Here is a 57671-nt window from a genome sequence, read left to right as displayed (position 1 = left end):
CTGCTGCGATTGTTCTGTGCAGGATCTGCGATGACTGTAAAACCTTGGCCGTGGCTCTGTCTGGTGTTGGCCGCATGGGGCGGCACCGCGGCCGCCGCGGAAGTCTGCGATGTGCCGCCACGCTTCGGCACCAGCCCTGCAGCCATCGCCATCTTGCGCAGTGCCTGCAACGAGCATCGCTTGTGGCAACGCCCGTTTATCGATGCCAAGGGCCGGCTGGCCAGCCTGGGCGTGACCGAAGCCGAATCAGGCTATCTCGCCGACCACGGCGTGGTCGCGTGGCAACGCGTGGCAGGCTACTGGCGCGACAGCGGCACGCTGGCATCGATGGGCGGCCGCCCGGGCGCGTCGAGCTGCGCGGCATTGGATGGCACGCGCTATACCGCCAGCGACTGCCGTGCGTTCCTGGTCGACAACCCGTGGTCGGCCGCCTTCATCTCCTGGGTGATGACACAAGCCGGCCTGAGCGGCTTCCATCGCTCTGCACGCCATCTGGATTACATCCGCAGCGCCTACAACGATGGCGCAAGCGGGCCTTACCAGTTCACCGACCCGGCGGTGGAGAAGCCCGCTCCCGGCGACTTGCTGTGCCTGTTGCGCGGACGCAGTGCCGCGCTGGGCTACGCCGGCCTCAGGGCCGGGCTTGGCGGTAGCGCGCCGATGCCGTGGCAATCGCATTGCGACGTCGTGGTGGCCGCCAACGTCGGTGGCGATCGCACCCTGTATCTGATCGGCGGCAACGTGTTCAACACGGTGATGATGCGCAAGATGCCGCTGGACCGCGCCGGCCGCGTGGTATTGCCGACGCCGCAGTCCGACGGCAGCCAGGACCAGAGCGAGGATGGCCTGGGCATCGCCAGCGAGTGCACGCCGGCACACGAAGAGCTCTGCGATTTCAATCGACGCGACTGGGCGACCTTGTTGAAGCTGCGCCCGGATGCGGCGATGACCGCACCACCGCCGGTCGAGCCACTACCTTCGCCAACCACCTCGCCCGCGGACCAGGCGATGCCGCCGGGTTTTCCACGTGTCGTGCCACCGCGTCCGGAAACACAGCCCGCGCCGACACAGCAGCCTGGGTGAGAAGGATCAAGGCCCCTCTCCCGCCGGGAGAGGGGTTGGGGTGAGGGTACGCAGGCGAAGCCCCGGCCTTGATTCAACCGCGCGACGCCTCGCCCATCCCCTCATCCGCCCCTGCGGGCCATCTTCTCCCGCAGGAGAAGGATCAAGTCACGCGCCATTGCCGAACGCCAACAAAAAAGCGGGCCGAAGCCCGCTTTTTCGTAACGCATCAAACAGTGGCGATTACTCGGCCGATGCCGGCAGGCCTTCGCCTTCTTCCACTGCCTTGATCGACAGACGGATACGGCCCTGCTTGTCCACTTCCAGCACCTTGACGCGGACCAGATCGCCTTCCTTCAGCTTGTCGCCGACCTTCTCCACGCGCTCGCTGGAAATCTGCGAGACGTGCACCAGGCCGTCCTTGCCCGGCAGGATGGTGACGAACGCACCGAAGTCCATGATCTTGGCGACCTTGCCTTCGTAGATGCGGCCCGGCTCCACGTCCGAGGTGATCTGCTCGATGCGCGACTTCGCAGCCTGCGCAGCGATGGCGTTGACCGACGCGATGATGATCGTGCCGTCGTCCTGGATGTCGATCTGCGTACCGGTTTCCTTGGTGATGGCCTGGATGGTCGAGCCACCCTTGCCGATCACTTCGCGGATCTTGTCCGGGTGGATCTTGATGGTCAGCAGGCGCGGGGCGTAATCGCTCAATTCCTGACGCGGGGTGGTCAGGGCATGCGCCATCTCGCCGAGGATGTGCAGACGGCCGGCCTTGGCCTGCTGCAATGCCTGCTTCATGATCTCTTCGGTGATGCCTTCGATCTTGATGTCCATCTGCAGCGCGGACACGCCTTCGGCAGTACCGGCCACCTTGAAGTCCATGTCGCCGAGGTGATCTTCGTCACCCAGGATGTCCGACAGCACGACGAAGTCGTTGCCTTCCTTGACCAGACCCATCGCGATACCCGCGACCGGCGCCTTGATCGGCACGCCGGCATCCATCAGCGCTAGCGAGCTGCCGCAGACCGAGGCCATCGAGGACGAACCGTTGGACTCGGTGATTTCCGAGACCACGCGGATGGTGTACGGGAATTCTTCCAGGCTCGGCATCACGGCCAGCACGCCGCGCTTGGCCAGACGGCCGTGGCCGATCTCGCGACGCTTCGGCGCACCGAAACGACCGCACTCGCCCACCGAATACGGAGGGAAGTTGTAATGGAACAGGAAATTCTCTTTGTACTCGCCCGAGACGGCGTCGATGACCTGACCGTCGCGTGCGGTGCCGAGCGTGGTGATCACGATCGCCTGGGTCTCGCCGCGGGTGAACAGCGCCGAGCCATGGGTACGCGGCAGCACGCCCGCCTTGGCGCTGATCGGACGCACGGTATCCAGTGCACGGCCGTCGATGCGCACCTTGGTGCTCAGCACCGAGCCACGCATGGTCTGGTATTCCAGCTCGCCGAATTCCTTGGACAGATCCCCGGCAGCCCAGCCTTCGACGGTGGCGCGCGGTGCCAGCGCACCCAGCACATCCTTCTTGATCGCCGAAATCGCATCACGGCGCTGCAGCTTGTCGCGCACCTGGAAGGCCGACGCGAGCTGATCGCCCACCGCTTCCTTCAGCGCGGCAATCATGCCGTCGTTCTTTGCCGGAGCCACCCAGTCGGACGGCTTGGTGCCGGCTTCGACGGTCAGCTCGTTGATGATGTTGATGACCTTCTGCATCTCGCGATGGCCGAACGTCACCGCGCCCAGCATCACTTCTTCGGACAGCAGCTCGGCTTCGGACTCGACCATCAGCACCGCGTTGGCGGTACCGGCCACGACCAGCTCCAGCTGTGAATCCTTCAGCTCGGTCACGGTCGGGTTGAGGATGTATTCGCCATTCTTGTAGCCGACCTTCGCCGCAGCGATCGGGCCGTTGAACGGGGTGCCGGCCAGCGACAGTGCGGCCGATGCGCCGATCAGCGCGGCGATATCGCCGTCGATGTCTGGGTTCATCGACATCACGGTGGCGATGATCTGCACTTCGTTCTTGTAGTCCTCCGGGAACAGCGGACGGATCGGGCGATCGATCAGGCGCGAGATCAACGTTTCCTTCTCGGTCGCACGTCCTTCGCGCTTGAAGAAGCCGCCCGGGATGCGGCCGCCGGCGTAGAACTTCTCCTGATAATCGACCGTCAGAGGAAAGAAGTCCTGCCCTTCGCGCGCACTCTTGGCGGCGACGGCGGTGACCAGCAGTACGGTGTCGTCGAACTTGACGATGACGGCGCCGCCTGCCTGGCGAGCGATTTCGCCCGTCTCCAGGGTGACGGTGTGCTTGCCGTACTGGAAGGTTTTGGTGATTTTTGCCACGGAGGTTTTTTCCCTTAGGTGTTGCTGTCTTCGTTGGACCGTCGTCGACCCATGCCGAGAACGGGCGGCCGGGAGGCTCCGGCCCATGAACTGCATGCTCATGAACTGCATGCTGCAGATAACGTAATGCGACTGACCAAAACAAAGCCGCGGCGCATCGCTGCGCCGCGGCGGTAGGACTCGATTAGCGGCGCAGGCCGAGCTTCTCGATCAAGGACTTGTAACGCTCATTGTCCTTCTTCTTCAGGTAGTCGAGCAGGCTGCGGCGGCGGTTGACCATCTGCAGCAGGCCACGACGGCTGTGGTGATCCTTCTTGTGGGTCTTGAAGTGACCGGTCAGCAGCTCGATGCGCGCGGTCAGCAGGGCGACCTGGACTTCCGGCGAACCGGTGTCCTGGGCGCTGCGCTTGTTGTCTTCAATAACTTTCTGGGTGTCGATGGACATGATATTTACTCGATAGATGCGTGGTCGACAGGAACGTGCAGGACGCACCGCCGGACTCGCCGTTTGCTTGGGATGAGCGCGCTTGGCGCTGAAGGTGCCCCGATCAGGGCCGCAAAATTGTAACGTCGTGCGAGCCGGGGGACAAGTTGACTAAAACTTAACAAGCCGGTGCTTCGTTCAGTCCATTGAACAATCGCTGCGGCGACAAGCGCCCCTCCGCGTCCACCAGGCCTAGGCCTGAGGGGATTCCGTCGGCTCCGAACACCGCCACCTGGCCAGCCGGAAATGCCGCATCGCGCAGACGCTGGCCCATGCGAAAACGCGCCGCATGCGCCGCATCGAGCACGATCCGCGCAAAATCGGCCAGTCCGGCCTCGATCGGCAGCAACAAATCCTGCGCCTCGGTGCCTGCTTCCAGAGCAGCGGACAACGCCTCCAGCGTGATCATCTGCGGCGCGCGAAACGGCTCGACCCAGAGCCGGCGCAGCGAGGCGATATGCGCACCGCAGCCCAGCACTTCGCCCAGATCGCGCGCCAGGCTGCGGATGTAGGTGCCCGAGCCGCAGGTCACGCGCAGTTGCAGCCGCGGCGCGGCGTAGCCGATCACGTCGATCGCCTGCACGTCGACCTCGCGTACCGGCGCCTCGACCGCCTCGCCACGGCGCGCCTTGGCGTAGAGCGGCTCGCCGCCCTGCTTGAGCGCGGAATAGATCGGCGCCTGTTGGCGGATGCGCCCGATGAAGGGGGTCAGCGCTGCACGCAGCGCGCCTTCGTCCAGTGCCGGCACCGCACGCTCGCGCAACACCAGGCCATCGGCGTCGTCGGTATCGGTGGTGACACCCAGCACGATCTCGGCGTCGTAGGCCTTGGCCGAACCGAGCAGCAGGCCGGCAATCTTGGTCGCCTCGCCCAGACACAGCGGCAGCAGACCGGTGGCCAGCGGGTCCAGGCTGCCGGTGTGGCCGCCCTTTTCGGCCCGCAGCAAGCGGCGTGCGGACTGCAATGCCGTGTTGGAGCTGACTCCAGCCGGCTTGTCGAGCAACAGGATGCCGTGCAACGGGCGATAGACGATGCGGGGTTTCAAGAGATCAGTGCTCGAATCGGGCACCGTGCGCGCCCGTTGAAATCAGGGCCGCTGGTCAACAGGCGGCCGGCCGGCAGCGCTCAGCGCTGCTCGGCGTCCTCGTCGCTGGACGCGGCCTCGGGGCCGACATCGTCCAGGTCACGCAGCAGGTTGTCGATACGCTCGCCGCGGTCGACCGAATCGTCGTAGTGGAAATGCAGCTCGGGCACATGCCGCAGCTTCATCGCGCGTGCCAACTGCGTGCGCAGCTGCCCGGCGATTTCCTTGAGCCCCTTGACCGCTTCAGCCGAGCGCTCCTGCTGCAGCGCGGTGACGAACACCTTGGCATGCGCCAGGTCGCGGCTGATTTCGACGTCGGACACGCTGACCGACGGCAGGCCGTGGTCGCGAACGGCCGCGTGCACGATCGTGCCGAGGTCGCGACGCACCTGCGCCGACACGCGGTCGGTGCGATGGAATGATTTGGTTGGCATGGTCGTAGACCTGGTTGATTCGGAGGGCCAGTTGGCACCGAAGCCAAAAACGGACGCGGGCGGCCATGCCGCCCTCGCCTTGCAGAACTTGCGTTGCAGAACGACTCCGTTTGACGGAGTCCGGGGCCCGCAGGCCCCGGCAACCGTTATAGCGTGCGGGCGACTTCGATACGCTCGAAGCACTCGATCTGATCGCCGGCCTTGACGTCGTTGTAGGCCTTCACGCCGATACCGCACTCGGTACCGTTGCGCACTTCCTCGACGTTTTCCTTGAAGCGGCGCAACGATTCCAGCTCGCCCTCGAACACCACGACGCTGTCGCGAAGCACGCGGATCGGCTTGCTGCGCTTCACCACGCCTTCGATGATCATGCAGCCTGCAACCGCGCCGAACTTGGAGCTGCGGAACACGTCGCGGACCTGCGCGATACCGATGATCTCTTCGCGGATTTCCACGCCGAGCAGACCGGACGCCACCTGCTTCACTTGGTCGATCACGTCATAGATGATCGAGAAGTAACGCAGATCGATGCCGTTGGACTCGACGATCTTGCGCGCCGAGGCATCGGCACGCACGTTGAAGCCGATGATCGTGGCCTTGGAAGCCGCTGCCGAATTCGCATCCGACTCGGTGATGCCGCCCACGCCGGAGTGGATCACGTTGATGCGGATGTCGTCGTTGGACAACGCCACCAGCGACTGCTTGAGCGCTTCCACCGAACCCTGCACATCGGCCTTGATCACCAGGTTCAACACCTGCAGACCTTCGCCCTTGCCCATCTGGGCCAAGATGTCTTCCATGCGGTTGGTTGCCGAGGCGACCAGACGCGACTCGCGACGCTTGGTTTCGCGCTGCTGCGCCACGTCCTTGGCCAGACGCTCGTCGTCGACGACCACGAAGTCGTCGCCGGCTTCCGGCACGCCGGACAGACCGAGCACCTGCACCGGGATCGACGGGCCGGCCGAGGCCGGCTGGTGGCCGGTCTCGTCGAACAGCGCACGCACACGGCCGTACTGGATGCCGCACACCAGGTAATCGCCACGCTTCAGCGCGCCCTGCTGCACCAGCACCGTTGCGACCGGGCCACGGCCCTTGTCCAGCGACGATTCGATCACGGTACCGCTGGCGCGGCCGTCGGCCACTGCCTTGAGTTCCAGCACTTCGGCCTGCAGCGAGATCGCGTCCAGCAGCGTGTCCACACCGGTACCGACCTTGGCCGACACTTCGATGAACTGGGTATCGCCACCGAACTCTTCGGCCACCACATTTTCGGCCAGCAACTCGTTCTTGACCCGCAGCGGGTCCGCGCCGGCCTTGTCGATCTTGTTGACCGCCACGATCAACGGAACGCCCGCCGCCTTGGCATGCGCCACCGCCTCCTTGGTCTGCGGCATCACGCCGTCGTCTGCCGCGACCACCAGCACCACGATGTCGGTGATCTTGGCGCCACGGGCACGCATCGAGGTAAACGCGGCATGGCCGGGCGTATCCAGGAAGCTGATGACGCCACGGCCGGTTTCGACGTGGTACGCACCGATGTGCTGGGTGATGCCACCGGCTTCGCCCGAGGCAATCTTGGTGCGACGGATATAGTCCAGCAGCGAGGTCTTGCCGTGATCGACGTGACCCATGATGGTCACCACCGGCGGACGCGAGGTGGTCTCGCCCTGCGCATCTTCGGCATGCGCCAGCAGCGCATCCTCGAAGTCGGCATTGTCGGCACGCACGGCCTTGTGGCCGAGCTCTTCGGTCACCAGCGCGGCGGTGTCATGATCGATGCTCTGGGTGATGGTCGCCATGACGCCCATCTTGAACAGCGCCTTGACTACGTCGCCGCCCTTGAGCGCAAGCTTCTGCGCCAGGTCGGCCACGGTGATGGTTTCGCCGATCGCCACTTCGCGCACCACCGGTGCGGTCGGACGCTCGAACCCGTGCGGACCGCTATTGCCCTGATTGCCGCCACGACCGCTGTCGTTGCCACGACGCGAGGACGACGAACCCGGACGACCGGTCGGCTTGCCGCGCACGTTGGAACGGCGCGCACGATCGGCCGCAGACAGATGCAACTGCCCGGCAAAACGCTTGGTCGCATCGTCGTCCTCGACACCGGCCACCATGACGTGCGAACCGCGCGTCTTGTGCTTGGCGGCATTGTTGCGATCGTCCGGACGTGCCGGCGTCGCCGGACGCGAGGCAGGCGAGGCGCCAGCCGGACGGGCCGGACGCGGTGCCGACGACGGCGAAGACGGTGCACGCGCGGCAGGCGCTGATGGCGTCGGCGCAGCAGCCACCGGGGCCGGCGCACTGGCAGCCGCAGCGGCTTCCTCGGCAGCCTTGCGCTCGGCTTCTGCACGGTCCTTGGCGGCCTGCTCTTCTTCACGCTTGCGCTGAATCGCTTCATCACGCAAACGATCGCTTTCGGCCAGCGCCTGCTGCTCGTCGAGATTGCGCTGACGCGAGGCGGCGAGCTTGGCCAGGATGTCGGCGCGCTCTTCGTCCGGCGTCATCGGCGCGGCACGGCCGCTGCCCTCGTTCTCTGACTTCACGTAGGTGCGCTTCTGCCGCACTTCCACGTTGACCGTGGTCTTGGTGCGGCCGGCGCTGACCGTGACTTCCTGCAGCTTGCGCCGGTTGAGCGTGATCTTCTTGGCTGCTTCGCTTGCCGCTTCGGCAGGCGTCTCGGCCTTGCCGTGCGTGCGGCGCAGGAAGCCAAGCAGTTTCATCTTCTCGGTGCTGGTCACGACCTGGTCGGGACCGCTGAACTTCATTCCGGCCTCGGCCAGTTGAACCAGCAGTTTATCGACCGGCGTATTGACCAGTTCGGCAAGCTTGCGGATGGTGGTTTGCTGCGACATTCGGATCCTATGATCTGGTTGGCGCCCCCTCGCCCAGAGCAAGGGAAACGCTGATTCTAAGCCCTGATGGGGTCAGGGCGCGGTTCATTGCCGGCTCATTCGCCGCGCTCCAAACGGGCGATCTCCTCGGCGCGGGCCGCCAGGATCAGCGCCGCGGCGCGCTCCTGGGTCAAACCCTCGATGCCGAAGTCGACGATCTCGTCCGCTGCCAGGTCGGACAAGTCCTCGCTGGTGCGCACGCCGTGCTCGGCCAGAGCAAAGGCCGTTTCCTCGTCCATCCCCTCCAGCGCCAGCAGGTCCTCGGTGGGCTGAGTTCCTTCCAGGCCTTCTTCTTCTGCCAGCGCGGCGTTGAGCAACGCATCGCGGGCACGGGCACGCAACTCTTCGACGATGTCTTCGTCGAAGCCTTCCACCGCCAGCAACTCGCCGACCGGCACGTAGGCGATTTCCTCGACCGTATTGAAGCCTTCGGTCACCAGGATCGCTGCGATTTCTTCGTCCACCTCCAGGCGATCCATGAACAACTGGCGCGCGGAGGTCTGCTCGGCTTCGGACTTGGCGGCCACCTGGTCGGCGGTCATCACGTTGAGCTGCCAACCGGTCAGGCGGCTGGCCAGGCGCACGTTCTGGCCGCCCTTGCCGATCGCCTGGGCCAGGCGATCTTCCGCCACGGCCAGATCCATCGAATGCTTGTCTTCATCGACGATGATCGACTGTACTTCGGCCGGCGCCATTGCATTGATGACGAAGTTGGCCGGGTTCTCGTTCCACAACACGATGTCCACGCGCTCGCCATTGAGCTCGTTGGACACCGCCTGCACGCGCGAACCACGCATACCGATGCACGCGCCGATCGGATCGGTGCGGGTGTCGTGCGCAATCACTGCAATCTTGGCGCGGTCGCCCGGATCGCGTGCACAGGCCTTGATCTCGACCAGGCCCTGGCCCACTTCCGGCACTTCGAGCTTGAACAGCTCGATCATGAATTCCGGCGCGGCGCGGCTGATGAACAGCTGCGGGCCGCGTGGCTCGGAACGCACTTCGGCCAGATAGCCGCGCACGCGGTCGCCGGGGCGCAGCACGTCGCGCGGAATGCCCTTGTCCTTGGGAATGAAGGCTTCGGCATTGCCGCCCAGATCGACAAAGATGTTGCCGCGCTCGGCGCGCTTGACCACACCGGTGATCAACTCGCCAACGCGATCCTTCCAGGCATCGACCACCTGCTGACGCTCGGCCTCGCGCACACGCTGCACGATCACCTGCTTGGCAGCCTGCGCCGCGATACGGCCGAAGTCCGGGTTTTCAATCTGTTCTTCGATGTAGTCGCCCACATCCACGCCGTCGGCTTCGTCGACGGCATCCATCAGACGCACCTGGCGATCCGGGGATTCCATCACGACATCGTCGGCAACCACTTCCCAACGACGATAGGTTTCGTAGTTACCGTCCTTGTGGTCGATGGTCACGCGCGTCAGCACGTCCTGGTCGGGATAGCGCTTCTTCGCTGCGGAAGCCAGCGCGGCCTCGATCGCATCGAAGATCACTTCGCGCGGCACGCCCTTTTCGTTGGCCACCGCATCCACTACCAGCAAAAGTTCCTTGCTCATTTCGTCACTCCGCGCGCGGCTTGCCAGCCGCCGACTCGTTGGATGGTTTCTTCTTGTCGTGCCCGGGTTTTTTCGGGCCGGGCTTGTTCGGTTTTTGCGGGGCCAGGCCCAGGGCGACCCAATCCGGCAGGATGCGCGCCTTGTCGATGTTGTCGAAGCCGATCTGCACATCCTTGCCGTCGACGGCGAACACCACCGCGTCCGCCTCGGAATCGATCCGCACGATCTGGCCCTGGAAGCGGCGCCGGCCATCCTGCGCCAGCCTCAGCACGATCTTGGCGGACTCGCCAACGTGACGGCCGAACTGCTCCAGCGTGAACAACGGACGGTCCACACCCGGCGAGGACACCTCGAGCGTGTAGTTGCCGGTGATGGGGTCTTCGACGTCGAGCTGGGCCGAGACTTCGCGGCTCACGCGCTCGCAGTCGTCGACGTTGATGACACGCTCGGGCTGCTCGGCCAGCGGCACATCGATGTACAGGCGCAATGTGGCGCCACCTGGAGCGGGAAGATATTCCACACCCAGCAGTTCCAAGCCCAAGGACTCAACCGTTGGACTCAGCAGATTCGCGATTTCGGTCGCTTTTTCGCTCACAGACTGCCCTGATCAGATGATTGCCAGTAGAACCCCGGCAACCGGCAGCAAACTTTCCGGTTCCGGAAAAAACAAGGGGCCCGATGGGCCCCTTGCGTGAAAAAAGCCCGACCTCTCAGGGTCGGCGCAAAGACGGGAACATGCGTCTTTGCGATCCAAGAAGCTGAAGTACTGCCCTAAGGCATCGCATTAAAGCAGTACTTCAAGACTTGGTAGCGGGGGCAGGATTTGAACCTGCGACCTTCGGGTTATGAGCCCGACGAGCTGCCAGACTGCTCCACCCCGCAGCAGAAGCGGAATTATGAAGAACTTGAGCGGCAATTGCAAGCCCTAGTTTTTCATCGATTGAAAACCCTGGGGGTCTTCAACGTCGCGGCAAATGATAACCGCATTGCAACAAAAACGAAACAGCAATCACGACTTTATTTCAGTTCTCCCTCGACGGCGCGCGTAACACACGCGCCGCGAGGTCATGCAAGGACGCGTGACTCAGGCAAGGCCTGCAAATGCACGCTGGCACCACACCATGATCGGGCTCCAGGCCAGGCCCAGCGCAAGCAACGCAAGCGCGTTGACGCCAAGCACGGTACCCAGCACACGATCGTTGTTGGCCGGCAGCGGCTCACCCACCGGCTCATCGAAGTACATGACCTTGATGACCCGCAGATAGTAGTAGGCGCCGATCACCGCGCAGAGCACACCGACCAAGGCCAGCCACAACATGTCGCCCTTCACCGCTGCGCCGAGCACTGCCAGCTTGTTCCAGAACCCCAGGAACGGCGGGATACCCGCAAGCGAGGCCATGATGCACAGCACCAGGCCGGCCATCCACGGATTGCGTGCGTTGAGTCCCTTGAAGTCGTCGATGTTCTCGGCTTCGAAGCCGTTGCGCGACAACGCGATGATCGCGCCGAACGCGGCGGTCGACATGATGGTGTAGCTCACCGCATAGAACATCGCCGCGGCATAGCCCTCCTCGCCACCGCCGGCCACGCCCATCAACAGAAAGCCGATGTGCGAGACGGTTGAGTACGCCAGCATGCGCTTGAGGTTGCTCTGTGCAATCGCCATCAGGTTGCCGATCACCAGCGACACTGCCGACAGGCCGCCGATCAACAGATGCCACTGCGGCGACAGCGGACCCATGCCGACCTCGAGCAGGCGATACGCCATACCGAAGGCGGCGAGCTTGGGCGCAGAGCTGATGAACAAGGCGATCGGTGCGGGCGCGCCCTGGTACACGTCGGGCAGCCACATGTGGAACGGCGCAGCGCCCAGCTTGAACGCCACACCGGCGATCATGAAGATGGTGCCGGTCAGCAGCAGCGTGCGTTCGTTGGAGCCTTCGATCGCATCGTGGATGCCGCTCAGGCTCAGCGTCCCGGTGGCGCCGTAGACCAGCGACATGCCGTACAGCAGCAGACCCGAGGCCAACGAACCGAGCACGAAATACTTCATCGCCGCTTCGCTGGCCAGGCCATTGTCACGATTGGAGGCGACCAGCGCATATGAGCACAGCGCGAGCAGCTCCAGGCCCAGATACACCATCAGCAGGCTGCCCGCCGAGGTCAGCAGCATCATGCCGGCAGTGGCGAACAACACCAGCACCGGGATCTCGCCCTGATAGAGATTGCGCTCGCGCAGGTAGGTCCAGCCGTAGACCAGGCTCAGGCCGCTGACCAGCACGATCACCGTCTTCATCACGTCGGCCGCGGTGTCGCGCACGAACATGCCGTGGAAGATCTCGCCCTGCCCGCCCGTGCCGGTCGCCAACAACGCGAACACCACCGCAAGCACGGCAACGGAGAACAGGTGGGTCCAGACCTTGTTCCGCTGGCTCACGAACAGGTCGAGCATCAGCAGTGCAAAGGCGCCGCCGATCAGCACCAGCTCCGGAACAAGCGGAGCCAGGTCAGCGGTGGTCAACGGCGCGAGCGTTGGCGTGGTCATCATCAAATCCTGGAAATCAAAACGTACGGCAAGCTGTTACAGCTTGGTCGCGGCAATCTGGGTAGCCAGCTTGGCGATCGATGGTTCCATCAGATCGGTCAGCGGCTTCGGATACAGGCCCAGGGCCAGCACGCCAACGGCGAACACCCCCAGCACGAACGCCTCACGGCCATTGATGTCCTTCAGCTCGGCCACATGGGCATTGGCCACTTCGCCGAAGAACACGCGCTTGTACAGCCACAGCGTATAAGCGGCGGTGATCACCAGCGTGGTGGCGGCGGCGAAAGCGACCAGAGGATGCTTCTGGAAGCTGGCCAGAATCACCATAAACTCGCCGACGAAACCACTGGTGCCCGGCAGGCCGGCATTGGCCATGAAGAACAGCATGGAGAACGTCGCAAACCACGGCATCACGTTGACCACGCCGCCGTAATCGGCGATGCGGCGGGTATGCATGCGGTCGTACAGCACGCCGATGCAGGAGAACATCGCACCGGACACGAAGCCGTGCGAAATCATCTGCACCATCGCACCCTGCAGGCCCAGACGGGCGGCATCGGTGCTGCCGTACTCACGCACAAGGGTGAAGGCGATGAAGGTGCCGAGGGTGACAAAGCCCATGTGCGCGATGGACGAATACGCCACCAGCTTCTTCATGTCGTCCTGCACCAGGGCCACCAGGCCGACGTAGACCACCGCGATCAGCGACAGCGTAATGACCAGCCATGCGAACTCATGGCTCGCATCCGGCACGATCGGCAGGTTGAAGCGCAGGAAGCCGTAGCCACCGATCTTCAACGCGATCGCAGCCAGGATCACCGAGCCGGCGGTCGGCGCCTCGACGTGCGCATCCGGCAGCCAGGTGTGCACCGGGAACATCGGCACCTTGACCGCAAACGCGATCAGGAAGGCGAAGAAGATCCAGGTCTGCTCCTTGGCGGTCAGCTGCAGCGCGTACAGGTCGGCCAGCTGGAAGCTGCCGCCCTTCAGATACAGGTAGACCAGGCCCACCAGCATCAGTACCGAGCCGAGGAAGGTGTACAGGAAGAACTTCATCGCCGCGTAGATGCGCCGCGGACCGCCCCAGACGCCGATGATCAGGAACATCGGGATTAGCATGGCTTCGAAGAAGACATAGAACAGCATCGCGTCGGTCGCGGCAAAGATGCCGACCGTGACGCCTTCCAGAATCAGGAAGGCGGCGACGTACTGATTGACGCGCTTGTCGATCGAGCGCCAGGCACCGATCAGCGCCAGCACCGTCACCAGCGTGGTAAGCACGATCAACGCGACCGCGATGCCGTCCACGCCCAGGTTGTAACCGATGTTGTAGGCCGGGATCCAGGCATGCAGTTCGATGAACTGCATGGCGTCATTGGCGGTGTCGTAGCTCAGTAGCGGCAGACTCAGCACAAAGGTCGCCACCGCCACCGCCAAGGACGCCCAGCGGGCAGTCTCGGCGTTGCGCAACGCAAGGATCAAGGCGCCACCGATAATCGGCAGCCAGATCAAGATAGACAGTAAAGGCCAGTTCGACACGTTTTCTTATTCCGTACAGGTCAACGCCAGAAATGCATCAGTACCGCCAACAGGGCGATCAAACCGATGATCATTGCGAAGGCGTAGTGATAGAGGAAACCGGATTGCGTGCGACGCAGCAGATTTGCAGCCAGGTCGATCAGTCGGGCAGAACCATTGACGACGACACCGTCGACCACATGGGTATCGATGGCACGTGACGCCTTGCCAAGAGCCACGCCACCACCGGCGAAGCCATTGATCCAGAGCTTGTCGAAGCCGTACTTGTTTTCCAGCAGCCACACGACCGGCGCGAACGCCTTGCGCGACTTGGTCGCCAGTTCCGGCTTCCACAGGTAGAACAGCGCAGCCAGCAACAGGCCGGCGACCGTCAGGAAGAATGGTGCCGCCATCATGCCGTGCACCGCGAAGGCGACCGGGCCATGGAACTCCTCGGCCAGCGCGCCAACGGTGTCGCGCGCCGGATCGTAGAAGTCGACGATGCCGGTGAAGAACGACACTGCTTGCCCCTTCATCGCATGTGCGGCGTGGTGGCCCTGCCAATCGGTGCCGAACAGCATCGGGCCGATGGTGAAGAAACCGATCGCCACCGACGGGATCGCCAGCAGGATCAGCGGCAGCGTCACCACCCACTTGGATTCTTGCGGCTCATGGGCACCGTGATGGCCATGACCATGGTCATCGTGGCCGTGCGTATCGTGTGCATGACTGTCGTGCGCGTGGACCTGCGCCTCGGCATCGGTATGCGCGCTGTCGTGGTGTCCATGGGCGTCGTGCGCATGGGCATCGCGGAAGCGTTCCTTGCCGTGGAAGGTCAGGAACAGCAGACGGAAGCTGTAGAAGCTGGTCACCAGCACGCCGCCGAGCACTGCCCAATAGCCATAGGTCGCGATCCAGCTGTGCGACTCGTGGGCGTGGTGGGCCGCCGCTTCGATGATGGTGTCCTTGGAGTAGAAGCCGGAGAAGAACGGCGTGCCCACCAGTGCCAAGGTACCGATCACGCTGGTCCAGTAGGTCACCTTCATGTACTTGCGCAGGCCGCCCATCTTGCGCATGTCCTGCTCGTGGTGCATGCCGATGATGACCGAACCGGCCGCCAGGAACAGCAGCGCCTTGAAGAAGGCATGCGTCATCAGGTGGAACACGGCCGCCGAATAAGCGGAGACGCCCAACGCCACGGTCATGTAACCCAGCTGTGACAGCGTCGAATAGGCAACCACGCGCTTGATGTCGTTCTGCACAATGCCGATCAGGCCGGTGAAGAAGGCCGTGGTCGCACCGATGAACAGGATGAAGTTCAGCGCGGTTTCCGACAGCTCGAACAGCGGCGACATGCGCGCGACCATGAAGATGCCGGCTGTGACCATCGTGGCGGCATGGATCAGTGCCGAAATCGGCGTCGGGCCTTCCATCGAGTCCGGCAGCCACACGTGCAGCGGCACCTGCGCCGACTTGCCCATCGCGCCGATGAACAGGCAGATGCAGATCAGCGTCATCACGCTCCACTCGTGGCCCGCGAACAGCTGCACCTTGGCACCGGCCATGGTGGTCGCGTTGGCGAACACGGTGGAGTAGTCCAGCGAGCCGAACCACAGCAGCACACCGGCGATGCCGAGAATGAAGCCGAAGTCGCCGACGCGATTGACCAGGAACGCCTTCATGTTGGCGAACACCGCGGTCGGGCGCTTGAACCAGAAGCCGATCAGCAGATACGACACCAGGCCCACCGCTTCCCAGCCGAAGAACAGCTGCAGGAAGTTGTTGCTCATCACCAGCGTGAGCATGGAGAAGGTGAACAACGAAATGTAGCTGAAGAAGCGCTGGTAACCCGGGTCTTCTTCCATATAGCCGATGGTGTAGATGTGCACCAGCAGCGACACGAAGGTCACCACCACCATCATCATCGCGGTCAGGCGATCGACCATGAAGCCGACATGCGCCGAGTAGTTACCGACGTCGAAGAAGGTGTACAGGTTCTGGTTGAACGGGCTGGCGCCCTGCTCCACCAGTTGATACAGCGTCAGGCACGACAGTACGCAGCTGACCGCCACACCCAGGATGGTGACGTATTGCGCACCCTTGCGCCCCACCTGGCGACCGAACAGGCCGGCGATGATGCTGCCGATCAGCGGTGCAAGCACCACCGCAATCAACAGACTCTTGGAGAGAGTGATTTCCATCTACAGGTCAGCCCTTCAACGTATCGACTTCGGCCACATTGATCGTGCGGCGCGTGCGGAACAGAGTCACCAGGATCGCAAGGCCGATCGCAGCCTCCGCGGCGGCAACGGTCAGGATGAAGAACACGAACAACTGACCGGCGGGGTCGCCAAGCTCGCGCGAGAATGCAATGAAGTTGACGTTGACCGACAGCAGCATCAGCTCGATCGACATCAGCAACACGATGACGTTCTTGCGGTTGAGGAAGATGCCGGCCAGCGAGATGCAGAACAGCACCGCGCCCAGTCCAAGCAGGTGGCCCAAGGTAATCAAGACTTCGCCTCCTGTCCGTCGGCCGCATCGAGCTTCGGCGCGACCTGTACCGGCTTTTCAACCGCCATTTTGACCATGCGCAGACGGTCACCCGCCTTCACCCGCGACTGCTCGCCAGCGTTCTGGTGCTTGATGCCGGTGCGCTTGCGCAGGGTCAGCATCACGGCGGCCACCACGGCGACGGTCAGGATCACTGCGGCGAACTCGAACGGCAGCAGGAACTCGGTATAGAGCGTCTTGGCCAGCCAGGTCAGGTTCGACACATCGGCCGCCTGCGCGGCGGCATTGTCGGCCGGGAACGGCGCGGCACTGCGCGCCTTGACGCCGATCAGGGTGACCATCTGCGCCAGCATGGCGACTGCCACGATGACACCGACCGGCATGTACTTGACCCACCCTTCGCGAAGGCGGCTGGTGTCGATGTCCAGCATCATCACCACGAACAGGAACAGCACCATCACCGCGCCGACATAGACCAGCACCAGCGTCACGCCAAGGAACTCGGCGCCGACCAGCAACCAGATGCATGCCATCGAGAAGAAGGTGAGGATCAGGCACAACACGGCATACACCGGGTTGCGCACACTGATCACCGCACCGGCGGACACGACCGCGACGGCGGAGAAGGCGTAAAAAGCAATAGTGACCCAGTCCATCATGACCTCAACGGAAGGCGGCATCGGCAGCGCGACGCTCGGCGATCTCGGCTTCGAACCGGTCTCCGATCGCCAGCAGCTGCGGCTTGTTGACAATGTTCTCGCCACGCTTCTCGAAGTGGTACTCGAGGATGTGCGTCTCGACGATCGAGTCCACCGGGCAGCTTTCCTCGCAGAAGCCGCAGAAGATGCACTTGAACAGATCGATGTCGTAGCGCGTGGTGCGGCGCGAGCCATCCTCGCGCTTGGCCGAGTCGATGGTGATCGCCAGCGCCGGGCACACCGCTTCGCACAGTTTGCAGGCGATGCAACGCTCTTCGCCGTTGGGATAACGACGCAACGCGTGCAGGCCACGGAAACGTGGCGACTGCGGGAACTTCTCCATCGGATACAGCACGGTGTACTTGGGCTTGAACGTGTATTTCAACGTCAGCCACAAGCCGCCTAGCAGTTCGAGCAGGAGCAGGCTCTTGAAGTAATGGGTGATCTTGTTCATCGGTTACACGCCCTTCTGGATCACGCCGTAAAACACCATCAACGCCGTCACTGCGATCCACACGATCGTGAGCGGAATGAACACCTTCCAGCCCAGACGCATGATCTGGTCATAGCGGTAGCGCGGGAAGCTGGCACGGAACCAGATGTAGGCGCTGGCGAAGAAGAACACCTTCATCAGCAGCCACGGCCAACCGCCCTTCCACAACCAGTCGATCCACGGCGAAATGTCCGCGTTGACCCAACCCTGGATCGGGCTCAACCAGCCGCCGAGGAAGAAGATCGAGATCAGGAAGCTGACCAGGATCATGTTGGCGTATTCGGCCAGGAAGAACAGGGCGAACGCACCGCCCGAGTATTCCACCATGTGCCCGGCGACGATTTCCGATTCGCCTTCCACCACGTCGAACGGCGCGCGGTTGGTTTCGGCGACGCCGGACACCCAGTACACGATGAACAACGGGAACAGCGGAATCAGGAACCAGTCGAAGAAGCCGGAGCTGCCCGCCTGCGCAAACACGATCTGGCTCAGATTGACGCTGCCGGAGGCAATCATCACGCCGACCAACGCAAAGCCCATCGCGATTTCGTAGCTGACCACCTGCGCTGCCGAGCGCATCGCGCCCAGGAACGCGTACTTGGAGTTGGATGCCCAGCCGGCCAGGATGATGCCGTACACGCCCAGCGAGGTCATCGCCAGCAGGTACAGCAGGCCAACGTTGGCATTGGACAGCACCAGCTGCGCGTCGAACGGCACCACCGACCAGGCCGCGAAGGCCGGTGCCAGTGTCAGCAGCGGCGCGATGATGAACATCGCCTTGTGCGAGCTGCTTGGTTGCACGATCTCCTTGAACAGGAGTTTGAACACGTCGGCGAAGGCCTGGAAGATGCCCATGCCCACGTACATCGGCCCGTGGCGCACGTGCATCCAGCCGATCAGCTTGCGCTCCCAGACCACGTAGAAGGCCACCGACACGATCACCGGCACGGTGATCAGCAGGATCTTCAAGACGGTCCACAGCACCACGCCGCCATCGCCCAGACCGACAAACCACTGGTGCAGGGGATCGACCAGGTTCAACAGCAATTCGTTCATGCAACCACCACCGTTACACGACCGGCACCGAGCGGCGCGGTTGCGCCATGGCCGGATTCGATCCACACCGTGCCCGGTGCGACGCGCTTGTCCAGCACCACCGGCAACGTCGCCTTACCGGCATCGGTGCCGACCTTGACCATCTGACCTGCGCCGACCTGCAACTGCGCAGCCTGCTCCGGATGCATCGCCACACACGGCGCGGTGTTGAGCGGATGCGACTGCAGCGCAGCGGCGCGACGCACCACCGCATCGGTGCGATAGATCGCAGCGGTTGCGGCAACTTCCAGCCCATCGCTGCTCGCAGCCGGCTGCGCCGAGGCGGCGGGGCTGACGCTGCGGTTCTGCATGCCGGCGCGCAGGCCGACCAGATCGATGAATTCGAACCCGGCCAGACCCAGCTCGCCACCGAGCGCACGCAGCACGCGCCAGCCTTCACGCGCTTCGACCGGCAGGCGACCGGCGGCACGTGCGGTCTGCACGCGGCCATCCAGATTGGTCAGCGATGCGTCGATTTCCGGCAGTGCGCCGATCGGCAGGATCACGTCGGCCACATCGCGCGTCGAGGCACAGGCGAACTGGCTGAACGCCACCACCTTGGCACCCGCCAGCGCGCTGCGTGCAGCGGCGGCATCGGCGAAATCCAGGCCCGGCTCGATGCCATACAGCACATAGGCCTGACGCGGCTGCGCCAGCATGCCGGCGACATCGCGCGCGGTCGGCAGCACACCTTGCGCCACCAGACCGACCGCGTTCGCACCCTGCGGGATCCGGCACAGCGAGGCACCGGTTGCAGCGGCAAAGTCGCGTGCGGCAGCACGCAACGCGGCAGCCTGCGGATGATTTTCAGCCAGTGCGCCGACTACGATCACGGCGCGCGTGGCGCCCTTGACCGCATCGCGTAGTGCGACATCGTCCAGTGCGCCAGCCAGCTGCGACGGCGCAACGACCGTGCGGCTTGCCTGGGTGAAGGCAAAATCGAAATCGACCGGGTTGACCGAATGGATCTGCGTCCCGTTCTGGATGCTGGCCTTGCGCAGGCGAGCATGCAGCAACGGCAGCTCGTGACGTACGTTGGTGCCGAATAGCACCACCACATCGGCCTGCTCGATCTCGGCCAGCGGCGTGGCGAACGCTTGCGCCACCGCGGCATCGGAGAAATCGCGATTAAGCAGGCGGTGATCCAGGTTGCCGCTGTTCAGGCCTTCGGCCAGGCGTGCGAGCAACGCGCCCTCTTCGTTGGAGGTGGACGGATGCACCAGCACACCGAGCTGATCGCCGGCGTTGTCACGGAGGATCTGCGTCGCGGCGGCCAGACCTTCGGCCCAGCTCACCTCGGTCCACTGCCCGTTGACCTTCTTCAGCGGCTTGACCGCACGGTCTTCCGAGTACAGACCCTGATGCGAATAACGGTCGCGGTCGGACAGCCAGCACTCGTTGACCGCCTCGTTCTCGCGCGGCACGGTACGCAGCACTTCGCCGCGACGCACGTGCAGGAACAGGTTCGAGCCCATCGCATCGTGGTAGCCGAGCGATTCGCGTGCCATCAGCTCCCACGGACGCGCACGGAACTGGAATACCTTGTTGGTCAGCGCGCCAACCGGGCAGACGTCGATGACGTTGCCGGAGATTTCGGTGGTCAGCGGCTTGCCGTCGTAGGTGCCGATCTGCAGGTTCTCACCGCGATACATGCCACCCAATTCGTAGGTGCCGGCGATGTCCGCCGTGAAGCGCACGCAACGGGTGCACTGGATGCAGCGGGTCATTTCGGTGGCGACCAGCGGACCGATGTCCTCGTCCGGCACCACGCGCTTGCGCTCGTTGAAGCGGCTGACCGAACGGCCGTAGCCGAGCGAGACGTCCTGCAGCTCGCACTCGCCGCCCTGATCGCAGATCGGGCAATCCAGCGGATGATTGATCAGCAGGAATTCCATCACGCTGCGCTGGTACTTCAGCGCTTTTTCGCTACGCGTGGTGACCTTCATGCCATCCATCACCGGCGTGGCGCAGGCGGGCGACGGTTTCGGGGATTTCTCGACGTCCACCAGGCACATGCGGCAGTTCGCCGCGATCGGCAGCTTCTCGTGGTAGCAGAAGCGCGGGATCGGGATGCCGGCCTTGTCGGCCGCCTGGATGATCATCGAACCCTTCGGCACCACCAGGGACTGGCCGTCGATCTCGACGGTGACATGGTCCGGTGGCACGTTCGGGTTCACTGGTTGGGCGCTCATGCGGCCACTCCGACGTGCGTGTCGACGATCGAACGACCGTTGACGATGTAGTACTCGAACTCGTCCCAGAACTGGCGCAGGAAGCCTTGGATCGGCCACGCCGCCGCCTCGCCGAACGCACAGATGGTGTGTCCTTCAATCTGGCCGGCAACCGTGCGCAGCTGATGCAGGTCTTCCATCGTCGCCTTGCCGGCAACGATGCGCTCCAGCACGCGGTGCATCCAGCCGGTGCCCTCGCGGCACGGGGTGCACTGGCCGCAGGATTCCTTGTGGAAGAACTGCGAGATGCGGCAGGCGAAGCGCACGCAGCACACGCTGTCATCCAGCACCACGATCGCACCCGACCCCAGGCCGGTGCCGAGCGCACGCAAGGTGTCGTAGTCCATCTGCAGCCCGGCGACCTGGTCGGCCTTCAGCACCGGCATCGACACGCCGCCAGGCACCACGCCCTTGAGCTTGCGGCCCGGACGCAGGCCACCGGCCATTTCCAGCAGTTCGTCGAAGGTGGTGCCGAGCGGCACTTCGAAATTGCCGCCCTTCTGCACGCAGCCGGACACCGAGAAGATCTTCGGGCCGCCGTTCTTGGTCTTGCTCAACCCCAGGAACCATTCCGGGCCGTTGCGAATGATCGCCGGCACCGACGCATAGGTCTCGGTGTTGTTGATGGTGGTCGGCTTGCCGTACAGGCCGAAATTGGCCGGGAACGGCGGCTTGTAGCGCGGCTGGCCCTTCTTGCCTTCCAGCGATTCCATCAGCGCGGTTTCTTCGCCGCAGATGTAGGCGCCGGCACCCAGCGCACCGTAGATATCGATATCCACGCGGCTGCCGAGGATGTTCTTGCCCAGCCAGCCGTTGGCATAGGCATCGGCCAGCGCCAGCTCGAAGTTCTCGAACGGCTCGTGGTGGAACTCACCACGCAGGTAGTTATAGCCCACGGTCGAGCCGGTGGCGTAGCAGGCGATCGCCATGCCCTCCACCACCGAGTGCGGGTTGTAACGCAGGATGTCGCGGTCCTTGCAGGTTCCGGGCTCGGATTCGTCCGAGTTGCACAGGATGTACTTCTGCATCGTGCCCTTGGGCATGAACGACCACTTCAGACCGGTCGGAAAGCCCGCGCCGCCACGGCCGCGCAGGTTGGACGCCTTGACCATCTCGATGACGTCGGCCGGCGCGATCTTCTCTTCGAGGATCTTGCGCAGCGCAGCGTAGCCACCGGTCTTCAGATAGCTCTCGTACGACCACGGGGTGTCGTAGTGCAGCGTCGTGTAGACGACCTGATGCGGCAACGGCGCCGGACCGACCGGGCCTGAGGGTGCGTGATGATGTGCCATGTCTTACTCCAGCCCGTCCAGCAGCGCGTCGACCTTCTCTTTCGTCAGGTGCTCGTGGTAATGGCCGTTGATGACCATCATCGGCGCTGCAGAGCAGGCCGCCAGGCACTCTTCTTCGCGCTTGAGGTAGACGCGGCCATCGGCCGTCGACTGCCCCAGCTTGCAACCCAGTTTCTTTTCCGCATGCGCCAGCAGATCTTCGGCGCCGTTGAGCCAGCAGCTGATGTTGGTGCAGAACGCCACGTTGTGGCGGCCGACCTTCTCGGTCTCGAACATCGAGTAGAAGCTGGCGACCTCGTAGGCCCACACCGGCGGCAGGTCCAGATACTTGGCCACGCCGACAATCAGCTCGTCGGTCAGCCAGCCCTGGTTCTGCTCCTGCGCAGCGTGCAGGCCCTGCAACACGGCCGAACGCTTGCGATCGGGCGGAAACTTGCTCAACCAGTGATCGATGTGCGCGCGCGTCTTGTCGCTCAGCACCACCTGCGGATCGACGTCGCGCGCCGCCTCGAAATTACCCGTCGCCTTCATCGGTCAACCTCACCGAAAACCAAATCGTAAGTACCGATCATCGCCACGACGTCGGCCAGCAGATAGCCACGCACCACCGCGTCCATCGACGACAGATGCGCAAAGCCCGGCGCGCGCAGATGCACGCGGAACGGCTTGTTGGCGCCATCGGACATCAGGTAGCAGCCGAACTCGCCCTTGGGCGCTTCCACCGCGCAATAGGTTTCGCCGGCCGGCACGCAGTAGCCTTCACTGAACAGCTTGAAGTGATGGATCAGCGCTTCCATGTCGTCCTTCATGCCTTCGCGGCTTGGCGGAGCGACCTTGAAATTGGTGACCATGACCGGGCCGGGATTGGCCTTCAGCCACTTCACGCACTGTTTGATGATGCGGTTGGATTCGCGCATCTCGGCCACGCGCACCAGATAGCGGTCGTAGCAATCGCCATTGGTACCGACCGGGACGTCGAACTCCACCGCGTCGTACTTGGCGTACGGCTGCTTCTTGCGCAGGTCCCACTCGATGCCGGAGCCACGCAGCATCGGACCGGTCATGCCCCAAGCACGCGCCAGGTCGGGGCTGATGATGCCGACGTCGACAGTACGCTGCTTCCAGATCCGGTTGTCGGTCAGCAGCGTCTCGTACTCGTCCACACGCGACGGGAACGTATTGGTGAAATCCTCGAGGAAGTCCAGCATCGAGCCTTCGCGCGCTGCATTGAGCTTCTTCAGCGCCCCGCCCTTGTGCCAACGGGATTCCTTGTACTTGGGCATGCGATCAGGCAGATCGCGATACACGCCGCCGGGACGGTAGTAGGCAGCGTGCATGCGCGCGCCACTGACCGCCTCGTAGACGTCCATCAATTCTTCGCGCTCGCGGAACGCATACAGCATCACCGCCATCGCGCCCAGGTCGAGTGCGTTGGAACCGACCCACATCAGGTGGTTCTTGATGCGGGTGATCTCGTCGAACATGGTGCGGATGTAGTGCGCACGCTCGGGCACTTCGATGCCCATCAAGGATTCGATCGCGCGCACGTAGGCGTGCTCGTTGCACATCATCGACACGTAATCCAGGCGGTCCATGTAGGGAACCGACTGGTTGAACGGCTTGGATTCGGCCAGCTTCTCGGTGCCACGGTGCAGCAGACCGATATGCGGATCGGCACGCACCACGGTCTCGCCGTCCATTTCCAGGATCAGGCGCAGCACGCCGTGCGCCGCAGGATGCTGCGGGCCGAAGTTCATCGTGTAATTGCGGATTTCCTGCTTGCTTTCGACAGGATTGCTCGCGAAGGCATCGGTTGCCTGGCGGAACTCACTCACTTGGCGGTCTCCGACTTGCCCACTTCACCAGCGGCAGTCTCATAACGGGCATCGTCGCGGATCACGCGCGGCACACCGACGCGCGGCTCGACCGAGGTCACCGGCTCGTACACGACACGCTTGCGCTCATCGTCGTAACGCACTTCCACGTTGCCGATCAGCGGGAAATCCTTGCGGAACGGATGGCCGACAAATCCATAGTCGGTCAGGATGCGGCGCAGGTCCGGGTGGCCATCGAAGACGATGCCAAACAGGTCGAAGGCCTCGCGCTCGAACCAGTTCACGCCGGGCCAGATGTCGGTCAGCGACGCCACCACCGGCACCTGCTCGTCCGGTGCGTAGCAACGCACGCGCAGACGCTGGTTGTGCTGGTAGGAGATCAGCTGCGCCACCACCGCAAAACGCTGCTTGGGCATGTGCTGCGGATGGGCGCCTTCGGAACTTTCCTGGCTGGGAAATTCGCCCCAGGCGAAACGGCCGACGGCCTTGCCTTCGACGCCGCGGCTGAAGCCCTGCGACGACACGTCGGCGGTATCCCACTCGTCGCTGCCATAGCCCAGGTAATCGACGCCGCACAGATCGCTGAGCTGCTCGAAACCGAGCTCGTCGCGCAGGGCCAGGCAGGTGGCGTGCCAATCGGCCGCAGCGACTTCCAGCGTCACTTCGCCGCGCGGCAATGCCACGGCGATCTGCGCACCGGCGAAACGTGCCGCAAGTCGGTCAGTGAAGGAAGATGCTTGCTCTGCCATGGGGGCTTGGCTGCTCTCAGTAGAAGAAGACGGGTGTCAGCGCGCGATGGTCTGGGTACGCCAGATCTTCTTCTGCAGCTGCAGGATGCCGTATACCAGCGCCTCGGCGGTCGGCGGGCAACCGGGGACGTAGATATCCACCGGCACGATGCGATCGCAACCGCGCACCACCGAATACGAATAATGATAGTAGCCGCCGCCATTGGCGCAGCTGCCCATCGAGATGACCCACTTCGGGTCCGGCATCTGGTCGTAGACCTTGCGCAGCGCCGGGGCCATCTTGTTGACCAGCGTGCCGGCCACGATCATCACGTCGGACTGGCGCGGCGACGGGCGGAACACCACGCCGTAGCGGTCCAGATCCAGGCGCGCCGCACCGGCATGCATCATCTCGACCGCGCAGCAGGCCAGGCCGAAGGTCATCGGCCACATCGAGCCGGTGCGTGCCCAGTTCAGCAGCGCATCGACGCTGGTGGTCACGTAGCCCTTCTCGAGCAGGGGGTTCTCGCCTTCCGGGCGCAGGATGTCTTCCACCCGGCCTTCCGGCATCGGGTTGGTCATCAGACGATCCAGGGTCTGAATCACTCCCATTCCAGCGCTCCCTTCTTCCACACGTAGATAAAGCCGAGTAACAACATGCCGACGAACAGGCCCATGGTGACCAGCGAACGGGCGCCGATCTCCATGAACACCTGCGTCCACGGCACGATGAAGATGATTTCCAGATCGAACACGATGAACTGGATCGCGATCAGGTAGTAGCGCACGTCGAACTTCATGCGCGCGTCTTCGAAGGCTTCGAAGCCGCACTCGTAAGGCGAGAGCTTGCGCGGGTCCGGGCTACGCGGACCGAGGAATCGACCGACCAGCATCAGCACGATGCCGATACCGGTGGCGACGATCAGAAACAGCAGACTCGGCAAATATTCGGCCAGCACAGCGATTCTCTCATGCCTCTGCCCGCACGCGCCGCGTGCCGGCATGGGGTATAGGCAGACCCCGCGCTCGACAGGCGATGCGCAGGAACTGCAGCCAAACAATGGTGCCCAAGAGGGGACTCGAACCCCTACGACCTAAGTCGCTACCACCTCAAGGTAGTGCGTCTACCAATTCCGCCACCTGGGCATACGTTGCGCCGCTGGGCATCCCAGTGCGCAGCGTATTGTAACCGGCTTCAGCGTTTTTGTGCTGGTTCTGAAGCGTTTTCTTCGCGTGCCGCAGGCGATTGCTGCACCGGTGCGGACTGCGCAGGCGTTGCAGTCGCAGGCGCGGCAGGCACTGGCTGCGAAGGAGCAGTCGGAACTGCGCCGGCGGCTGGTGCCTTCGGCAACGGCTGAGTCAGCTCGCCCGCCGCGGCAGGCGCCGGGGTGGCCGACTGCGACATCACGCCCAGGTTCTGGTCGGTCGGACGTGCGCCGTGGGTGGCGTACCACGCCATGAACAGACTGATGCTGAAGAACACCACTGCCAGCCACTTGGTCGACTTGGACAGGAAGTTCGAGGCGCCCTGCGAGCCGAACACGGTGCCCGAGGCGCCGGCGCCGAAGCCGGAACCGGCTGCCGCACCCGCACCACGCTGCATCAGGATCAGCGCAATCATCGCCAGCGCGACCAGCACGTAGACCACATTGAGGATCAACATCAGCATTTCGAAATCCGTCCCCGGACAAAACTTAATGGGTTAACAAGCGGCCGCCGCACGCGCGATGGCCAGGAAATCCTCGGCGACCAGCGAGGCGCCTCCGACCAGCCCGCCATCGACGTCGGGCTGTGCAAACAGCTCGCTGGCGTTATCGGGCTTGACACTGCCCCCGTACAGGATGGGCAGAGAATCGGCAATTCTAGCATCCGCCTTCGCGACTTCGCCACGCAGGAACGCGTGCACCGCCTGCGCCTGCTCCGGGCTGGCGGTGCGACCGGTGCCAATGGCCCAGATCGGCTCGTAAGCGAGCACGGCGCGGGCAAAGCCCGCGCTGCCCACCAACGCCAGTACCGGTTCGAGCTGGGCGCGCAGCACCGCCTCGGTCTGGTCGGCCTCGCGCTGCTCCAACGACTCGCCCACGCACAGCACCGGGATCAGACCGGCATGCATGGCGGCGGCGAATTTACGCGCCACCAGCTCACTGCTCTCCCGATGGTACTGGCGACGTTCGGAGTGGCCGACCAGCCCATATTCGGCGCCGACATCCACCAGCATCGTGGCCGAGACCTCCCCGGTGTAGGCGCCCTTCTCGTTACTGCTGACGTCCTGGGCACCGAAACACAGGTGGTGTTCCTCGAAATCCTCGATCAGGTCGCCCAGGTAAGGCAGTGGCGGCAGGATGACGACATCGACACCCTCCAGGGGCATGTGCGCGGCGATCTGGGCCACCAGTTCGGTGGCGAAGGCGCGGCTGCCATGCAGCTTCCAATTTCCGGCAACGATCTTTCGACGCATCAGGCGCAGGTTCCTGAGTGGAAGACAGGCGACAGAATAGCCCATGCCCTGTCGGCAGCCGGCACACTTTTGTCCATTGCCAGTCCTCCCGCCCCCTCAACAGGAACCTGCCATGTCCGTTTCGCCTGTCTTCGCACTGATCACCGGCGCCTCCAGCGGCATCGGCCGCGAGATTGCACGCGCGTACGCAAGGCGTGGCGTGTCGCTGATCCTGACTGCGCGCCGGGTCGACCGGCTGCAGGCGCTGGCCGAGGAGTTGCGGCCGTTGGTGCGGGTCGAAGTCCTGCCGGCCGATCTGGGCGATTCCACTGCGGCCGAAACATTGGTTGCGCAGATCCAGCGCAACGGCTGGACGGTGGGCACCCTGGTCAACAACGCCGGCTACGGCGTGCCGGGACGCTATCTGCACAACGACTGGGCCACGCATGCGCGCTTTCTGCAGGTGATGGTGGCCGCGGTGTGCGAGCTGACCTGGCGGTTGTTGCCGATGATTCGCGCCAGCGGCCAGGGCCGCATCCTCAACGTGGCCTCGTTCGCCGCACTGACACCGAGTGCCGATGGGCAGACCTTGTACGCCGCCAGCAAGAGCTTCCTGCTGCGCTTCAGCGAATCATTGGCGCTGGAGAACGCCGACTGCGCGGTCAAGGTCTGCGCGCTGTGCCCCGGCTTTGCCTGGTCGGAGTTTCACGATGTCACCGGCACCCGCGAAGCGATGTCCGCCCTGCCCCGCTGGGCGTGGCTGCAAGCCGACGACGTGGCCGATTATGGGATTGCCGCGCTGGAGCGCGGCCAGGTGCTGGCAATACCTGGCTGGCGCTATCGCCTTGTCAATGCAGCCTTGCGCGTGTTGCCGCATGCGCTTGCATTGCGCCTGATGGCGCGCGGATCGCATCGGGTGCGTCCACTAGAGTGAGCACAAATATCTTATGAATCAGAGACACTGAGCAACACGTCCGGCCGAAGGGCCGCCGCATGACATCACCATCAAGGACGCGAGCGAAAAGCGATGATCAGGTTCGACACAACACCAGTGTATGCGCCACCGGCAGCACGCAATGATTCACGGGCGCTTCCATTCCTTGTTGCTGCAGCAATCTTTCTCACGGCGCAACTGATCATTGATGCCAGGGAGTTTACAGGCGATGCTGGCGCTTACTGGGCAATAAGCTCAGCCATCATCGACGGCACCTTCCCGCAAACGATCCGGGGCTACGCCTACCCGCTCCTACTGATCCCCTTTAGGCTTGTCTTCGACCATTCGCAGTCCACAGGACTACTTTTTCTAAAAATAGGGCAATCGATCGGATATGCCTATGCATTTTCCATATTGATCCCGGATCTTTACAGATCGATATTCGGCGGAAAACCCTCTACCGTAAGACGGCTCATCCCCACACTCCTGGTTGCATCGGTATTCCCGGGATTGATCTCCTACCCTCTAAGCGATGCACCATCGCTTGGACTGATGGCGCTGTCCTTATACATAACGGTAAAATCAATCAGATCAAAGTCATTTTACGGACTGTTCGCCGCGGGACTGATCTGCTACCTGACATACAACATTAGAACCATCTATCTGTTTTCATTCGTCGCTCTCGCCATCGTTGTCGTAACGTTTTTTACCAAGGGCATTCAAGGCAGGGCTTTCGCGCTCACCACCTTTCTAATGGGCTCACTGCTTGGCGCTCTGCCGCAGATGGCGATCAACTATAAACACCACGCCATTGTGTCGCCGCTGCTGGTGACCGATGTCCGCGGCGCATCACTTTTTGCCAGGCAGCTGACATGGGGCATGGTCGTTGACAGGTACGAAACCTACATTGACCCCGACACCGGCAAAGCAACTCCGACCTTCTACGCCAACAAGCGCGGCGCCGCGGTGCTGGAGAAGAACGGCGGGTTTGTGGCCAACCAGTCTTCCGCGAAGATCTTGGCGATGATGGCGGACCACCCAATTACGTTCGCTCAAATCTATCTGCGCCACATTGCCTCAGCGCTGGACGTCAGGGATGGGGAGGTCTATACCAAGCAACCATCCGCCGAGAAAAATCCTCGCTCTCTCTTTTTCCTGATTATTGTTACCTTTGGGATCACCCAGCTGGGCAAGGCCATCTTTTTCACCACATCCGAGCAGCCAGTGAGCGCCAGGATGCTATACACACTGACCTTACTCGCACCTTGTATGGCCATCATTCCTGGCGCAATCGAGACGCGATTCTTTCTCCCCCTTCATTGTCTGGCATATTGCGCAGTGGCGTTTCAAGAAATCAGCAAGAAGGCGCTCATCATCCAATTGGGGTTGGCGGCGATCCTGACAGCAGGCATCTATTCTTTCGTCGCAAATTCCGTGAAAAATCCGATTCATGCCCGCCCTGAGTCATACACCCTCAGTAGCCCAGGTTAAAGTCGGCAGGGTCTCTGATCACTGAGAGGCACAGGGCCGCGTTCACCAGATGCGACTCAGTGATTGACGATTTCGCCATGCATGGCCGCCAGCCGCGCCAGCAACCGGTTCTGCGTGCGGCGCGGAATCTTGCGCTGATCCATCGCCCAGTTCAGATCCTCGACCAGCGCGTTGAAGTCGCCTTCGCGAATGACCAGGTGCGCATGCGCCTGCTGCATCGACTTGGCGGTATCCGGGCATGGGCCGTCGGCGACATGGCAGAACTTCTGCACCAGGCGCTCGTTGAGCATGACGATGTTGACCCGCGCGAACTGATCAACGATGCGCGGGTCGTCGGCGATGCGCGACAACATGGTTTCCACCAGCGCCTCGATCCCGGCGTGTCCGCCAAGTTCGTCGTAGAGCGTGGGGCGCGGTTGCGTGGTGGCGCAGGCACTCATCAGCGCCAGCATGCACAGCAAGGACCAGCGCAGCCGTCGATTCATCAGAACGCCACCTGCAGGGAAAGATAGGGGCCGCGTTGGTCGGTGAGCGTGGCGATGTCGCCAAGATCGGCCCAGGCCGCGGTCAAGGACACATGCTTGCTGGGGAACCAGGCCACGAAGCCATCCGCCCAGGCCTGCTCGCGGGCGAAGCCGAGGTTATCGGGTTTGTCGCGATACTCCACGCCAACCACCCACGCCGGCGACAGCACGACGGCGGCGCTGGCCTCGCCGATCAGCCGATAGGCATTGCGACGATCGCCGCCGAAACCGAGCAAGCCGGTCTGATTGGCGCGGGTCGCGCGCAACGTGCCGTTGAGCAGCAATTGATAGCCGCCGGCGCCCTGCAGGAACAAACGACTGGCGCTGACATAGACATCGGTGCCGTGATCGTCGCGCGCACCGATCGCCAGCGGCAGCGTGCCATCGCGCAGGCGTTTGTACTGCACACCCACGCTGACCTGTGGCGCATGTCCGTAAACCAGATCGCCGTAGACCCGCAGCTTGGCGCCGAACACGTCCTGGCCGAGCGCATTCCACGGCAGGCCCAGCCGATCCTGCAGGGTGCCCAGATCCAGCCGTTGCCGCGCCAGCGAGAGTTCCAGCCGATTGCCGACCGTGAGCGCGGCGCCTTGCACGTCGAGCCGGTAATCGCCGCTGTCCACATGCGTGGCGAACAGGACGGTGCCGAGTTCGTCGCGGGTGCCGTAGCCCGACAGCGTGGCCCATGGCACGATGCCGCCACCGCTGCTGCCTTCGATCATCGACACGCCGCCGGTGGCGAGCAGACGCCCCTCGCCTGCGATCGCCGACGCGGGTGCGATGGCAAGCCCGGCCAATGCCACAGACAGCAGTGTGCATCGCCATTGTGTCATCAATGCACTCCTGCCTGCGCCACCGGCGCCAGATCGAGTTGCCGCAGGCACCAGGCGACCAGCGGCACTTCTTCCAAGGGCGGCGAATACAGATAGCCTTGCACCATGTCGCAGCCGTAACCGCGCAGTAGGTTCAGGGCGGTTGCGTTCTCCACGCCTTCGGCGATCACGCTCAAGCCGAGGTTATGTCCGAGATCGATCGTGCTGCGCACGATGAACGCATCGTCGGTGCCTTCGGCCAGCTGCATGACAAAGCTCTTGTCGATCTTCAATTCGTTCACCGGCATGCGCTTGAGCTGCGCCAACGAGGAATAGCCGGTGCCGAAGTCGTCGATGGACAGGCGCACGCCGACACTGCGCAGCTGATGCAGCATGTGCAGCGCCGATTCGACATCGCGCATCAAGGCGCTTTCGGTCAGCTCCAGCGTCACCGACTGCGCCGGCACCGCGTGATGCTCCAGACGGCCACGCACGTAATCCGGCAGGCCGGGATCGGACAGATCCAGCGCGGAAAGATTGATCGCCATGCCCAGTTCCAGCCCCTGCCGGCGCCATTGCGCCTGGCAGCGCAGCGCCTCGTCCAGCACGAAGCGGGTCAAGGGGTGGATCACGCCGGAATGCTCGGCCAGCGGAATGAATTCGTCCGGGCCGATCGCCCCGAGCACGGGATGGTGCCAGCGCACCAGCACCTCCACCTGTTCGACGCGATCGTTGCGCAGGCAGATCTTGGGCTGAAAGCGCAAGGTCAGCTCGTTGCCGCCGATGGCCTGGCGCAGATCGCCGGTCAGGCGCAACCGGCGCAGATGCTGCTCGTCCTGGCCCAGGCGATACACGCTGGCGCCGATGGTGGTGACATTGCCACCCTGGCGACGTGCGATGTCGGCGCGCCGCAACAAGGTGTCCGGATCGGCGCCGTGTTCGGGAATCAGGGCGATGCCGATGCTGGCTTCCAGCTGGATGCGCGCCTGTGGGAGCGCCAGCGGGCGGCGCAACTGCAGCAGCAAGCGCTGTGCATCCTGTTGCACGGTGGTGGCGTCGGTCTGCGCCACCACCACCATGAATTCGTCGCTGCCCAGCCGCCCGACAAGATTGGGTTCCTGCACCACATCGGCAAGACGGCGGCCTGCCTCGACCAGGACCTGATCGGCGAAATCGTGGCCCAGGCTGTCGTTGAGTTCCTTGAAGCGTTCCAGATCCAGGATCAGCACCGCGGCGGTGCCGCCGGAGGCCACGGTCTGCTCCACCACGTCCTTCAACCGCTCCAGCAACCAGATGCGATTGGGCAGACCGGTCAAGGCATCATGGCGCGCCTGATGCAGGATGTGCTGCTCGCGACTGGCGATCTGCTGCTGCATGCGCCCGAAGCTGTCGGCCAACTCGGCCAGCTCGCGCCCGGATGGCACTTCGACGGCGGTGTGGTAATCGCCGCGCTGGATGCGCCGTGCTGCCTGCACCAGTTGTGCGACCGGTTTGCTGACGCTGCGCGCCAGGAAGATTGCCACACCCAGCGCCGCAGCCGTGGCCAGGCCCGCCAGCAGCAGGATGCGCAACTTGAGCACGCGATAGGGCGCCACCGCGCGATCCAGCGAAGCCTGCAGCGCGACCCGCACATGGCTGTCGCCCTGGATCGACTGCAGTTTGACCAGGTAACGCGACTCGGCCAGGGTCAACGGAACCGCAGTGCCCTGCGCGCGCTCGGCGGTCGGCAGCTGCTGCGCAAACTCGGCGCGCGCGGCCGGCTCCAGGGTGGAGGCCAGCACGCGCACCGGTGGGCCATCGGTGAAGAAGGTCGCATCCAGCCCGGTAGTGGAACGGAAATCCTGCGCGAGGCCGTCGCCGGATTCGTTGCCGATCGCGATCCAGCCCACCCGGCTCGGTGCCAGCACCTGCACCACTGCCAGCCGCACGATGCGTCTATCCAAGGCGACCACGCCGACCGCGCGCCCATCGCGTTGCGCCTGCTGCAGCAGGGTCTGCACGGCGCGTAGTTGTTCGGCTTGCGGCAGATCGGCCAGCCCGGTCAGAAATTCGCCATCGGGGGACAACAACAGCGCGGTCTGCGCCGACATGCGCGCAGCGTGATTGCGCAATGCCGATTGCATGGTCGGCACATCGCCACTGGCCACCGCCGCGCGAAAGCCGAAATCGTCGGCCAGCACCGAGGCCGACTGCATCAGTTGCTCGTCGCGGCGCACGTTGATGCGTTGCCAGACGCGCTCGCCGATCTGCAGTTCTTCGCCCAGTTGCGCCTTGACGCTGCGCTCGGTGGCGACCTGCACCGCGATGAAGGTCAAGGCCTGCGTGGCGAGCACAACCAGCACCAGGAAGACCGCGATCCGGGTATGCAGACGCATGGCCTTCATGGATGCGGCTTCTTCGGCTCGGCACGACGGAATTTGTCCTGCAGCGCGCGCACGCGCTCATCCGGTGGTGCCGCCATTGGTGCAGCGCCGGTGGTCTGGAGCGTGATGCGGCGCTGCACGGCATCGCGCGCAAGCGCCACCGGCTCGGTGACCACAGCGCCCTTGATGCGCGGATGCCAGACCCGCAGCGTGTAAGTGCCTGCCGGTGCATCCAGCTGCACACGGCCGTCGCTGCCGGTCTTGCCGAAATACGGCGTGTCCAGCACGACGATATAGCCCAGCATCCAGTCGTGGATATTGCAGCCAATCGTCACCAGGCCCGCCTGATCGAAACGGATCGGTGTGGCCTTGGTGCCCTGGAACAGTGGCAATTCGAAACGCTTGGCAGGCGAAAACGAATAGACCTGATGGCGGATCTGATCGTTGTTCGGAAAGCGCACCAAGGTGCCGGTGCGCACCGCCAGGACGGCCGGCACGAATTGCGAATTGACCTGATCCATCTCGACGGTCCGGGGCGCCCCGGCCGCCACCGAACGTGCCGGCTCCAGGCTCACCACCGCATCGACCAACATGCCGTTGGCATCGACAACGGTCACGCTGACCGGCGTTGCCACCACGGCGGTTGCGGCGCAGTACGCCAGCAACACCGATACCAGACCTATCCGTTTGAACCACTGCGTCCGCATGCGCTCCCCCACCTAGTGCAATCGGCAGCGGGCGCCAGGCGAATCCGACGTCGCGCTAGCGATTAGCCTGAGTTATCGGCTGAGGTGAACGCAAGCTTTAACTAGACGCGAGCGGATTTTTGTGAACAAAACTGTGGCGCTCGTCATTGCCCATGTTGCGAGCGCAACCATGCGCTGCGCGCGCTGATGGGTGTCGCGCTGGACTACTTCAGCTTGATTTCGCGCAGACGTTCTTCCAGAAAACCATGCGCGGTGATCGGCTCGGGATACCGGCTCGGATTATCGGCGGTGATGCACGACGGCAGCACGTCGATCAGGAAATCCGGATTGGGATGCAGGAAGAACGGCACCGAATAGCGCGGCTTGCGTGCCTGTTCGCCCGGCGGATTGACCACGCGATGGATGGTGGACGGATACACGTGGTTGGTCAGGCGTTGCAGCATGTCGCCGATGTTGACCACGATGGTGTCGGCGTCGGCAGTGAACGGCACCCACTCGCCATCGTTGGAGCGCACTTCCAGCCCGGCCGCGCTGGCGCCGACCAGCAGGGTGATGAAATTGATGTCGCCGTGCGCACCGGCGCGCACATTGGGGATGTCGTCGCTGGTGATCGGCGGGTAGTGGATCGGCCGCAGGATCGAGTTGCCGTTGTTGGTCTTGTCGACAAAGTAGTCCTGCGGCAGGCCGATATGCAGCGCCAATGCCGACAGCACGCGCGAGCCCAGGTGGTCCAGCTGCTGGTACAGGCGATAGCCGCGCTCACGGAAACCGGGCACCTCGTCGGGCCACAGATTCGGCGCCATCACCGCGCGGTACGGCGAATCGTCCGCGATCTCGCGGCCGATATGCCAGAACTCCTTCAGGTCGAAATGCTTGGAATCCTTGGCGGTTTCCACACCGAACGCGGTATAGCCGCGCGCGCCACCGCTGCCTTCCACGTGATAGCGACGCTTGACCTCTTCGGGCAGTGCGAAGAATGCCTTGAACACGTCATACGCCGCGTCGATGTCGGCCTGCGCGATGCCGTGGTTGCGGATGCCGGCAAAGCCCCACTGCCGATAGGCCGCGCCGAGCTCGGCGACGAAAGCGTCGCGGTCGCTGTCGAAACGGGTGATGTCCAGGGTCGGGATGCGGGCGCTCATACGGATGTCTGCAGTTGAAGTCGGGAAGTCGAAAGGAAGGCCTGCCGCTCAGGACAGCAGGCGATACAACAGGTAGAACGTCGCGGCCTTGGCAAAGACCACGCACACACCAATGATCAGCGATTCACGCCGCGTCACGCACGGCCCCGGAGAGTCGGTCGAGCGTGTCCTGCATCAGGCCGGCGTCGTCGGCTTCCACGGTCACGCGCACCACCGGTTCGGTGCCGGACGGGCGCAGGAACGCACGTCCCCGGCCCTGCACGGCGGCCTGCGCCTGCTGCAGTGCCTGCTGCACGCCGGCGGCCTCCACGATCGCCTTGGCCGCACCGCCATCCAGCCGCACGTTGACGGTCTTCTGCGGCACCTTGCTCAGGCTGCTCAAGGCCTGGCGCAGGCTCTGCCCATCGCGCCCCAAGGCCTCGAGCACCTGCAGTGCACTGACGATGCCATCGCCGGTGGTGGCGCGATCCAGGCACAGCAGATGGCCGGAGGTTTCGCCACCCAGCGTGCCGCCGCCTTCGACCAGGGCCTGGTGCACATAGCGGTCGCCCACCTTGGCGCGCTGGAACGGGATGTTCAATGTGGCCAGCGCTTGTTCCAGACCGTAGTTGGTCATCAAGGTGCCGACCACGGTGCCGGTGAGCCGGCCGCTGGCCTGCCAGGAGCGCGCGAGCACATAGAGCAGATCGTCGCCATCGACCGGGTTGCCTTGGTCGTCGGCCATCAGCACGCGATCGCCATCGCCATCGAAGGCGATACCGAGCTGCGCGCCGCTCTCGCGCACCTTGGCGGCGAGGTTGTCGATATGGGTGGAGCCGACACCGGCATTGATATTGAGCCCGTCCGGTGCGGCACCGATGACGACCACGTCCGCACCCAGCTCGCGGAACAGCATCGGCGCGATGTGATAGGTCGCCCCGTGCGCGCAATCCAGCACCATCTTCAGGCCGTGCAGGGTGAACCCGCGCGCCACGCTGGCCTTGCAGAATTCGATGTAACGGCCGATCGCATCACGGGTGCGGATCGCCTTGCCCAGTCGCTCCGATTCCACGGTGTGGAACGGCTCGTCCAGCGCGGCCTCGATCGCCGCTTCGGTGGCGTCATCGAGCTTCTCGCCTTCGGCGGAGAAGAACTTGATGCCGTTGTCGTAATGCGGGTTGTGCGAGGCGCTGATCACCACGCCGGCATCGGCGCGCAGCGTGTTGGTCAGGAAGGCGATGGCCGGGGTCGGCATCGGGCCGATCAGCTGCACGTCGGCGCCGGCGGCGACCAGGCCGGCTTCCAATGCGGCTTCGAACATGTAACCGGAAATCCGGGTGTCCTTGCCGATCAGCACCAGCGGGCGCTTGCTGCGGCCCTGGGTCAGCACGCGACCGAGCGCATTGCCCAGCCGCAGCACGAAATCGGCCGAGATCACGCCCTGCCCGACCCGACCGCGGATGCCGTCGGTTCCAAAATACTTGCGACTACTCATGCGTTGCGGTGTTCCTGCCTACGGGTGGACGCACGCGCAACCGCGCGTGCGACGGTGTCGCGCATGCGCGCAACCACTGGCCTCATGCGGCCGCGTCCTGCGGATGCGGCTGACGCATCATCATCGCGGTCAGATCGGCGATGCGGTCGCGCATGTCGCGGCGGTCGCAGATCTGGTCGATGGCGCCGTGGTCGAGCAGGAACTCCGACCGCTGGAAGCCTTCCGGCAAGGTCTCGCGCACGGTCTGTTCGATCACGCGCGGACCGGCGAAACCGATCAACGCATGCGGCTCGGCGATATTGATATCGCCCAGCATCGCAAACGAGGCCGACACGCCACCGGTGGTGGGATGGGTCAGCACCGAGATGTACGGCAGGCCGGCTTCACGCAGGCGACCGAGTGCGGCGGAAGTCTTGGCCATCTGCATCAGCGAGAACAGGCCTTCCTGCATACGCGCCCCGCCGCTGGCGGAGAAGCAAACGAACGGGCAGCCGACTTCCAGCGCCACTTCGGCCGCGCGTGCGAAGCGCTCGCCAACTACCGAGCCCATCGAGCCGCCCATGAAGGCGAAGTCGAATGCGGCGGCGACCAGCGGATTGCCCTTGAGCGTGCCGCGCATGGCGATCAGTGCGTCGTACTCGCCACTGCTCTTCTGGCTGGCCTTGATGCGCTCGCCATAGCGCTTCTGGTCCTTGAACTTGAGCACGTCGACCGGGCCCAGCTGGGCGGCGATCTCGGTGGTCGCGGTGTCGGGATCGAACAGCGAGTTCAGGCGCGCGCGCGCGCGGATTGCCATGTGGTGGTCGCACTTCGGACACACCTCAAGGTTCTCCTCGAGCTCGGGGCCGTACAGCGCGCTGCCGCAGTTGCTGCACTTCTCCCACAGCCCCTCGGGGACGCTGCGCTTCTTGGCCGGGGTGTTCTCGGTGCGGATGCCGGAGGGCATCAATTTACTGAGCCAGCTCATGCGTGTATGACAATCCATGCAGGGCGGCCATGTGGGCCGCAGAGGGGCGACAGTCTAACGCGCTGCGGGAAAGCCAAGGTAGCGCGCAGGCTAAATGCGGGCCCGGGTGGCCCGGCCCGCGCTTGCCGCGCGGGTACTCCCAGGCAGGCGCGCCGTGGCGCGCAAGCCGTGCTTTTTCTCCCCGAAGGGAGATGCTGTGGTGTCAGGCCTGGTCGAGCGCCTGCCGCAGCGGGGTCAGGAAGGCCTCGGCGCGTTCGCGAGCGCTGCGGACGTCGGTAGCTTCGGCCAGCGCGGCGACCAGGGCGCTGCCGACCACCACACCATCGGCGTCGACCGCCATTGCAGCGGCGCTGGCAGCGTCCTTGATGCCGAATCCGGCCACCACCGGGGCGCCGGCACGCTGGCGCAGCTGGCGCAAGCGGTCGCTGGCGGCATGGGTGTCGAGCAGGTTCGAGGCACCGGTGACGCCGGCAAAGCTGACGTAGTACAGATAGCCCTGGGCACTGCTGCACAGCATGTCCAGGCGCTCCTCGCTGGTGGTCGGCGACGCCAACGCGATCAGGGCCAGGCCGACCTCGGTGAAGATCGCGCGGGTCTCGGCCGCCTCTTCCGGCGGCAGATCGACCAATAGCAGGCCATCCACACCGGCACCAACGGCGGCTTCGGCGAAGCGCCGGGTGCCGTGGATCTCGATCGGGTTGAGGTAGCCCATCAGCACCACCGGCGTGGTGGCGTCTTCGCGGCGGAATTCGTGCACCGCTTCCAGCACGTAGGCCAGGCCGGCGCCACGGCCCAGCGCGCGCTCGGAGCTGCGCTGGATGGTGGGGCCGTCGGCCATCGGGTCGGAAAACGGCACGCCGAGTTCGATGACGTCGGCACCGGCACGCACCAGCGCATGCATCACCGGCACGGTGGCTTCCAGCGACGGATCGCCGGCGGTGATGAAGGGGATCAGGGCCTTGCGGCCGGAGTGGCGCAGCGCGTCGAAACGCGTGGCGATGCGGTCGGGCAGACGACTCATGCGCACCCCTCCACCAACTGCACGGCATCCCAGGTTCCCCAATACATCAATCTCACGCTGCCTTCTCCGGTTTCATAGCGAACCGCGAACCCGCTGTGCGGATCGCGCCAAGTCAAATAAAGATCGTTGCCGTCACCGTCGCCATCATGCTGCGGTTCGACGCGATAGCCTGCCGGCAGACGCGCACGCGCCGCAGCTTCGCTATCGCCGATGGAAATGCCGAACGGACCAACCGTCGCAGCATCGGTGACGTCGAAGCGGACGACACGCCCATCCTGCAGCATCATCGACACGCCGGCGGGAAGCAGCCCCGCCTCCACGTAGTCGCAGCTTTCGATCGGGCCGACATTGAAACGCTTCCAGGCCGCCTGCGGCGCAAGCTCGGCAAAGCGCTGGCCCACGCGCACCGGGCCACTGCGATCCAGCGCGGGCGCCGCCGCGGCGACGGCCAGCGCAGACGCAGACGCAGACGCAGACAGCAGCGCGACGCCGCCGACGAGGCTGCGCATGCGCTGTTGGATCACAGCGCCAGACCCTCACGCGCGGCGATGGTGTGCACGTCCTTGTCGCCCCGGCCGGACAGGTTGCACAGGATCAACGCGTCCTTGGGCATCTCGCGCGCGAGCTTGATCGACTGCGCCACTGCATGGCTGGATTCGAGTGCGGCCAGGATGCCTTCGGTATGCGCCAGCAGATGGAACGCGGCCATCGCTTCGTCGTCGGTGATGCCCTGGTAGACCGCGCGGCCGCTGTCGGACAGGAATGAATGCTCCGGACCGACGCCCGGGTAATCCAGGCCGGCGGAAATCGAATGGGTTTCAGTGATCTGGCCGTCGTCGTCGCAGATCACATAGGTGCGATTGCCGTGCAATACGCCGGGGCGCCCTGCCGCAATCGACGCCGCGTGACGGCCGGTGGCGATGCCGTCGCCAGCCGCTTCGGCGCCGTAGATCTCGACGCCCGGGTCGTTGAGGAAGGCATGGAACAAGCCGATCGCATTGCTGCCGCCACCGACGCAGGCGCTGAGCGCATCCGGCAGGCGGCCGAAGTCTTCCAGCATCTGCGCGCGCGCTTCGCGGCCGACAATCGCGTTGAAGTCGCGCACCATGCGCGGATACGGATCCGGGCCGGCGACGGTGCCGATGATGTAGAAGGTGTCCTGCACGTTGGTGACCCAGTCGCGCATCGCTTCGTTGAGCGCGTCCTTGAGCGTGGCCGAACCGGAGGTCACCGGTATCACCGTGGCACCCAGCAACTTCATGCGGTAGACGTTGATCTTCTGCCGCTCGATGTCGGTGGCACCCATGTAGACCACGCATTCCAGGCCCAGCCGTGCGGCCACCGTGGCGCTGGCCACGCCATGCTGGCCAGCGCCGGTCTCGGCGATGATGCGGGTCTTGCCCATGCGGCTGGCCAGCAGGGCCTGGCCGATGGTGTTGTTGATCTTGTGCGCGCCGGTGTGGTTGAGGTCTTCGCGCTTGAGCAGGATCTGCGCCCCGCCCACTTCGCGGCTCAGGCGCTCGGCGTGATAGATCGGGCTGGGCCGGCCGACGTAGTGCTTGAGATCCTTGTCGTACTCGGCAATGAAGGTCGGATCCTGGCGCGCCTGGTCGTAGGCGGCAGACAGCTCCTGCAACGGACCGATCAAGGTCTCGGCGACGAACCGGCCACCGAATTTGCCGAAGTGGCCGGCAGCGTCCGGATAGGCGTAAAAGTCACTGATGGGCTGGGCCGACATGGGAATCCTCTGCAGCGATGCGGTCATACATGAGGCATACTGTAGCGCAGCCACGGCGCGCGATAAATCGATAAGATTGCCGCAACCTGTGACCTGGACTCACATATGAGCCTATCGCTTCCACCGCTGGCAGCGCTGCGCGCGTTCGAATCCGCCGCGCGTCTGCAGAGCGTCAGCCGGGCCGCGCAGGAGCTGCACGTGACCCATGGCGCCATCAGCCGGCACGTGCGCTCGCTGGAACAGGCGCTGGGCACGGCGCTGTTCACCCGCCAGGGCCGCGGCCTGGTACTCACGCCTGCCGGCGCCCGGCTGCGCGATGCCACCGGCGAGGGTTTTGCGCTGATCGGCGATACCTGGGCAGCGTTGCGGCGCCCCACCAACGAGACGCCGCTGGTGCTGGGCTGCTCCGGCAGCCTGCTCGCGCGCTGGGTCATCCCGCGGCTGGGCCGGCTGCAGCGGGATCTGCCGCAGCTGCGCTTGCACCTGTCGGCCAACGAACAGCCACCCGGTCCGGACCTGGATGGCCTGGATGCGGCCTTGCTGCTGGACACCCCGCCGTGGCCAGGCGAGTGGCAGGTGCACGAGCTGGGCGTGGAGTGGATCGGCCCGGTGCTGAGCCCGCAGCTGGCATCGGCCACCCGGCTCGCTGGGAGCGCGGCGACCGCCCTGCTCGACCACGTCTTGCTGCACACCCGCTCGCGCCCGCAGGCCTGGCCGGAATGGGCACAACGCCACGGCCTGGCACCCGAGGCACTGCGCTTCGGCACCGAATTCGAACATCTGGTCTATCTGCTGGAGGTGGCCGCGGCCGGCCTGGGCGTGGCGATCGCACCACAGCCACTGGTGGCCGCGGACCTGGCCGCCGGGCGCCTGCTGGCACCCTGGGGCTTTACGCCGACGCGTGGCCGCTGGGTACTGTGCGCCGCAAGGCGCAACCCCGATCCGCGCATCGAGCATCTCGCTGGCTGGCTCCGTCATGCACTTTCAGAAGATCAGCAGCACACCACGGGTGCCGCAAGCGCCTAATCGGAACTCTCAAATCACCGCGATCGACGAAACAAGCGGCCAAGCAATCACTGGAAAATCGAAGACCTTAAGAGCAACCAAACCCACGAAGCAGACTGCCTGCCCCGATTCCCCAATCCCGATTCCCCAACTCACGCCATCTCATGACAATCAGCCCGGCGCACTTCTTCAACGAACTTGCGCATCATGTGGCCGTCCTTGATCCCCGGCGCCAGTTCCACGCCGCTAGAAACGTCCACGCCCCACGGCAGCGTCGCCACGATTGCATCGAACACGTTGTCGGCGGTGATGCCGCCGGCCAGCAGAAACGGACGATGCAGCCCGGTCGGCAGCCGCGACCAGTCGAAGGTTTTGCCGGTACCGCCGCCCGCACCGGGCGCATGGCTGTCGAACAGGAAACCGGCGGTATTGGGATAGGCGAGCTGCAAGGTCCGTGCGTTGGCGTCCTCGCCGTTCACCCCAGTGCTGCCCATCGGCACCGCCTTGAGATACGGCAGGTTGAAGCTGCGGCAGAACGCGTCGTCTTCCTCACCGTGGAACTGCAGCAACGTCGGGCGCACGGTGCGCACCACTTCGCGCACTTCTTCCTTGGAGTTGTTGCGGAACAAGGCCACCACATCGACCATCGGCGCGGTGGCCTGGCGCATCGCGCGCGCCTCGGCCGGCGCCACGCGGCGCGGGCTGCCATGCGCAAAGATAAACCCCACCGCGTCCACACCCAGCTCGCCGGCCAGTCGGATATCACCGGCGCGAGTCATGCCACAGAACTTGATACGGGTGCGGTACAGCGATCGATTCATTGGGTTACCTCAGCGGGCAGATGCCACTCTGCGGGATACAACGGCCCGATGAAGACCAGACCTTGTGGCGGCGCTGTCGGCCCGGCCACCGTGCGGTCGCGGCCGGCCAGCAACGTCGCGATCCAGTCGCCCGGTTGTTCTCCGGTTCCGATTAGGATCAGCGAGCCAACAATATTCCGCACCATGTGATGAAGGAATGCATTGGCCTGGACCTGCACCTCCACCACTTCGCCGATGCGTTGCACGCTGATGGCCTGCAGGTTGCGGCGTGCGTGCAAGGCCTGGCATTGCACGCTGCGAAATGCGCTGAAGTCGTTCTCGCCCAATAACGCCTGCGCGGCCGCGTGCATGGCATCGGCATCCAGCGGGCGGCGCTCCCAGCTCAAGGTCTGGCGATACAGCGCCGGGCGTATCTGCCGGTTGAGCAGGCGATAACGGTAGCGGCGTGCGCGTGCGGAAAACCGCGCATGAAAGTCGGCGGCCGCCGGCACGCACCAGCGCACCGCGATCGAGGGCGGCAGGCGCGCAGTGGTGCCCAGCATCCAACCACGCGGCTCACGGCGCGCGTCGCTGTCGAAATGCACCACCTGGCACTCGCCATGCACACCGGCATCGGTGCGGCCTGCGCATACCACCTGCACCGGGGCATCGGCCACCGAGGACAGCGCCGCCTGCAGGCTGGCCTGCACGCTCGGCCCACCCTGCTCACCCAACTGCTGCCAGCCCTGAAACTCGCTGCCGTCGTACTCCACGCCCAGCGCGTAACGCATCGGAACCTGCCTGTTGTCGAATCGATGGAGCGTGCGCGGACTAGCCGACGGCGCGCTCGGACCACACCGCCAGCGTGTTACCGCCTGGCTCGCGGAAATGAAACCGGCTACCGCCGGGAAAACCGAACACCGGCTTGACGATCTCGCCACCGGCAGCGCGGACGCGCTCGCCCATGGGCTCCAGCGCGTCGGCATACAGCACGATCAGCGGACCCGCCTCTGCCGACACTGCCGCAGTGGCACGATAGAAACCACCGTCCAGACGACCGTCGTTGAAGGCCAGATAATCCGGACCATAGGCCTGAAACTGCCAGCCGAACACGCTTTCGAAAAAGGCGCGGCTGGCGTCCAGATCGAGCGAGGCAAATTCCACGTAATCGATGCGGCGCTCGCGTGCGGCGGCCTGCGCGGCGGCCATGCTGTCCAGCGCCGGGCTCATGCCAGCTGTTCCAGCAGTTCGGCGGCTTCGGCGCGGGTGGCCTCGTCGCCGGTTGCGACCACTTCCAGCAACAAGCCACGCGCGGTGTCCCTGTCGCCAAGATCCATGTAGGCAACCGCCAGCTCCAGACGATCGCGCCCGGCCGAGACGAACTCCCTGCTGATTACCGCGCTGGGCACAGCGGCGGGGGCGATCGGCGCTGGATCGCCATCCAGGCTGTCCTGCATGACGACCGACGCGGAGGGAGCGCCCGGCGGGAGATCGCTGCTGGCGTATGCAACACCTGCAACCTGCGGTTGCCCGTATTCCGGCTCTGTGTGCGCTGACCTCTCCTGCTCCGGCACTGATTCCTCGGACGCAACGAACGCCGGCTCCACGACTGGAGGAACGGGCGGCGTCGCACGCAGCGAGCGCCAATCCTCGCTGGCGACCACCGGCGGCGCGGCGACAGGCTCGGAAAGCAGCGGTTCGCGACGCAGTACATCGGACAGCGGCTGCTGCGCCTGGTAGGCGCGCTCGTCTTCGCGCAGATCCGCCTGCTCGAATTCGGTCTCATGCAGCACATCGTGCTCGCTGGGCACGGTGGCCTGTGCATCGTCCTGCAGCGCCACGGCGTCTGCCGCGGCGCCGGCAGGCACGAAGTCGAACTGACGCTGCGGCAACGGCGGCAGCGGCGAGGGTTTACGCCGGCGTGCCGCCAGCCAGGCGACGACCGCCGCGACGATCAACACCAGCCCACCGATCAACCACAGCGGAAAACCGCCACCCTGCTGTGCGGCGGCCGGCGTCTCCGACAGGCGCTTCTGCGCGGCCGCCAGATCGGTGTCCTTCATTGCGATCAAGGCTTGCTGTTGCTGCTTGAGCTTTTCCAGATCGGCCACGCGGGTGCGCAGATCCTGCAATTCCGCATCGCGGGTGGCGATATCTTCCCTGGCCTGTTGCAACTGTTGATTGGCCGCCATGTCGCCCTCGCCTTCGGCACTGGTGCCGGACGTGGCGCCGGCCTGGTTGGTCTGACTCGCCACTGCCGGGGCGATCTCGAGCCGAGCGCCGGCACCTGCCGACGTCGCAACAGCTGCGGCAGGTGCTGGAGTTGCAGCGGCAGCGCCGGCCTCGGCCGGCTGCGGAATCGCCGCGCGCGCCTGTCGCCACTGCGCGGCCTGCTCGCGCACCATCACCGCCGCTTCGGCAGCGCCGACCTGCGCCAGCGCATCTTCCTGCGGTGTGCGCAACACCGCACCTTGCTTCAAGCGATTGATGTTGCCGTCGATGAAGGCATCCGGGTTGGTGCGCAGCAACGCCAGCATGGTCTGGTCGAGCGAATGCCCGTTGGAACGGGCCACCGCGGCAGCGATTTCGGACAAGCTCTGGCCCGAGCGCACCGCCGGCAGCGCATCGCCGGCCGGCGCGGCAGCGCGCGTGCTGGAACGTGTGCCGGGCGCCACTGCGTCGGCAGCCTGCCCGGCGCGTTCGGCAACGGCTGCGGGCGCGCCGGCCGGCTCACGCGCGATGGCATTGCTGGCCCCGGCGCGCGGCGCCTCGATGGCAGGACCGGCGATCGCAGCCGCGGTATTGGGCGCATCGACCAGTGCGGAATATTCGCGCACCAGCCGGCCCTGGCCCCACTCCACCTCGATCAGGAAGTTGATAGCCGGCTGGTCCACTGCCTGGCTGCTGGTCACGCGGATCACCGCACGCCCGCGCGCGTCCTGCGCGAACTGGAACTGCAGGTTGCTGACCAGCCCCTGTGGACGCTCCAGGCCGACCCGTGCAAACGTGGTAGCCGATGCCAGCGCCACGCGTGCATTGTCGAGTTCGCCCGGCTCGTTGGAGATGACCGGAATCTCGGCCACCAACGGCTGCCCGGGCCTGGACAGCACCCGGATATCGCCCAGGCCCAACGCCATGGCAACGCCGCTGCAGGCCATCAGCAACAGCGCACCTATCCCTTGTATCGGACGCATCGCGCCCCCGCCCCTATGTTTCATGGGCATCAATATAGCCGCTGCATGGATGAAAAAGTCGGCGACCCCGCGCAGAGCGCGCATGCCGTCGCGATACCGCGATGCGACATCCATGCAGCAGGCCATCGGCAGCGCCTGTTGTAGGAGCGCACTTGTGCGCGATGAGGCGTCACTGGGACAGCTCCATCGCGCGCCAGCGCGCTCCTACCGAATCACTGTGTCAGCCTTCCTGTGCGACCAGTTCGGCCAGCTGCACGGCGTTGAGGGCGGCGCCCTTGCGGATATTGTCCGAGACGATCCACAGGTTCAGGCCGCGCGGATGCGACAGATCCTCACGGATGCGACCGACGAACACCGCGTCCTTGCCGGACGCGTGCGTGACCGGCGTCGGGTAGCCGCCTGGCTTGCGCTCGTCCACCACTTCCACGCCGGGCGATGCGGCCAGCAGCGCGCGCGCGTCCTCCACGGTGATCTTGTCGCGGGTTTCGATCGCCACCGCTTCGGAGTGCCCGTAGAACACCGGTACGCGCACGGCGGTGGGGTTCACCTGGATGGAGTCATCGCCCAGGATCTTGCGCGTCTCCCAGACCAGCTTCATCTCTTCCTTGGTGTAGCCGTTGTCCTGGAAGTCGTCGATGTGCGGAATCAGGTTGAAGGCGATCTGCACCGGGAAACGCTGCGGGTCGACCTGCTGGAAGCTCAGCAGCTCGCTGGTCTGCTTGCCCAGCTCTTCCATCGCCGAACGCCCGCCACCGGAGACCGACTGGTAGGTCGCCACATTGATGCGTTCGATGCCGTACTTGCGGTGGATCGGGCCGAGCGCGACCAGCATCTGCATGGTCGAGCAATTGGGGTTGGCGACGATACCGCGCGGACGCTGCTTCAGCGCTTCGGGGTTGACCTCCGAGACCACCAGCGGCACGTCGTCGTCGTAACGGAACGCGGAGGAATTATCGATCACAACCGCGCCGGCGGCGGCGAACTTGGGGCCGTACTCCTTGGACACGCTGCCGCCCGCGGAGAACAACGCGATGTCCACGCCGGTGGGGTCGAAGTCGGCCAGATCCAGCACATCGACCTTGCCGCCATTGAACTCGACCTGCCCGCCGGCCGAGCGCGCCGAGGCCAGCGCGTACAGGGTGGCGACCGGGAAGTTGCGCTCGGCCAGGATGCTCAGCATGGTCTCGCCGACAGCGCCGGTGGCGCCCACGACCGCGACGTTGAAACGACGGTTTTCGTTGCTCATGAGATTGTCTTTATCGAATGGGGAAAGAGGGGAACGCGCTTGCGCAGTGGGTTCGGGGAACCTCCAAAGCTGGCCGCGGAGGTTCCCTATCGTTTGGTCGTGGTGGTTTTGCCGGCGCCGGCGTCAATCGCTTCGCCATCGCGCACGCCGCCCTGTTTGGCAGCGGCCACCGCATCGGCATTCAGCGCGCTCGGCGGATGGCCGGCATTCGGGCCTTTGCCCAGCGCCGCGATCAGGTTGTCCACCGCCAGCTGCACCATCGCGCGGCGGGTGGCCAGGCTGGCGCTGCCGATATGCGGGGTGAGCACGACGTTGTGCAGGGCCAGCAATTCGGGCCGGACAGCAGGTTCGCCTTCGTAGACATCCAGGCCGGCAGCAGCCAGGCGCCCATTGGCCAGCGCATCGGCCAACGCGATTTCATCGACCAGGCCGCCACGGGCGATGTTCACCAGCGTGGCGCTCGCGCGCATCTTGCCCAGCGCGGCGGCATCGATGATGTGGTGCGAGTCCTTGGTGTACGGCAGCACCAGGACCAGGTGATCGGACTGCGCCAGCAACGTATCGAGGTCCACGTACTGCGCGCCGAGCGCCTGTTCGGTGGTGGCCGGCAGCTGGCTGCGGTTGTGGTACAGCACGCGCATGCCGAAGCCGTGCGCGCCGCGGCGGGCGATGCCCTGCCCGATCCGGCCCATGCCCAGGATGCCCAGCGTGCTGCTGTGGATGTCGGCGCCGAGCATGGTCTTGAACGACCACTGCCCCCACTGCCCGTCGCGCAACCAGCGCTCGGCGTCGGTGATGCGGCGCGCGGCGGCCATCAGCAATGCAAAGCCGAGATCGGCCGTGGTCTCGGTCAGTACATCCGGGGTATTGCTGGCCAGGATGCCGGCTGCACTGAGTGCGTCCAGATCCAGGTTGTTGTAGCCCACCCCGACATTGGCGATCGCACGCAGCCGCGGCGCGGAGCCGATTTCCGCCGCGCCGATACGCTCGTTGAGGGTGATCAAGGCACCGTCCAGCGATGCCAGCCGCGCGGCCAGGTCGGCCGGCGAATACGCAGTGACGCGCTCGGTGGTGGTCAGCTCGAAATGCTCGCCCAGCTGCGCGACGACATCGTCGAACAGCGGCTGGCTGACCCACACCTTCGGGCGCATTGCTTCAGACATCGACCTGACCAGGAATACGTGGCGCCACCTCGCCGACATCGCCGCACTGGGCGCGATGACGCAAGGCCTGATCCATCAGCACCAATGCCATCATCGCCTCGGCGATCGGGGTGGCGCGGATGCCGACGCAAGGGTCGTGGCGGCCGGTGGTGATCACATCGACCACCGCGCCATCCGCATCCACGGTCGCGCCGGGCAGGCGCAGGCTGGAGGTCGGCTTGAGCACCATCGAGGCGGTGATCGCCTGGCCGGTGGAAATGCCGCCCAGGATGCCGCCGGCATGATTGCTGAGGAAGCCTTCCGGGGTGATCAGGTCGCGGTGCTCGGTGCCCTTCTGCGCGGCGCTGGCGAAGCCGTCGCCGATCTCCACGCCCTTGACCGCGTTGATGCTCATCAGGGCGGCGGCCAGTTCGGCATCGAGCTTGCCGTAGATCGGCTCGCCCCAACCGGGCGGTACGCCACCAGCCACCACGTCCACGCGCGCGCCGACCGAGTCGCCGGACTTGCGCAGCGCATCCATGTAGGTTTCCAGCTCCGGCACCTGCTCGGCGTGCGGCCAGAAGAACGGGTTGTCCTCGACCGCATTCCAGTCGAAACCAGTCGGGCGGATCTCGCCCAGCTGCGATAGAAATCCGCGCACCAGCACGCCATGGCGCTGCCTGAGCCACTTCTTGGCGATCACCCCGGCGGCCACGCGCATGGTGGTCTCGCGCGCGGACGAGCGCCCACCACCGCGCGGATCGCGGATGCCGTACTTCTGCCAATAGCTGTAGTCCGCGTGCCCGGGACGGAACTGCTGGGCGATGTTGCTGTAGTCCTTGCTGCGCTGATCGGTATTGCGGATCAGCAGGCCGATCGGCGTGCCGGTGGTGCGGCCTTCGTAGACGCCGGACAGGATCTCGATCTCGTCGGCTTCGCGGCGCGCCGAGGTATGCCGGCTCTTGCCGGATGCACGCCGCTGCAGATCGTGGGTGAATTCTTCCGGCGCGATCTCCAGGCCCGGCGGGCAACCGTCGACCACGCAGCCGATCGCCGGCCCGTGCGACTCACCGAAGGTGGTGACCGTCAACAGGCGGCCGAAACTGTTACTGCCCATGACGGCATCCTCTCAACATTGCAGCAGGTGGCGTGGCGCGCAGGATGCGCGGCAGGTGACGTGCCGCCACCAGCATCGGTGCCACCGCGAACAGGCCGCTGAACACCAGCACAAAGACATCCAGCTTGTTGCGCCCACTCAGCAGCCAATCGGCGAGCAGGTGCAGCGCAACGCCAGTTCCGACCAGCAGGCCGAGTGCCACAATGAGCGTGCGGCGCCGATGCGCACGCAAGGCCGCATCCGAACTGACCACCACGATCCACGCCGACACCAGGCCGAAAAACGCCATCAGGCCGAAGCCGATCTCCGCCCCCGCCCTAAACAAGCGCTGTGGCAAGGGACCGCCGTACATCGGGTCGAACAGGCGGTAGACCACGTCGACCAGGCCGAGCGGAATGCCGACGCCGAAGATGGACACCGGCACCAGCAACAGCAGATCGCTCAGCTGCGGCCGCGCGATGGACGATTCAGCGCGCACTGGCCAGCTCGGCGATGCGCGCGCCATGCGCGATCAGCTCGCGGCATTCGACCGCGAAGATGCCCATCTGCCCGACCTTGAACTCGACCCAGGCCAGATCCACTTCCGGCAGCAGCTTGATCAGATGCTGCTCGGACTCGCCCACTTCGCAGATCAGCAGGCCATCTTCGCTGAGGTGCTGCGGCGCATCGCGCAGGATCTTCAGCACCAGATCCAGGCCATCGTCGCCCGCACGCAGACCCAGCTCCGGCTCGTAGGAATACTCCTGCGGCAGCGCGTCGGTTTCGTCGTTGGTGACATACGGCGGATTGGTGACGATCAGGTCGTACTGGCGGCCACCCAGCCCGGCGAACAGGTCCGACTTGAGCAGGGTGACGTTGTCGGCATGCAGGCGCGCCTTGTTTTCGGCAGCCAGTGCCAGCGCGTCGTCGCTGATGTCCACCCCGTCCACGTCCCACTGCGGGTTGTAGTGGCCCATGGCGATGGCGATACAGCCCGACCCGGTGCACAGATCCAGCGCGCGGGTGACTTCGCGGCCGCCCAGCCAGGGTTCGAAGCCGGCTTCGATCAACTCGGCGATCGGCGAACGCGGCACCAGCGCGCGCGCATCGCTCTTGAAACTCAGCCCGGCGAACCAGGCCTCGCCGGTCAGGTACGCGGCCGGCACGCGCTCGCTGATGCGGCGCTCGAACAGGCTCAGCACCTGCTCCTTTTCCGAACGCAGCAGACGCGCCTGGCCATAGGCCGGGCCCAGATCGTGCGGCAGGTGCAGGCTGTGCAGGACCAGCTGGGTGGCCTCGTCCAGCGCATTGTCGTAGCTATGGCCGAAGGTCAGACCGGCTGCATTGAAACGGCTGGTGCCGTAGCGGATCAGGTCGATGATGGTGTGCAGTTCGTCGGCCGCGGCGGCAGTCATGGCAACAACTAAAGAGGAATCGGCCCCCGATTATAGAGGTCGGATCGGTATCATGAGCGTCCGTTGCACTGGAAACCGCCATGTTCAATCGCAATACCGGCATCGTGCTGCTGGTGGCGCTGGCCGCCGGCCTGGGGCTGTTGCTGGGCCAGAAGTTCCTCGGCGCCGCGCCCAGCTCGCCGTGGCCGCCCACCCGGACCATCACCTTCTATCCGCAGCCACGCACGCTGCCGCAGTTCAGCCTGCGCCAGTCCGACGGCACCCAGCTGGTGCCCGGCGAGCTGAAGGGACATTGGACGCTGGTGTTCCTGGGCTTCACCTTCTGCCCGGATGTCTGCCCGACCACGCTGACCGATCTGGCGGTGGCCCAGCAGCAGTGGGAAAACATCCCCGATGGGCTGCGCCCGCGCGTGCTGTTCGTGTCGGTGGACCCGCAGCGCGATCCACCGGCGCGCCTGGGCGAATACGCGCATGCCTTCCACAAGGACACCCTGGCCGCCACCGCCGACGTGCCGGCGCTGCAGCGCTTCGCCACCGCGCTGGGCTTCGTGTTCCAGAAGGTGCCGGGCAAGGGTTTTGCGGACAATCCCAATGACTACAGCATGGATCACTCGGCCGGCATCGCCGTGCTCGACCCGCAGGGCCGCCTGGCCGGGCTGATCCGTCCCCCGCTCGACCCCAAGGCGATCGCCGCCGACCTCCAGCAACTGACCAAGGTAACCGCTCCGTGAGTCTCGTCACTTCCCTGACCTACGTGCTGCCGCACCGGTTGCTGTCCTCGCTGGCGCGCGCGCTGGCCTATTCCGACACGCCGTCCACCAAGCAATGGTTGATCGACACGGTCACGCGCAAGTTCGGCGTGGACTTGAGCGAAGCACTGGAACCGGACCCGCGCGCCTATCCCACCTTCAATGCATTCTTCACCCGCGCCTTGAAGCCGGGCGCACGCGTGCCCGATGCCGACCCTGCGGCGCTGCTGATGCCTGCCGACGGCCGCATCAGCCAGCTCGGCGCGATCGAGAACGGCCGCATCTTCCAGGCCAAGGGGCAGTCGTTCACTGCCGCCGAATTGCTCGGCGACGCCGAAGCCGCGCAGCCGTTCAACGATGGCCTGTTCGCCACCGTCTATCTCTCGCCCAAGGATTACCACCGCGTGCATATGCCGTGGACCGGCACCTTGCGCGAAACCGTGCATGTGCCCGGCCGCCTGTTCAGTGTGGGGCCGGATGCGGTGCGCAACGTGCCGCGGCTGTTCGCTCGCAACGAGCGCCTGGTCTGCCACTTCGATACCGACTTCGGCCCGATGGCCTCGGTGATGGTGGGCGCGCTGCTGGTGTCGGGCGTGGAAACGGTGTGGAGCGGTGTGGAGATTCCGCGCTATGGCGATCGCATCACGCGCACCGATTATCGCGGCAAGGGCATCGTGCTGGAGAAGTTTGCGGAGATGGCGCGCTTCAACTACGGCTCGACCGTGATCGTGCTGCTGCCGCCAGGTGTCGCCAAGCTCGAAGACGGACTTGCTGCAGAGACGGCGGTTCGCCTGGGGCAAGCGCTCGCCCGTCGCCAGGTGAGCTGATCGCAGGGTGCGCCGATTGCCGCGGCGCCCCCCCATCCCCGCGGCAATCGGCGGGAGACGACGCCGCCGTTGTAGGAGCGGGCCTGACCGCGACAGGACATTCTCGATAAGTTTCGTGCGCAGGCGCGTGTGGCACTCCCGCCTCCGACGTGGAGCGCTGTCGCCTACGTTGGAGCTACCGGGACGGCTGCGTCGCGGCCAGGTCCGCTCCTACGGGGCGCCGGCCCGGCGAGAGCTCGCCGAAGCGACTGGCCGATGCTCTAACAGGTGTGGGACTGCACGCGCTGGTCAGCGATCGCAGCCGGCCAGCTTGATGCTCTGCCCCGGCTTGAGCGCGTACGACGGCGCCTTCAGGCCATTGGCCTTGGCCAGTTCCTTGATTTCGCACTGGTATTTCTGCGCGACGCGGCCAAGCGTGTCGCCCCTGGCGATGGTGTAGCTGCGCGCCTGCCTGGCCTTGGGCTTGGCGATCGCCGGCTGGCCGGTGGCCACGGTGGTCGGCACGCCGGCCATCGGGCTGACGTCGCCCACCGCAACGCTGGGCACGTATTCCGGAGCGCCGCTGCTGCGCACGATCGCACTATTGAGGTCGGCGGTGATCAGCGTGCGCGCCAGGTCCGCGCGCGGGCCGCTGACGCAGTAGCGCGTGTACAGGCTGGCGATGCGGTTGGTGGCGTTGATGACGGTGCCGGCCGGGATCCAGCCATCGGATTCGTAGCGCGGATTGAGGTTGCGCAATGCGCGCATGTAGCCGTCGCGCGTGCCCATGCTGCCCAGGCAGATGGTGAGCTCGTAGATGGTGGTCGACTTGGCCAGCTTCAGCGTGGCCGGCTGCGCGTCGAGCTTGGCGAAGTCTACGCCGTACTGGCGCGGGTGCAGGAAGATCCAGGCCGCCGCGATCACCATCGGCACGTAGTCCTTGGTTTCGGCCGGGAACTGGTTGTAGACGTCCTGCTCCCAGAACCCGCGCCCGCCGCTCTGCGAGAACACGCGCGCGGCACGGCCTTCGCCACCGTTGTAGGCGGCCAGCGCCAGTTCGATGTTGCGGTTGAGCCCGGCCATGCGCTCGTTGAGGTAGGCAGCGCTGGCTTCGGCGGCGCTGCGTGCATCAAAGCGCGTGTCGAAGCCGGTGCCGTCCGGGCCCAGCCCGAAGCGACGCCCGGTGGCCGGCATGAACTGCATCAGCCCGGCCGCACCGGCACGCGAACTGGCGTGCACCTTGCCGTTGGATTCCTTGGCCATGATGCCGAACAGCAGCGCCTCGGGCAGGCCGCGCTTCTGCCATTCCGGCCACATCACCCCGCGCAGGTTGCTGTAGTTCTCGTAGCTGGTCAGCAGCGCCGGGCGCATGTCGGTGAGCCAGCGGCGGATGCCGGCCTGCACCGCCGGGTTGTACTGCACCATCTTGTCGAAATCGTGGCGCTGGTCGTTGAGCAGCGTGGCCGCACGCGCCGCCTCGGGCACGCCGTTCGCCGCAGGGCCAAGGTGGTCCGGGTCGGCCTGCAGCAGCGTGTCGTCGTCTTCCGGATCCTCGGCGGCCGGCGCTTCGGCATCGGCGCGCGCCTTCAGCAGGCGCTTGTAGGTGGCCAGCTGATTGGCGACCAGGCAGCCGCGCTGCTTGATGCAGGCGTCGATGACGTCTTCCATGTCCTCCAGCGCAGCATCGCCTTCGGCGGTGCCCTTGGGGTCGGAGTTGTTCACCAGCACCAGCGCATCGCGGTAACGCTTTTCGGCGGCGGCCATGCGGGCATCGAGCACGGCGGCTTTCTCCGTGTCGCGTTTGGAAATGGCGTGGGCAGCGGGGACGACAGACATCAGCGCCACCACGACCAAAACCGGCCATGGGCGCAAACCAAAATGAGCGAGCGGCATCGTAGGCAGTACAGCGGAAAGGCAGGCAGGGTAGCCGCCGGGGCGACACCGGGGCAAGGCGGCGGGGCCGGCAGGGTCAGTGGGCCGTTAGCTTGGCGGCTGCGCAGCGGGACTGGAATGCCTTGGGGAAGGGCGGCAAGCGGCTGGCACACCGGCTGCGTCATTGAACTGCCTGTCGGCGGCTGGCAGCCAGACAGCGGGGTCGAAATGCGGGGTCAAGCCCCGCCCGGTTTGTCCGGCCGGATTGCCCGCTAGAATCCGGCGTTTCCCACCGGATCTACGCTATGGCCTCGTTCCTGCTCGGCAAAGGCGTCACCGACGACATCCCGGTCGTGCTGGAAGGACGCTTCGGCAATCGCCACGGACTGGTGGCCGGCGCCACCGGCACCGGCAAGACCGTGACCTTGATGACCCTGGCCGAAGGCTTCTCGCGCATGGGTGTACCGGTGTTCCTGGCCGACGTGAAAGGCGATGTCGCCGGACTGGCGGTGGCAGGCGACGGCGCCGCCGGCGTGCTGCAGCGCGCCACGGAGATCGGCATCGCCGACTACGCACCGGCCGCCAGCCCGGTGGTGTTCTGGGATTTGTACGGCCAGCTCGGCCACCCGGTGCGCACCACCGTCAGCGAGATGGGCCCTACCCTGCTGGCGCGCATTCTGGAACTCAACGACACCCAGTCGGGCGTGCTCGACATCGTGTTCAAGCTGGCCGACGACCGTGGCCTGCTGTTGCTGGACCTGGACGACCTGCGTGCATTGCTTGGATTGGTGGTGGAAGAACGCAAGGAGCTGTCCACCAGTCACGGCCTGGTCTCCAGCCAGTCGGTGGCCGCGATCCAGCGCGCCCTGCTGCGGCTGGCGCAGGACGGTGGCGAGCACTTCTTCGGCGAGCCGGCGCTGGAGCTGACCGACCTGATGCGCGTGTCTGCGGACGGCCGCGGTGTGATCGGCATCCTGGCGGCCAATCAACTGGTGCTCAAGCCGAAGCTGTATTCCACCTTCCTGCTATGGCTGCTGTCGGAGCTGTTTGAGCGTCTGCCCGAGGTGGGCGACCTGGAACACCCCAAGCTGGTGTTCGTGTTCGACGAAGCGCATCTGCTGTTCGACGATGCGCCGGCGGCACTGGTGCAGCGGATCGAGCAGGTCGTTCGGCTGATCCGCTCCAAGGGCGTGGGCGTGTATTTCTGCTCGCAGTTTCCCGACGACATTCCGGACAACATCCTCGGCCAGCTCGGCAACCGCGTGCAGCATGCCTTGCGCGCGTTCACCCCGCGCGACCAGAAGGCGGTCAAGACTGCGGCGCAGACCTTCGTGGCCAATCCCAGGCTCGATGTGGCCACTGCGATCTCCAGCCTGGGCACCGGCGAGGCGCTGGTGTCGCCGCTGCAAGGCAAGGGCGTGCCGGCACCGGTGCAGCAAACGCTCATCGCCCCGCCACGCTGCCGCATGGGCGCCATCCGCGAGACCGAACGCGCGCAGGTACGCGCCGCCAGCCCGGTCGGAACCCGCTACGACACCGCGATCAACCGTGAATCGGCCGCCGAGCTGCTGGCACGCCGCGTCGAGCAGGTCGCCGTGCAAAACACTGCGCCACCGGCGCGCACGCGCGAAGAGGACGATACGCAAGACAGCGGCTTCGGCAAGGCAGTCAAGGACGCGGTGTTCGGCACCAGCCGCCGCCAGGGCATGCTCGAAACGATGGCCAAGCAAACCTCGCGTACGATCGGCAACAAGATCGGCCAGCAGATCGTGCGCGGCATCTTCGGCAGTATTTTTGGTGGGAAGCGTTGAACGCCGTGCCACAACCGTGTTTGGGTGCTTGGGTGATTGCTTGCCCACCAAGCGTTACCAGCGAGACATCACATGCAAGCAAGCTCTTGCAACACCACATCCGCACAGTCAGGAGACTCGCAAAATGCAGGGATACGCAGCCGCCATCACGTCACTCTTCCTACTTTCCAGCACGGGATCAGCGATTGCTGAGCAAAAAGCACATCAAGACGACCCACCCACCGCGTGGCCAGCGAGCAGGCAGCACCTGCTCGCTGGCCACTATGTCGGCAAGCTGCACCCAGACAGCACGCAGTGCCAAGCCGTCCGCGCAGAACTCTGGCTTGAAGCCATTAAAGGAAACAAGGAAAGCCGGCAATATATTTTGAAGACGGCATGTATCGCGCCCGAAACGCAACGCAGCACAGCCACCACCACCACTGAACGCGGGCCGTGGTGGCTCGACAAAATGGGAGACGAGTGCCTGATTCTCTCGCGCGACGACGTCTCCGATCTCTCGCTCAACCCGAACATGTATGGATCTCGGATCAACGAGGAAACCGGTCCGAATGGACAGCAAGCCATATTTTCATTAGCTCAAGACGGCCATAACTGCCATAGCGGCAGTCCACCAGAACACCGCGACAAGGTATTAAGACGAGTCCGCTAAGCACGAGTCCATGTGTCAAAGCGCGGCGAACTTACTGACTTACATGCTAGTCGCCGCGCGATAAGTCACTCCAACACGCCATGCAACTTGGCGTATTGCAACAGCATGATGGTCTTGGCGTCGGCGATCTCGCCGGAGGCGATCATCGCAAGCGCGGAGTCGAGCGAAAGTTCCAGCACTTCGATCTCTTCGCCGTCTTCTTCAAGCCCACCACCCTCGCTGACCTTGTCGCCGTCGAAGTATTCGCCGACGAAGAAGTACAGGCGTTCGGTGACCGAGCCAGGGCTCATGAACGCCTCGAACACCTTGCGTACATTATCGATGCGGTAGCCGGTTTCTTCTTCGGTTTCCTTGCGGATGCAGGTCAGCGCATCGTCCTGGTCGAGCAGGCCGGCGCAGGCTTCGATCAGCATGCCGTCGGGATTGCCGTTGAGCAGCGTCGGCAAGCGGAACTGGCGGGTGAGCATCACCGTCTGCTTGGCACGGCTATACAGCAGGATGGTGGCGCCATTGCCACGATCGTAGGCCTCGCGCGACAGGGTCTGCCAGCGGCCGTCCTTGCGCTGAAAATCGAACGTGACCTTGCGCAGCACGTACCAATTGTCCGAAAGCACATCGATGCTGCGAATGCGGACCTGCGGGTTGCCGGTGGCAGATGGATTCAAGCGACACTCCTTGTGATGCGAGCGATGGCAGTGCCGGGGACGCGGCGCGCCCGGTCGCTCGTATGGGCCGCAAGGATTGCGGCGGGCCATTATTTTACCTATCGCTCTCCCGGTGCGTCAGACAGATCATGCACGCAACGCATCGGCGGTCTGTCGATGCGCGTCCGATGCTATCGGACACAGCGAGCTTCAATGCAATGCCGGCACTAACGCCTGCCTGGCCTGGCCAGCAATATCCAGACCGTGCCGGCGACATGTCGCCGGCCTGTGCCCATTCCAAGTTTAATTGGCTCGCCCTCCCCCAATTGCGTGACGGCACGCGCCACCTCACAATCCGGTCACATCACACGCTTGGGGGAGCGTCATGGAAGACCGTTTTCGCGCACGCAAGGTGGCCGCGCAGGCAGCGCCGGCACCGTTCTGGACCCGCATTCCCGCCATCGCCAGCTATCCGCTGCGCGGCTCGGCGCTGTACGCGTTGATTGCACTGACGCTGTGCAGCGCGTTGCTGGTGCTGCCGGGCATCCTGAAAGTGATGGTTGCCGGCGTGCTGGGCATGGCCACCTACACCTATGCCTTCGACATCCTTCGCCATACCGCCGACGGGCAAGCCGATGCTCCGCGGCTGGGCTACAACAGCTTCGACAGCGCGGTGCTGCGGCTGATCCTGCTGGCGTTTGCGCTGGGCATCGTCATCGGTGTGTCGACTCCCCCTAATTCAATGCCAGCCAAAACTAGAGGTCTGCGGTTGATGTTGATCACGGAACTCGGCGGGCGT

52 protein-coding genes, 2 tRNA genes and 1 pseudogene are annotated in these 57671 nt (G+C 64.8%); 9 read left to right on the top strand and 46 right to left on the bottom strand.

Features of this window, described 5'->3' with window-relative positions; translation table 11 throughout:
• Positions 1 to 30 precede the first annotated feature (30 nt).
• Entirely contained in the window at positions 31 to 1083 is a 1053-nt protein-coding gene (locus LL972_RS11825) for a DUF2272 domain-containing protein (protein WP_228327767.1), read from the top strand.
• 222 nt (positions 1084 to 1305) lie between these two features.
• On the opposite strand, the gene pnp is transcribed toward LL972_RS11825, so the two are convergent.
• From pnp to tpiA, 25 genes are all read right to left on the bottom strand, one after another.
• Positions 1306 to 3420, bottom strand: a complete 2115-nt coding sequence (gene pnp, locus LL972_RS11820; RefSeq protein WP_104581972.1) for a polyribonucleotide nucleotidyltransferase — start codon at positions 3418 to 3420, stop codon at positions 1306 to 1308.
• Positions 3421 to 3604: 184 nt separating this feature from the next.
• Positions 3605 to 3865 carry a 30S ribosomal protein S15 gene (gene rpsO / locus LL972_RS11815; RefSeq protein WP_228327766.1) on the bottom strand — a complete coding sequence of 87 codons (261 nt, stop codon included), beginning with the start codon at positions 3863 to 3865 and terminating at the stop codon, positions 3605 to 3607.
• Positions 3866 to 4022: 157 nt separating this feature from the next.
• On the bottom strand, positions 4023 to 4949 hold the full coding sequence (truB, locus tag LL972_RS11810) for a tRNA pseudouridine(55) synthase TruB (protein ID WP_228327765.1): 927 nt from the start codon (positions 4947 to 4949) through the stop codon (positions 4023 to 4025).
• A gap of 80 nt (positions 4950 to 5029) precedes the next feature.
• On the bottom strand, positions 5030 to 5422 hold the full coding sequence (gene rbfA, locus LL972_RS11805) for a 30S ribosome-binding factor RbfA (protein WP_024937968.1): 393 nt from the start codon (positions 5420 to 5422) through the stop codon (positions 5030 to 5032).
• A gap of 146 nt (positions 5423 to 5568) precedes the next feature.
• Positions 5569 to 8277, bottom strand: coding sequence for a translation initiation factor IF-2 (infB, locus tag LL972_RS11800; RefSeq protein WP_228327764.1), 2709 nt, complete (start codon positions 8275 to 8277; stop codon positions 5569 to 5571).
• Between the two features lie 95 nt (positions 8278 to 8372).
• Positions 8373 to 9884, bottom strand: coding sequence for a transcription termination factor NusA (gene nusA, locus LL972_RS11795; RefSeq protein WP_016903006.1), 1512 nt, complete (start codon positions 9882 to 9884; stop codon positions 8373 to 8375).
• A 4-nt stretch (positions 9885 to 9888) separates the two neighbouring features.
• Complete coding sequence (rimP, locus tag LL972_RS11790) at positions 9889 to 10479, bottom strand: ribosome maturation factor RimP (protein WP_228327763.1); 591 nt, start codon at positions 10477 to 10479, stop codon at positions 9889 to 9891.
• Between the two features lie 210 nt (positions 10480 to 10689).
• A tRNA-Met gene (locus tag LL972_RS11785) sits at positions 10690 to 10766 on the bottom strand.
• A gap of 202 nt (positions 10767 to 10968) precedes the next feature.
• Positions 10969 to 12429 carry an NADH-quinone oxidoreductase subunit NuoN gene (gene nuoN / locus LL972_RS11780; protein ID WP_228327762.1) on the bottom strand — a complete coding sequence of 487 codons (1461 nt, stop codon included), beginning with the start codon at positions 12427 to 12429 and terminating at the stop codon, positions 10969 to 10971.
• A gap of 36 nt (positions 12430 to 12465) precedes the next feature.
• Positions 12466 to 13968, bottom strand: coding sequence for an NADH-quinone oxidoreductase subunit M (locus LL972_RS11775; RefSeq protein WP_228327761.1), 1503 nt, complete (start codon positions 13966 to 13968; stop codon positions 12466 to 12468).
• A 20-nt stretch (positions 13969 to 13988) separates the two neighbouring features.
• A complete protein-coding gene (gene nuoL, locus LL972_RS11770) occupies positions 13989 to 16148 on the bottom strand; it encodes an NADH-quinone oxidoreductase subunit L (RefSeq protein WP_228327760.1) in 2160 nt (719 codons plus the stop codon).
• A 7-nt stretch (positions 16149 to 16155) separates the two neighbouring features.
• Positions 16156 to 16461 carry an NADH-quinone oxidoreductase subunit NuoK gene (nuoK, locus tag LL972_RS11765; protein ID WP_006450557.1) on the bottom strand — a complete coding sequence of 102 codons (306 nt, stop codon included), beginning with the start codon at positions 16459 to 16461 and terminating at the stop codon, positions 16156 to 16158.
• A complete protein-coding gene (locus LL972_RS11760; protein ID WP_181109131.1) occupies positions 16458 to 17120 on the bottom strand; it encodes an NADH-quinone oxidoreductase subunit J in 663 nt (220 codons plus the stop codon). The genes nuoK and LL972_RS11760 overlap by 4 nt, the downstream gene beginning before the upstream one ends.
• A 4-nt stretch (positions 17121 to 17124) precedes the next feature.
• Positions 17125 to 17613, bottom strand: a complete 489-nt coding sequence (nuoI, locus tag LL972_RS11755) for an NADH-quinone oxidoreductase subunit NuoI (protein ID WP_102584828.1) — start codon at positions 17611 to 17613, stop codon at positions 17125 to 17127.
• 3 nt (positions 17614 to 17616) lie between these two features.
• Complete coding sequence (gene nuoH, locus LL972_RS11750; protein WP_039522183.1) at positions 17617 to 18708, bottom strand: NADH-quinone oxidoreductase subunit NuoH; 1092 nt, start codon at positions 18706 to 18708, stop codon at positions 17617 to 17619.
• On the bottom strand, positions 18705 to 20939 hold the full coding sequence (gene nuoG, locus LL972_RS11745; RefSeq protein WP_228327759.1) for an NADH-quinone oxidoreductase subunit NuoG: 2235 nt from the start codon (positions 20937 to 20939) through the stop codon (positions 18705 to 18707). Before nuoG ends, nuoH begins: the two co-directional genes overlap by 4 nt.
• Positions 20936 to 22270, bottom strand: a complete 1335-nt coding sequence (nuoF, locus tag LL972_RS11740) for an NADH-quinone oxidoreductase subunit NuoF (protein WP_228327758.1) — start codon at positions 22268 to 22270, stop codon at positions 20936 to 20938. The genes nuoG and nuoF overlap by 4 nt, the downstream gene beginning before the upstream one ends.
• A 3-nt stretch (positions 22271 to 22273) precedes the next feature.
• On the bottom strand, positions 22274 to 22801 hold the full coding sequence (nuoE, locus tag LL972_RS11735) for an NADH-quinone oxidoreductase subunit NuoE (protein ID WP_016902996.1): 528 nt from the start codon (positions 22799 to 22801) through the stop codon (positions 22274 to 22276).
• Positions 22798 to 24105, bottom strand: coding sequence for an NADH-quinone oxidoreductase subunit D (locus LL972_RS11730; RefSeq protein ID WP_016902995.1), 1308 nt, complete (start codon positions 24103 to 24105; stop codon positions 22798 to 22800). Before LL972_RS11730 ends, nuoE begins: the two co-directional genes overlap by 4 nt.
• On the bottom strand, positions 24102 to 24854 hold the full coding sequence (locus tag LL972_RS11725) for an NADH-quinone oxidoreductase subunit C (protein ID WP_228327757.1): 753 nt from the start codon (positions 24852 to 24854) through the stop codon (positions 24102 to 24104). Before LL972_RS11725 ends, LL972_RS11730 begins: the two co-directional genes overlap by 4 nt.
• Positions 24855 to 24890: 36 nt before the next feature.
• Positions 24891 to 25445: a NuoB/complex I 20 kDa subunit family protein gene (locus LL972_RS11720; RefSeq protein ID WP_016944318.1), complete on the bottom strand. Its 555-nt coding sequence runs from the start codon at positions 25443 to 25445 to the stop codon at positions 24891 to 24893.
• Positions 25436 to 25792, bottom strand: a complete 357-nt coding sequence (locus tag LL972_RS11715) for an NADH-quinone oxidoreductase subunit A (RefSeq protein ID WP_228327756.1) — start codon at positions 25790 to 25792, stop codon at positions 25436 to 25438. Before LL972_RS11715 ends, LL972_RS11720 begins: the two co-directional genes overlap by 10 nt.
• Positions 25793 to 25894: 102 nt before the next feature.
• Positions 25895 to 25979, bottom strand: a tRNA-Leu gene (locus LL972_RS11710).
• A gap of 49 nt (positions 25980 to 26028) precedes the next feature.
• A complete protein-coding gene (gene secG, locus LL972_RS11705; protein WP_228327755.1) occupies positions 26029 to 26502 on the bottom strand; it encodes a preprotein translocase subunit SecG in 474 nt (157 codons plus the stop codon).
• A gap of 33 nt (positions 26503 to 26535) precedes the next feature.
• Positions 26536 to 27291, bottom strand: coding sequence for a triose-phosphate isomerase (gene tpiA, locus LL972_RS11700; RefSeq protein WP_228327754.1), 756 nt, complete (start codon positions 27289 to 27291; stop codon positions 26536 to 26538).
• Between the two features lie 112 nt (positions 27292 to 27403).
• On the opposite strand from tpiA, the gene LL972_RS11695 reads away from it, so the two are divergent.
• Positions 27404 to 28204 (top strand): SDR family NAD(P)-dependent oxidoreductase, encoded by an 801-nt coding sequence (locus LL972_RS11695; protein ID WP_228327753.1) that lies wholly within the window; start codon positions 27404 to 27406, stop codon positions 28202 to 28204.
• 93 nt (positions 28205 to 28297) lie between these two features.
• Entirely contained in the window at positions 28298 to 29695 is a 1398-nt protein-coding gene (locus LL972_RS11690; protein ID WP_228327752.1) for a hypothetical protein, read from the top strand.
• Between the two features lie 56 nt (positions 29696 to 29751).
• Here LL972_RS11690 and LL972_RS11685 read toward each other — a convergent pair whose 3' ends face one another.
• The 10 genes from LL972_RS11685 to trpB all read right to left on the bottom strand — a co-directional run bounded on the left by LL972_RS11685 (position 29752) and on the right by trpB (position 40443).
• Entirely contained in the window at positions 29752 to 30180 is a 429-nt protein-coding gene (locus tag LL972_RS11685) for a group I truncated hemoglobin (protein ID WP_228327751.1), read from the bottom strand.
• The gene (locus tag LL972_RS11680; RefSeq protein ID WP_228327750.1) at positions 30180 to 31052 is read right to left on the bottom strand and encodes a DUF3034 family protein; all 873 of its coding nucleotides are present in this window, start codon (positions 31050 to 31052) and stop codon (positions 30180 to 30182) included. The genes LL972_RS11685 and LL972_RS11680 overlap by 1 nt, the downstream gene beginning before the upstream one ends.
• A complete protein-coding gene (locus LL972_RS11675) occupies positions 31052 to 33415 on the bottom strand; it encodes a putative bifunctional diguanylate cyclase/phosphodiesterase (protein ID WP_228327749.1) in 2364 nt (787 codons plus the stop codon). Before LL972_RS11675 ends, LL972_RS11680 begins: the two co-directional genes overlap by 1 nt.
• Positions 33412 to 34101: a methylamine utilization protein gene (locus tag LL972_RS11670; protein WP_228327748.1), complete on the bottom strand. Its 690-nt coding sequence runs from the start codon at positions 34099 to 34101 to the stop codon at positions 33412 to 33414. The genes LL972_RS11675 and LL972_RS11670 overlap by 4 nt, the downstream gene beginning before the upstream one ends.
• Positions 34102 to 34304: 203 nt before the next feature.
• Complete coding sequence (locus LL972_RS11665; RefSeq protein WP_228327747.1) at positions 34305 to 35243, bottom strand: isopenicillin N synthase family dioxygenase; 939 nt, start codon at positions 35241 to 35243, stop codon at positions 34305 to 34307.
• 124 nt (positions 35244 to 35367) lie between these two features.
• Complete coding sequence (gene glmM, locus LL972_RS11660) at positions 35368 to 36717, bottom strand: phosphoglucosamine mutase (protein ID WP_228327746.1); 1350 nt, start codon at positions 36715 to 36717, stop codon at positions 35368 to 35370.
• Positions 36718 to 36799: 82 nt separating this feature from the next.
• Positions 36800 to 37684, bottom strand: a complete 885-nt coding sequence (gene accD, locus LL972_RS11655) for an acetyl-CoA carboxylase, carboxyltransferase subunit beta (protein WP_046343350.1) — start codon at positions 37682 to 37684, stop codon at positions 36800 to 36802.
• A 202-nt stretch (positions 37685 to 37886) separates the two neighbouring features.
• The gene (gene trpA / locus LL972_RS11650; protein WP_228327745.1) at positions 37887 to 38705 is read right to left on the bottom strand and encodes a tryptophan synthase subunit alpha; all 819 of its coding nucleotides are present in this window, start codon (positions 38703 to 38705) and stop codon (positions 37887 to 37889) included.
• Positions 38702 to 39229, bottom strand: a complete 528-nt coding sequence (locus LL972_RS11645) for a hypothetical protein (RefSeq protein WP_323134213.1) — start codon at positions 39227 to 39229, stop codon at positions 38702 to 38704. The genes trpA and LL972_RS11645 overlap by 4 nt, the downstream gene beginning before the upstream one ends.
• Entirely contained in the window at positions 39226 to 40443 is a 1218-nt protein-coding gene (gene trpB / locus LL972_RS11640) for a tryptophan synthase subunit beta (protein ID WP_228327743.1), read from the bottom strand. The genes LL972_RS11645 and trpB overlap by 4 nt, the downstream gene beginning before the upstream one ends.
• A 105-nt stretch (positions 40444 to 40548) precedes the next feature.
• Here trpB and LL972_RS11635 point away from each other — a divergent pair, with 105 nt between their 5' ends.
• Positions 40549 to 41469: a LysR family transcriptional regulator gene (locus LL972_RS11635; protein ID WP_228327742.1), complete on the top strand. Its 921-nt coding sequence runs from the start codon at positions 40549 to 40551 to the stop codon at positions 41467 to 41469.
• A gap of 131 nt (positions 41470 to 41600) precedes the next feature.
• Here LL972_RS11635 and LL972_RS11630 read toward each other — a convergent pair whose 3' ends face one another.
• The 9 genes from LL972_RS11630 to prmB form a co-directional block, all read right to left on the bottom strand.
• Complete coding sequence (locus LL972_RS11630) at positions 41601 to 42269, bottom strand: phosphoribosylanthranilate isomerase (RefSeq protein ID WP_228327741.1); 669 nt, start codon at positions 42267 to 42269, stop codon at positions 41601 to 41603.
• A complete protein-coding gene (gene truA / locus LL972_RS11625) occupies positions 42266 to 43039 on the bottom strand; it encodes a tRNA pseudouridine(38-40) synthase TruA (protein ID WP_228327740.1) in 774 nt (257 codons plus the stop codon). Before truA ends, LL972_RS11630 begins: the two co-directional genes overlap by 4 nt.
• Positions 43040 to 43079: 40 nt before the next feature.
• Positions 43080 to 43478 (bottom strand): VOC family protein, encoded by a 399-nt coding sequence (locus LL972_RS11620; RefSeq protein ID WP_228327739.1) that lies wholly within the window; start codon positions 43476 to 43478, stop codon positions 43080 to 43082.
• Positions 43475 to 45442, bottom strand: coding sequence for a FimV/HubP family polar landmark protein (locus LL972_RS11615; protein WP_228327738.1), 1968 nt, complete (start codon positions 45440 to 45442; stop codon positions 43475 to 43477). The genes LL972_RS11620 and LL972_RS11615 overlap by 4 nt, the downstream gene beginning before the upstream one ends.
• 220 nt (positions 45443 to 45662) lie before the next feature.
• Positions 45663 to 46688 carry an aspartate-semialdehyde dehydrogenase gene (locus tag LL972_RS11610; RefSeq protein ID WP_228327737.1) on the bottom strand — a complete coding sequence of 342 codons (1026 nt, stop codon included), beginning with the start codon at positions 46686 to 46688 and terminating at the stop codon, positions 45663 to 45665.
• An 86-nt stretch (positions 46689 to 46774) separates the two neighbouring features.
• On the bottom strand, positions 46775 to 47851 hold the full coding sequence (locus tag LL972_RS11605) for a 2-hydroxyacid dehydrogenase (protein WP_228327736.1): 1077 nt from the start codon (positions 47849 to 47851) through the stop codon (positions 46775 to 46777).
• Positions 47844 to 48947, bottom strand: a complete 1104-nt coding sequence (aroC, locus tag LL972_RS11600; protein ID WP_228327735.1) for a chorismate synthase — start codon at positions 48945 to 48947, stop codon at positions 47844 to 47846. Before aroC ends, LL972_RS11605 begins: the two co-directional genes overlap by 8 nt.
• Positions 48937 to 49425 (bottom strand): hypothetical protein, encoded by a 489-nt coding sequence (locus tag LL972_RS11595; protein ID WP_228327734.1) that lies wholly within the window; start codon positions 49423 to 49425, stop codon positions 48937 to 48939. The genes aroC and LL972_RS11595 overlap by 11 nt, the downstream gene beginning before the upstream one ends.
• Positions 49415 to 50341, bottom strand: coding sequence for a 50S ribosomal protein L3 N(5)-glutamine methyltransferase (prmB, locus tag LL972_RS11590; protein ID WP_228327733.1), 927 nt, complete (start codon positions 50339 to 50341; stop codon positions 49415 to 49417). Before prmB ends, LL972_RS11595 begins: the two co-directional genes overlap by 11 nt.
• Positions 50342 to 50421: 80 nt before the next feature.
• Here prmB and LL972_RS11585 point away from each other — a divergent pair, with 80 nt between their 5' ends.
• A complete protein-coding gene (locus LL972_RS11585) occupies positions 50422 to 51072 on the top strand; it encodes an SCO family protein (RefSeq protein WP_228327732.1) in 651 nt (216 codons plus the stop codon).
• The gene (gene asd, locus LL972_RS11580) at positions 51069 to 51917 is read left to right on the top strand and encodes an archaetidylserine decarboxylase (protein WP_228327731.1); all 849 of its coding nucleotides are present in this window, start codon (positions 51069 to 51071) and stop codon (positions 51915 to 51917) included. Before LL972_RS11585 ends, asd begins: the two co-directional genes overlap by 4 nt.
• Before the next feature lie 288 nt (positions 51918 to 52205).
• Here the strand turns inward: asd and LL972_RS11575 are convergent, their stop codons facing one another.
• Entirely contained in the window at positions 52206 to 53789 is a 1584-nt protein-coding gene (locus LL972_RS11575) for a transglycosylase SLT domain-containing protein (protein WP_228327730.1), read from the bottom strand.
• Positions 53790 to 54073: 284 nt separating this feature from the next.
• On the opposite strand from LL972_RS11575, the gene LL972_RS11570 reads away from it, so the two are divergent.
• Positions 54074 to 55579, top strand: a complete 1506-nt coding sequence (locus tag LL972_RS11570; RefSeq protein ID WP_228327729.1) for a helicase HerA-like domain-containing protein — start codon at positions 54074 to 54076, stop codon at positions 55577 to 55579.
• Between the two features lie 124 nt (positions 55580 to 55703).
• Positions 55704 to 56228, top strand: a complete 525-nt coding sequence (locus tag LL972_RS11565) for a hypothetical protein (RefSeq protein ID WP_228327728.1) — start codon at positions 55704 to 55706, stop codon at positions 56226 to 56228.
• A 65-nt stretch (positions 56229 to 56293) separates the two neighbouring features.
• Here the strand turns inward: LL972_RS11565 and nudK are convergent, their stop codons facing one another.
• On the bottom strand, positions 56294 to 56893 hold the full coding sequence (gene nudK / locus LL972_RS11560; RefSeq protein ID WP_228327727.1) for a GDP-mannose pyrophosphatase NudK: 600 nt from the start codon (positions 56891 to 56893) through the stop codon (positions 56294 to 56296).
• Between the two features lie 364 nt (positions 56894 to 57257).
• Between nudK and LL972_RS11555 the strand changes: the two are divergent.
• Positions 57258 to 57671: pseudogene (locus LL972_RS11555) on the top strand (hypothetical protein); the annotation flags it as partial.

The sequence above is a fragment of the Xanthomonas campestris pv. asclepiadis genome (assembly GCF_020784175.1).
Lineage (GTDB): Bacteria > Pseudomonadota > Gammaproteobacteria > Xanthomonadales > Xanthomonadaceae > Xanthomonas > Xanthomonas campestris_D.
Note: the sequence above shows the minus strand (reverse complement) of the source record. Positions and strands in the feature narration are given on the sequence as shown.

Bases quoted from the DNA above. Each gene is read 5' to 3' on its own strand.
- LL972_RS11825 (WP_228327767.1), top strand. From the start codon at position 31: ATGACTGTAAAACCTTGGCCGTGGCTCTGTCTGGTGTTGGCCGCATGG.
- rpsO (WP_228327766.1), bottom strand. From the start codon at position 3,865: ATGTCCATCGACACCCAGAAAGTTATTGAAGACAACAAGCGCAGCGCC.
- rbfA (WP_024937968.1), bottom strand. From the start codon at position 5,422: ATGCCAACCAAATCATTCCATCGCACCGACCGCGTGTCGGCGCAGGTG.
- infB (WP_228327764.1), bottom strand. From the start codon at position 8,277: ATGTCGCAGCAAACCACCATCCGCAAGCTTGCCGAACTGGTCAATACG.
- nusA (WP_016903006.1), bottom strand. From the start codon at position 9,884: ATGAGCAAGGAACTTTTGCTGGTAGTGGATGCGGTGGCCAACGAAAAG.
- nuoN (WP_228327762.1), bottom strand. From the start codon at position 12,429: ATGACCACGCCAACGCTCGCGCCGTTGACCACCGCTGACCTGGCTCCG.
- nuoL (WP_228327760.1), bottom strand. From the start codon at position 16,148: ATGGAAATCACTCTCTCCAAGAGTCTGTTGATTGCGGTGGTGCTTGCA.
- LL972_RS11760 (WP_181109131.1), bottom strand. From the start codon at position 17,120: ATGATGGACTGGGTCACTATTGCTTTTTACGCCTTCTCCGCCGTCGCG.
- nuoI (WP_102584828.1), bottom strand. From the start codon at position 17,613: ATGAACAAGATCACCCATTACTTCAAGAGCCTGCTCCTGCTCGAACTG.
- nuoH (WP_039522183.1), bottom strand. From the start codon at position 18,708: ATGAACGAATTGCTGTTGAACCTGGTCGATCCCCTGCACCAGTGGTTT.
- nuoG (WP_228327759.1), bottom strand. From the start codon at position 20,939: ATGAGCGCCCAACCAGTGAACCCGAACGTGCCACCGGACCATGTCACC.
- nuoF (WP_228327758.1), bottom strand. From the start codon at position 22,270: ATGGCACATCATCACGCACCCTCAGGCCCGGTCGGTCCGGCGCCGTTG.
- nuoE (WP_016902996.1), bottom strand. From the start codon at position 22,801: ATGAAGGCGACGGGTAATTTCGAGGCGGCGCGCGACGTCGATCCGCAG.
- LL972_RS11725 (WP_228327757.1), bottom strand. From the start codon at position 24,854: ATGGCAGAGCAAGCATCTTCCTTCACTGACCGACTTGCGGCACGTTTC.
- LL972_RS11720 (WP_016944318.1), bottom strand. From the start codon at position 25,445: ATGGGAGTGATTCAGACCCTGGATCGTCTGATGACCAACCCGATGCCG.
- secG (WP_228327755.1), bottom strand. From the start codon at position 26,502: ATGCTGATGTTGATCCTCAATGTGGTCTACGTGCTGGTCGCGCTGGCG.
- tpiA (WP_228327754.1), bottom strand. From the start codon at position 27,291: ATGCGTCGAAAGATCGTTGCCGGAAATTGGAAGCTGCATGGCAGCCGC.
- LL972_RS11695 (WP_228327753.1), top strand. From the start codon at position 27,404: ATGTCCGTTTCGCCTGTCTTCGCACTGATCACCGGCGCCTCCAGCGGC.
- LL972_RS11690 (WP_228327752.1), top strand. From the start codon at position 28,298: ATGATCAGGTTCGACACAACACCAGTGTATGCGCCACCGGCAGCACGC.
- LL972_RS11685 (WP_228327751.1), bottom strand. From the start codon at position 30,180: ATGAATCGACGGCTGCGCTGGTCCTTGCTGTGCATGCTGGCGCTGATG.
- LL972_RS11680 (WP_228327750.1), bottom strand. From the start codon at position 31,052: ATGACACAATGGCGATGCACACTGCTGTCTGTGGCATTGGCCGGGCTT.
- LL972_RS11675 (WP_228327749.1), bottom strand. From the start codon at position 33,415: ATGAAGGCCATGCGTCTGCATACCCGGATCGCGGTCTTCCTGGTGCTG.
- LL972_RS11670 (WP_228327748.1), bottom strand. From the start codon at position 34,101: ATGCGGACGCAGTGGTTCAAACGGATAGGTCTGGTATCGGTGTTGCTG.
- LL972_RS11665 (WP_228327747.1), bottom strand. From the start codon at position 35,243: ATGAGCGCCCGCATCCCGACCCTGGACATCACCCGTTTCGACAGCGAC.
- glmM (WP_228327746.1), bottom strand. From the start codon at position 36,717: ATGAGTAGTCGCAAGTATTTTGGAACCGACGGCATCCGCGGTCGGGTC.
- accD (WP_046343350.1), bottom strand. From the start codon at position 37,684: ATGAGCTGGCTCAGTAAATTGATGCCCTCCGGCATCCGCACCGAGAAC.
- trpA (WP_228327745.1), bottom strand. From the start codon at position 38,705: ATGAGTCGTCTGCCCGACCGCATCGCCACGCGTTTCGACGCGCTGCGC.
- trpB (WP_228327743.1), bottom strand. From the start codon at position 40,443: ATGTCGGCCCAGCCCATCAGTGACTTTTACGCCTATCCGGACGCTGCC.
- LL972_RS11635 (WP_228327742.1), top strand. From the start codon at position 40,549: ATGAGCCTATCGCTTCCACCGCTGGCAGCGCTGCGCGCGTTCGAATCC.
- LL972_RS11630 (WP_228327741.1), bottom strand. From the start codon at position 42,269: ATGAATCGATCGCTGTACCGCACCCGTATCAAGTTCTGTGGCATGACT.
- truA (WP_228327740.1), bottom strand. From the start codon at position 43,039: ATGCGTTACGCGCTGGGCGTGGAGTACGACGGCAGCGAGTTTCAGGGC.
- LL972_RS11620 (WP_228327739.1), bottom strand. From the start codon at position 43,478: ATGAGCCCGGCGCTGGACAGCATGGCCGCCGCGCAGGCCGCCGCACGC.
- LL972_RS11615 (WP_228327738.1), bottom strand. From the start codon at position 45,442: ATGCGTCCGATACAAGGGATAGGTGCGCTGTTGCTGATGGCCTGCAGC.
- LL972_RS11610 (WP_228327737.1), bottom strand. From the start codon at position 46,688: ATGAGCAACGAAAACCGTCGTTTCAACGTCGCGGTCGTGGGCGCCACC.
- LL972_RS11605 (WP_228327736.1), bottom strand. From the start codon at position 47,851: ATGTCTGAAGCAATGCGCCCGAAGGTGTGGGTCAGCCAGCCGCTGTTC.
- aroC (WP_228327735.1), bottom strand. From the start codon at position 48,947: ATGGGCAGTAACAGTTTCGGCCGCCTGTTGACGGTCACCACCTTCGGT.
- prmB (WP_228327733.1), bottom strand. From the start codon at position 50,341: ATGACTGCCGCCGCGGCCGACGAACTGCACACCATCATCGACCTGATC.
- LL972_RS11585 (WP_228327732.1), top strand. From the start codon at position 50,422: ATGTTCAATCGCAATACCGGCATCGTGCTGCTGGTGGCGCTGGCCGCC.
- LL972_RS11575 (WP_228327730.1), bottom strand. From the start codon at position 53,789: ATGCCGCTCGCTCATTTTGGTTTGCGCCCATGGCCGGTTTTGGTCGTG.
- LL972_RS11570 (WP_228327729.1), top strand. From the start codon at position 54,074: ATGGCCTCGTTCCTGCTCGGCAAAGGCGTCACCGACGACATCCCGGTC.
- LL972_RS11565 (WP_228327728.1), top strand. From the start codon at position 55,704: ATGCAGGGATACGCAGCCGCCATCACGTCACTCTTCCTACTTTCCAGC.